The organism is Kitasatospora sp. NPDC056273 (genome assembly GCF_042268845.1).
GTDB lineage: Bacteria > Actinomycetota > Actinomycetes > Streptomycetales > Streptomycetaceae > Kitasatospora.
Window position 1 is genome coordinate 56,212 of record NZ_JBHJSJ010000007.1, and the last position, 57,671, is coordinate 113,882.

Below are 57,671 nucleotides of genomic sequence, written 5' to 3' on the forward strand. Positions count from 1 at the left end.
GGTCGCCCGCGGGGTCACCATGCACGGCTTCGCGCTCAACTGCGACCCGGACATGACCTGGTTCGACAAGATCGTGCCGTGCGGCATCCGGGACGCGGGCGTCGCCTCGCTCACCGGCGAGCTGCGGCGCGGACTGTCCGCCGCCGAGGCGGCACCGGTGGTCGAGCGGCACCTGGCGGCCGTCCTCGCCGAGCTGCCGGAGCCGGCGCTCAGCCGCTGAGCCCCGCCGCCCGGCTCCGGCGCACCGCCGGACACCTGCCCTGATGCGTCCTGACGGCCGTCCGCCCCGATGACCGTCCGCCCCGCTGTCCTGACGGCCGTCGGAAATCCCGGCGGCCGCTGGGAATCTACCGACCGGTAGCCATGTTGCCCTGCGATTGCAGGGCAACAGGCCCGACGAAGGCCGTACAACCACAGGCGTACCCTGGGGGTACCCCGTCTAGTTCTAGGAGTCGCACGTGTCCGCTGTCGCGCCCGACGGCAGGAAGCTGCTCCGCCTGGAGGTCCGCAACAGCGAGACCCCCATCGAGCGGAAGCCCGAGTGGATCAAGACCCGCGCGAAGATGGGCCCGGAGTACAACGCCCTCCAGTCGCTGGTGAAGAAGGAGGGGCTGCACACGGTCTGCCAGGAGGCCGGCTGCCCCAACATCTTCGAGTGCTGGGAGGACCGCGAGGCGACCTTCCTCATCGGCGGTGACCAGTGCACCCGCCGCTGCGACTTCTGTCAGATCGACACCGGCAAGCCCGCCGAGTTCGACCGCGACGAGCCGCGCCGGGTCGCCGAGTCCATCGTCACCATGGACCTCAACTACGCCACCATCACCGGCGTCGCCCGCGACGACCTGGAGGACGGCGGCGCCTGGCTGTACGCCGAGACCGTGCGCCAGGTGCACGCGATGACCGCCGACCGCGCGGCCGGCCGCACCGGCGTCGAGCTGCTCATCCCCGACTTCAACGCGGTGCCCGAGCAGCTGGCCGAGGTCTTCTCCTCCCGCCCCGAGGTGCTCGCGCACAACGTCGAGACGGTGCCGCGGATCTTCAAGCGGATCCGCCCGGCCTTCCGCTACGAGCGCTCGCTGGACGTCATCACCCAGGCCCGCGCGGCCGGGCTGGTGACCAAGTCCAACCTGATCCTCGGCATGGGCGAGACCCGCGAGGAGGTCAGCCAGGCGCTGGCCGACCTGGTCGGCGCCGGCTGCGAGCTGATCACCATCACCCAGTACCTGCGCCCCTCGCTGCGCCACCACCCGGTGGAGCGCTGGGTGAAGCCGCAGGAGTTCGTCGAGCTCCAGCAGGAGGCCGAGGAGCTGGGCTTCGCGGGCGTCATGTCGGGCCCGCTGGTGCGGTCCTCGTACCGGGCCGGCCGGCTGTACCGGCAGGCGCTGGAGCGGCGCGAGCAGGCCGCGGTCTGACGGTCTCCTGACCGGTACGGTCTGATCGGGCCGGTCGGACCGTTCGGTCCGGCCGTGCTGTTCGAGCCAGGGAAAGGGCGGAGCTTCGGCTCCGCCCTTTCGGTTTCACCACGCTTTGACGGCCTGGTCACGGGCTGGTAACACGGGGTGGGGACGCTGGACGCTTGGTGAGCGTTCGATTCTTCTCGGCCACCTCGGCCACCTCGGCCGGCTCGGTCACCACGGCCACCACGGCCGTCTCACCCGGCTCGGCCGGCTCGGCCCCCATCAGCCCGGAGAGGAGCTGTTCGGCATGCGGATGCGGATCCGATCGGTCGGAGTGGCACTGCGGTACGCCGAGAGCGTCCTGCTGGCCCCCGGCCAGCAGCACGCGCGCCGCAACGCGTGGGCGGCGGTGTGCGAGAACCGCCGGTACGCGGCGGACCGCCGGCACGACGACGCGGAGGCCGCCCGGACCACGCCGCAGCCCCTCTCCACGCCCCCGGGCCGTCCCGCGCCGCGGACCCGTTCCACGCCACGGAAGTGAGCCCCCGGCGTCGCTGTGCGCGACGGCGCACCGGCGCGCGGGTCACGGTTGGGGCGAACGGGTACCCGGGCTTGGATATCCCGTACCCGTGCCACGTACCATGAGCGTTATGGCGAGGGAAACATCCGAGAACCCCGGACGGCTGAAGCAGATCCGTCTGGCGTACACCATGACCAAGAAGGTCGACACCAAGATCGGCCTGATCATCGCCGGCGTCGGCCTGCTGACCTTCGGCGTGTTCCTCGCCATCGGCTTCGCGATCGAGCATCCCGTCTACCTGGGCATCCTGGGCTTCATCGTGGCCGTGCTGGCCATGGCGATCGTCTTCGGGCGCCGGGCCGAGCGCGCCGCGTTCGGGCAGATGGAGGGGCAGCCGGGCGCCGTCGCGGCGGTGCTGAACAACATCCGGCGCGGCTGGAGCTCCAACAGCACCCCGGTCGCGGTCACCCGTAGCCAGGACGCGGTCTACCGCGCCGTGGGCCGGGCCGGCATCGCGCTGATCGGCGAGGGCAACCCGAACCGGGTCCGCCAGCTGCTGGCCTCCGAGAAGAAGAAGATGGCCCGTGTGGTCGGCGACGTGCCGGTGCACGACATCGTGGTGGGCAACGGCGAGGGCGAGATCCCGCTGAAGAAGCTCCAGATCCACCTGATGCGCCTGCCCCGCGCCATCACCGCCGCCCAGGTCACCGAGACCAACGACCGCCTGCGCGCGCTGGGCGACCTGCTCTCCAAGGCGCCGATCCCCAAGGGTCCGATGCCGAAGGGCGCCCGGATGCCCAAGGGCGGCCAGGCCCGCTGACCCCTCCCCCGCCCCTCACGACACGAGAACGGCCCCGCTGAATCCTCAGCGGGGCCGTTTCGGCGTCGTCCGGCATCCGCTGCCGGGCTTGTCCGGACCGTGCTAGATGCGGACCTCGACGGTGCCGACCGCCTTGTCGTGCAGGCCACGGGTGTCGCGGTCCCAGACCAGCGGCGGCACCACCAGGCAGAGCAGCAGGGTGCGCAGCAGGACCTGCGGGATGGTCGCGCGGCGTCCGTCCAGCCGGACCACCCGGAGGCCGAACAGCCGCTTGCCGACCGTCGTGCCGGTGGTGGACAGCATCAGCGCCGCGACGAGGAAGTACAGCGGGCTGGTCCACAGGTTGGCCTCGGCCTGGTCGCCGCGGGCGATCAGCCCGTACGAGATCAGGGCGACGAGCCAGCCGTCCACGAACAGCGCGCCGATCCGGCGGCCGGGGCCGGCGATCGAGCCGGGGCCCTCCTTGGGCAGCCCGAGGCGCTCGCCGCGGTGGCCGAAGTCGGCGCCCATCTTCTCGGCGGCCGCCCGGGGGCCGTCGATCCACGATCCCAACGCTTCTCTGGTGTCCACGAATCCACACTAACCGGGCTGACGGGTCGCACCGCCACCGGCTCCCCTCCGGCCGGGGCATCACCCCCGACCGGGTGAATCGTCATCCCGGCGCCCTTCCAAGTGGTCCAGACCACTTGCGGAAGGGTGCGCAGCTGGGCGGGGTGATTTGTACCGTCCCGTACATCTTTGCCGCCCGCGAGGCGACCGTGGTTAACATCTAGGAAACGAGCGGGTCACCGGCTGGAAACGACCCATTCCTATGGTGAGCCCAATTCGCACGCCGAGGAGGATGGATGTTCAACAACGCCGCCGAAGTGAAGCAGTACATCCAGGACAACGACGTGAAGTTCGTCGACGTCCGGTTCTGCGACCTGCCGGGCGTCTTGCAGCACTTCTCCGTACCTGCGGCGACCTTCGACCCGTCCGAGATCCTGATGTTCGACGGCTCGTCGATCCGCGGCTTCCAGGCCATCCACGAGTCCGACATGGCCCTGGTGCCGGACCTCGCCACCGCCCGCCTCGACCCCTTCCGGGCCGAGAAGCACCTCAACATCAACTTCTTCATCCAGGACCCGGTCACCGGCGAGGCCTACAGCCGCGACCCGCGCAACGTCGCCAGGAAGGCCGAGGCCTACCTGGCCTCCTCCGGCATCGCCGACACCGCGTACTTCGGGCCCGAGGCCGAGTTCTACGTCTTCGACTCGGTCCGCTTCGAGACCAGCGCCAACGCGTCCTTCTACCACATCGACTCGGAGGCCGGCGCCTGGAACAGCGGCGCCGCCGAGGGCGACGTGCGCGGCTACAAGGTCAAGTACAAGGGCGGCTACTTCCCCGTCCCGCCGGTCGACCACTTCGCCGACCTGCGCGCCGAGATGTCGCTGGAGCTCGCCAAGGCCGGACTGGAGGTCGAGCGCCAGCACCACGAGGTCGGCACCGCCGGCCAGGCCGAGATCAACTACAAGTTCAACACCCTGCTGCACGCCGCCGACGACCTGATGCTGTTCAAGTACATCATCAAGAACGTCGCCTGGCGGAACGGCAAGACCGCCACCTTCATGCCGAAGCCGATCTTCGGCGACAACGGCTCCGGCATGCACGTCCACCAGTCCCTGTGGACCGAGGGCTCGCCGCTCTTCTACGACGAGCAGGGCTACGCCGGACTCTCCGACACCGCCCGCTACTACATCGGCGGCCTGCTGCGGCACGCCCCCTCGCTGCTGGCCTTCACCAACCCCTCGGTGAACTCCTACCACCGCCTGGTGCCGGGCTTCGAGGCGCCGGTCAACCTGGTCTACTCGCAGCGCAACCGCTCCGCCGCGATCCGCATCCCGATCACCGGCTCCAACGCCAAGGCCAAGCGCATCGAGTTCCGCGCCCCGGACCCGGCCTCCAACCCCTACCTGGCCTTCGCCGCCATGCTGATGGCCGGCCTCGACGGCATCCGCAACAAGATCGAGCCGCTGGAGCCCGTCGACAAGGACCTCTACGAGCTGGCCCCCGAGGAGCACGCCAACGTCCCCCAGGTCCCCTCCTCCCTCCCCGCCGTCCTGGAGGCCCTGGAAGCCGACCACGAGTACCTCCTCGCCGGCAACGTCTTCACCCCGGACCTCATCGAGACCTGGATCGACTACAAGCGCACCAACGAGATCGCCCCGATCGCCCTCCGCCCCCACCCCCACGAGTTCGAGCTCTACTACGACCTGTAGGACCCCCTCTGACCTGCGGAAATGCAGTTTGATCTCTCATCGTTTCCGCAGGTCGGGCAGGGTCCTGACCTGCGGAAACGCGTGGAGAGGGGTCGGCTGCGGCACCTCTGGGACTCGCGATGTGAAATGAGTGTGAAATGAGCACGCATAGATCGAACTCGCGATGATCACCCCGTTGCCCTTGCCAGCGCTGGGCAGTACGCCATCTCGCTACTCTCGGTAGCCATCACTCGGAGGCTGCCGACTTAGCAGGTTCGACCTCTTGCCAGCTCTGCCGCCCACGCTCGCCAGGAGCGGAGCTGGCCGTCATTACCGCCCTCGGGCCGCGCCGGTCCGACAGGCGGCCGATCAGAACCCCGGCCAGCACGGAGGTCAGCAGCGCCGCCGAGAACGCGGCGGTGGTCGCCTGGGTGGACCACCTGGTGGGCCGGGCCCGGCCCTCGTGGTCCTGAGCTACCGACTCGAAGGCCTCTCCATGGATGTCCAGGACTGTCGACCCCGAGGGACGTGGTGCCCCAACACGCTCGCGCTGTCGTCGGACGCACCTCACCGCCTCGATCAGCGGGCGACCCTCACTTCAGGGATGCACCTGACCTCGTCGACACCCGCCCCCACTAGCACCGCTTCTTGATTTTCCACCTCAAATGAGGGAGAGTATCCGGAAGTTGGCGGTGATCCAGAGGGGCGGCGCAAAAATGACCGTGGTGTGGACAGACGTGCACGAGGTCGAGGAACGCCTCAAGAAGCTCGGACTGTCGCCCGAGGGCACGCCATCGGCTGTCGAGAACATCGACACCGTGCTGCAGCGTGCCGAGGCCGAACGAAACTTCTGCACCGGCCTGGACCCCATTTCTCTGCCCGGCAACATCTTCTGGGGTCGCACTGTACGGTTCCTCCGCGAGACCTATCTGCCGCATGGCTGGACCGCCGCGAGTCCGCGCAACGTCCCACTGCTCGTCGCCCCGTCCGAAGAGTTCGCAATCACCGTCTCCAGCGGGAGCCGCGAGACAGGTTTCGGCGCCTTGAAGCCAACGACCCGCTACTCCAAGGGCACAGCCGTGATGGGACGGGTAGCGACAAACCGCCAGCTACTGATCCCCGGTGTCGGCTTCGGCGAGGAGGACGTGGAGGTCGGCGACGGAATTCCGACGTGGTTCTTGCTGTATCAGCACGTGAGCACGAAGTCCGGTGTCCGTCTGCACGCTGAGCTGTCTCTCCCGGAAGGCGCTGGCGAGCACGGAAAGATCGATGTGTGGAACGAGCGGATTATCCTTCCCGAGATCGACTTCGACGGCTTCACCCCGTTCGAGGACGCTATCGACCCGAACAGCGGGTTCGACATTCCGGTCGAACGACTGGGCTGAGCGAAGTACCCGTCCGCCCTCTCCCCCGAAACGTGCTCCTCCCATGATCACCGCATCCCGGCTCGTCCTGGCGCGCAAGCGCCGGGGCCTGACCGTCACCCGTCTCTCCCAGCTCGCCGGGATCACCACCCGGCGGCTGGGCGACTTCGAGAGCGGCAAGGCCACACCCTCCGCGGCGTCGCTCGCCTCTCTCGCCCAGACTCTGGACTTTCCTGAGTCGTTCTTCCACGCGGACGAGGTCGCCGACCTTCCCCCGGACGCGGTGAGTTTCCGTGCGCCCAGCAAGATGACTGCCTCTCAGCGAGACATCGCTCTCAGTAACGGGCGCATGGCGTGGGAACTCCAGAATTGGATCGGCGAACGGTTTCGCCTCCTCGATCACGACCTGCCGTCGCTGACCTCCTTCAGCCGCTGCCGTACTGACGTCGCCGATATCCCGATGCCAGGACAGGCCTCCGAGGGCCTACCGCCAGCCGAGGAAGCAGCAAACCTGGTCCGGGCTCGGTGGGGCCTCGGGAACGCCCCAATCGGGAACATGCTGCATCTTCTCGAAGCGCACGGAACCCGCGTGTTCTCGCTGTCCCGCGACTGCAAGGACGTGGACGCGTTCTCGTTCTGGAACCGTGGCACGCCCTTTGTGCTGCTGAATACCACGAAGACCGCCGAGCGCAGCCGCTTCGACGCCGCTCACGAACTTGGTCACCTGGTCCTTCACGGCGAAGAACAGATCCCGCACGGCCCGGACGCGGAGGCGGAAGCGCACCGCTTCGCCGCGGCCCTGCTTATGCCGGCCCCCGACATCCTCGCCCGAGCGCCGAAGAACGCGACCACCGATTGGATCCTCACCGCCAAACAGCACTGGCGGGTCGCCGCGATGGCCCTCGCCCACCGCCTTCACGAACTTGGTCATACGACCGATTGGCAGTACCGCACCCACTGCGTCGACCTCGGCCGGCTCGGTTACCGCAAGGCCGAGCCTCGCGGGCTGCGGCACGAGACATCCCAGGTCCTTGCGAAGGTGTTCAGCGCGATGCGCCAAGAGGGCGTGAAACTCCCCGACGTCGCCCGCGAGCTTCACCTGCGCACCAGCGACTTGAACGATCTCGTATTCGGCCTCATCGTCACAGCGCAAGAAGGCGGCCGGGAGTCATCTGCTGCTCCAGTCGGCGAGCGGCCGCGTCTAAGCCTGGTTTGATCGCCCCGAGGTCCAGTGCATCCGCGACGTCGGCTTCAACACAACGAGCCGCCGTGCGGACGCAACTGACGACGGCGACTCCTCAACCAAAAGGTTGAGGACGGAGCTCACTGAGCCAGGGCCCGGCGGTACCCCGCTGACCGAGCAGGTCCTTGCGGGGCGGAGAAGCCCTCATAGTCCGTCACCGAACGAGGGGCCGGTCGCTGCGCTCCAGGGCCGGTCAGCGGTTTGGTTGTCTACATCTCATCATGATTACTTCGCTGCGCCGCGGAGCGCAGCCGCTCTAGCGTGCCGGTACGGGGAGTGGCGGCTGCCTGCGGCAGCCAGCGAACATTAGAGGGGTTCATGTATCTGGCACGCGTGCAAGCCGAGAACTTCCGTATCTTCGGCGGGCCTGCCACCGACTCGGATCTGGGGTCGGCTCTGGACCTCGCTCTTGAGCCGGGCCTCACCGTTCTGGTTGGAGAGAACGACAGTGGCAAGAGCGCGGTGGTCGACGCGATCCGGCTGTGCCTGACGTCGAGCGCCGACTTCACCCGCATCACAGCGGACGACCTCCATTGCGGTGCTGACGGCAGAGCCGACTACCTGCAGATCAGCTGTACGTTCGAAGGTCTCGATGACCAGGAAATCGGCTCCTTCAGCGAGTTCCTGACCTCGCTTCCGGGAGAGGCTTCCCGGCTGACCGTGACCCTGCGGGCAGAGCCCTTCGACCCGGATGTGCCCCACCGCATGTCCGTCAGGGTGCGTGCGGGCGAGACCCCGCTCGACGGCGAAGTCCGCGAGCGTCTGCGTGCGACGTACCTGCGGCCGCTGCGCGATGCCGAAGGGGAGATGCGGGCCAGCCGCAACTCGCGGTTGTCGCAGATCCTCACCCAGTACCCCGGCATGCACGAGCAGCGGGAGAACGACTTCGACTCCGCCGAGGACAGTGCCGGCACCTTGGTGGGCATCCTGCAGCGCGCCAACCACCACATCAACGCCAACACCCTGGTGCAGAAAGCCCGGGACGAGCTCAACAGCGGATACCTGAACAGGTTCGCCATCGGCCAGGACACCCTCTCCGGCGCGATCAGCATCGCCACGACCGCATCGCTCCAAAGCGTCCTTGAGCGCCTCGAGCTGGCCTTCGCACCCGACCCCGGCCTCACCGAGTCGACCCGTCACGGCCTCGGCTACAACAACGCCCTGTTCATGGCCGCCGAACTCCTCCTGCTGGGCCGGGAAAGCACCTCCCCCATCCTCCTCATCGAGGAGCCCGAGGCCCACATGCACCCACAGCTGCAGACCCGCGTCGTCGACCTGCTCCAGGACCGCAGTCGGGGCGAGTCCCCCGTCCAGATCATCGCCACCACGCACAGCCCACACATCGCCTCCAGTGTGCCGGTGGAGCACCTGACCCTCGTGGCGCGGGGCCGGACGTTCCCTCTTCGGCCGGAATGCACCCAACTCGACTCCTCGGACTACGCGTTCCTCAGCCGGTTCCTGGACGCCACCAAGGCGAACCTCTTCTTCGCCCGGGCCGTCGCCATGGTCGAGGGAGATGCGGAGGTCCTGCTCCTCCCCGCACTCGCCCGTGTCGCTGGCCACTCGTTCGCCGAAAACGGCGTCAGCATCGTGAATGTCGGCAGCACCGGCCTGTTCCGCTATTCCCGAATCTTCCAGCGCAAGGACTCCACTCTGCCGCCGGTACGCGTGGCCTGCATCACGGACATGGACCTGGCTCCCGATGGAGCCGACAAGGAAATGACCAAGGAGCTCACGCGGTGGAGCAGCCTCACTGCGGAGGAGCGGAGCGAACGCGTCGTCAATAAGCAGAAGCGCGATGGCGGAGCCGTCCGGACCTTCGTGTCGAACTGGTGGACCCTCGAATACGACTTGGCTCGCTCTTCATGGCCGATGGCGACGCTGATGCACCAGGCGATCAGCGCAGCCAAGCGCTCCAAGTGGCCGAAGGCAGAGGATCTCGTGGGAATCGAGGAGATCGCGGCCATGGAGGTGAAGAAGTGGCGGGAGGACGATCGCCTCTCGCTGGAGGAGTGCGCGCTCAGGATCTACCGTCCGCTGCGCGTGGGAAACACCAGTAAGCCGATCGCGGCCCAGCACGCTGCCCGCCTGCTGGAGACATCCGGCATCTCTCCCGAGGACTTGCCGGGCTACCTGGTGGAGGCGATCGGCTACCTGCGCGGGAGTGCCCGGTCGTGACGCTGCCCCTGTCCCCCACCGCCCTGGACCGTGAAAGCATCGAAGCCAAGGCCCGGAGCATGGGCCTCGCCCTGACATCTCCCGAGCAGTTCGCGTTCTTGGAAGCCCGTGGCCCACTGCACCTGCAGGCAGCCCCAGGCTCGGGCAAGACCACCCTGGTCGCCCTGAAGCTCGCACTGGTGGCGGACGGCTGGTTGTCCGACCGCCAAGGCCTCTGCGTCCTGTCCCACACCAACACCGCCACCCAGGAAATCACGAGCCGACTGACCGGACGGGCACGGCGGTTAGAGCACTACCCGCACTTCGTCGGGACGATCCAGAGCTTCGTCCACACCTTCCTCGCACTGCCGGCCCTGCGTTCGCTGAAGATCGCCACCCGCAGCGTCGACGACCAAGCCTTCGCTGCCCAGGCGCGCAGGCTTCTGGAGTTGGGCCCGTTCAGGACGCTGAAGGCCTTCACCCGGCAACGAGCCGACGGGCTGAAGATGGTCACCGAAGCCACGTACGTCTTCGACCCCGCCGAGCCGAAACTTCAGATCCAGGTCGACAACCTCAATCGGGGCACTGCCAGCTACAGGCAGTTGATGAAGCTGAAGGAGTGCCTTTCCCTGCGCGGTGTCTTCCGCTATGCCGATATGTATGCGATCGCCGCCCAACACCTGCACCAACATCCCCGCCTGGCCGCCGGCCTACGCTCCCGGTTCCCGTTCGTCCTGATAGACGAGATGCAGGACACCGGTGAGGAGCAGGGCCGCCTGTTGGAGGCGGTGTTCGGGGACAGCACTGTCGTGCAGTGCGTGGGAGACGTCAATCAGCGCATCCTCGGTACAGACGGTGCCGGACCTGCGGCAGGAAGATTCCCGAATGAGGAGGCGATGGAGCTCCCGGTGAGCCTGCGTTTCGGCGCGGGCCCGGCGAGAGTGGCGAGCAGGCTAGCGGTTCACCGCCCGCAAGAGATCCGCGGCCACGGCCCCGAGAGCGCTCTCGCCATCATCACCTTCACCGAGGGCAGCATCACCCAGGTTCTGCCCGCTTTCGGCGAACTCGTCCGGCGGGCAGTGCCGCCCGAAGCCATCACCGCGCACCCACCGAAGGTCCTCGGCGCTCGCGAGAGCCCAGGAACCTCACGGCTCTTCCCCCGCGCGGTCGGTTGCTACCTTCCCCAACCTGTCATTGGGACGGCAGTGGAGGTAAGTCGACTGCTGCACGCCTACCGGAGCGCCAAAACGGTTCTGCTGCACACCAGCCAGGCCGGCTCCGCAATCACTGTTCTGTGGGGAGCCATCCGAGCCCTGGTCTGGGAGTTGCAGGCGCCGACCACGGCCCAGGCTCTCCCTGACAGCCTGCCGCCATTCCCTCAACTCGACCGCACGCCAGGCACACCGGGCCACCGCCTGCGTGTGCTCCTGGTCAAGGCGCTACACGGCGACTGCGACACCCCGGCCACCTGGGAGGAATTCGTCAACCGCCTGGGGGAACTGGTGCAGGAGGCTGTCGGTGCCCCCGTCTGGATAGACAGGGCTACCCATGCCCGCTGGCTGGCCTACACGCCGCTGCCGCATGCCTCGGGAGGACCTCTGCCGTCGGTGCTTACGACCACCGTCGCGAGCGCGAAGGGCGAGACACACTGCGCGACCCTCATCCTTGAGTGCGCCACGAAGAACGGGAAGAGCCACGATCTGGGCAGCCTGCTCCCCGTGATTGCTGGGGAGATGCCCGCCAGCAGACTCAAGGCCACCGGCCGACACGCTGCGATGAACACCTTCGTCGCGGCCACCCGCGCCAGATACCTGCTTGCAGTCGCCGTCCACGAAGACCGTGCGAATCCCCACCTCGGAGCCCTGGGACGCGACGGTTGGTCCATAGTCAGCCTCTGAACGGCCGCACAGCGCGGGCGACGGGCCATCGACTGCCCGCCATGCCCCACCGACCAGTGGACTGGTAGGCCCGCATGTTCACGTGTCGCGTATTCCGCGGGCGGATCCCAACATCGTCACGGCAGGTGATCACATTGCTCGGTATCGTGGAGTGGTGGGCAACATCGCCGGATCAGCGGCGAAAGGAACTTGGAGGCATGGCTTGTCCAAGATGATTCTTGTCGAGCTGTCGCCACTCGGCCGCAAGCCGCACGGCTGCCCTACCGAGGTCCAACGCAGCTGGGCTCGATACGTTGCCACCCACAAGTCGGTGACGGGACTGTTCAACACCCTCAACCAGCTGCGGCAGCAGGGTGACCCTCGTGGCCCGATCTCCGAGGACCAACGCGATCTTGCTCGAGCAGCGATTGTCTTTACCGCAGCTGGGGTCGACGCCTGCCTGCGGACGCTCCTGCGCGACGCCTTGACACCTCTACTCGCCTCGGACGGACCGGCCCACGGGGCCTTCACCAAGCATTTCTACGAACAGCGCTTGAACGGTAGCGTGACCAACGCGACTAAGAAAGCCGTCGTGTCCCTGGACCCGCGGGCGGCCCTCATGGACCTCTACGTGCAAGACCTGACTGGCGCCAGCATTCAGAGCTGGAAGGAACTGCGCGCCGTACGCAATGCCCTTGGCATTTCCAGCGACCGTCTGGATGACGCCGTCCTCCAGACGCACCAGTCGTTCTTCGACGCCCGCCACGAAGTCGTCCATGAGCTCGATCTGATAGATCCCTCGGGCAAGGGGAGCCGAGGCCGCCGGCATCGCGACCTGGCTGCCGTGGGCGATCAGTGCAATGGTGCCCTGTGCCTGCTCACCGATTTCATAAACCCCACAGCCCAGGCAGTGAAGGCGGCCTGGGCTGCTTCCGGAGCGGCCGCCGGGGCGTGATGATCGGTCCTACTGTGCTTTGTGCATCCGGAAACCCGCTCCGAGGTTTTCCTCCTAAACGGCGAGACCGCGAGGTTGGCCGGCCCTCGCCTACGGTCCGTGCCGCCATTGCCTTCGCGGGCGTTTACGGGTAGTAACTCTGCGCAGCCTAGGCAGTGGGCCGCCGACTCAACCTCGTGGTCCACGCTCGGCGCTTCTCATCGTCATCACCGCCGCGTGTGCACTGGTTGTGAAATGATCTTCCATAAGGCTCCTGTTTTCGCAGGTCAGGGGCATGTTCGATCAGAACTACGACCTGTAGGGGCCCCCTCTGACGCGTAGACCGCATCAGTTCAGACGGGTTTTGGGCAGGGTTTGAACCCGGTGGCCGTCAACGGCCGCCGGGTTCTGTCGTGCTATTGGTCAGGCCAGGGTCTCGATCGGGTTGAGGGTGACGGTGCAACCGACCTGGTTGAGATGCCCCACCGTCGGGCGGGTGGCACGGGCAGGCGGCGAGGCACCTGAACCTCGTCTGGAGGTAGGTGTTCGCGGCTCTGGCCGCGCCCGAAGACGGCGATGCCGAGGCACCTTTGAGACAAAGGTGCCTCGACCGGACCTTGATCTTCTTGATGTGACCCTCCGCCTCACAGCGGCCGGGGCGGACGCGCCGGCCGTCATGTGCCGCCTGGTCGAAGCACGAGGTCTCCGTCGATCGCGCTCACCCGTCCGGACAGTCGAACCCGGTCGGGCTTTCCGCGATGTTCACCTCGCCGAATCCGGCGGCGTGGACTGCACCGTTTTCCACGTCGTCCGGATGAACGATCGCATCCTGGATTCCAACGCCACGCATGAAAGCTTTCACCGAAACTTTATAGATCCGACCCATCAGCGTCACGGGACAGGGAAATGTGCCATCTCTGACCATTCGACGCGCAGTGGCTTCGGATACTCCCAAAGCCGCTGCAGCCTCCTGAATTCCCATGGCCGGGGGCAAGAAGTCAGAAATTTTATAGTAGTGATCCGAACCTGCGATTCCCGATCGGGCCAACGCCGAGCCACTAGCGGCTTGTATGCTCATCTTCGGGCGTTGCCCGGAACGGATCTGCTCGTGAAAAATCATCATTCGATCGACGCAGTCGACCTCCTGAAACAATGCTCCGTGCCGCTCGCCTCGAATAATTTCGGCCAGGTCGGAGTCCTGAAAATTCGCGGCACCGACGACCGAAGACGCCCTCAGCGCAGGGACATGGGTCATCTTGTCCAGCGAGAGGAGCGCTTCCACGTCGCTCGTCAAGCTTCTGAGCGAGTCCACTTTCGCCCGCCGATAAGCCGACGAGACGGCCGCCTTCACCATGGCCCCCCGAACCTGGTGTACAGGAACCCCCTTTTCGGTGGCTTTCCATGCTTCAAGCGCGGCCTCCACCATGTCCGACTGGACATCGTGTCGATCGACGAAAAACTCCCGGGATATCTTCCAGGACCGCGCGCGAAGGACTGGAGCAAGGCAGTCCAGGATAATCATCCGCCATTTTTCGCCACTCTCGACATCGCACAACCTCGCCCTGGCCACTATGGACTCCCAGAGGCGGGATCGAGAGCCCGCGGTAGCCCGCAGCCCGGCGGCAACGGCATCTGCGCGGAATTTCTCATAGTCCGGGTGCCGCTTGATTTCGCAGTCCCGAATATCTTCCATGTGAACGCAGACAGGACCCTCGCCACAAGCCGTGCGAGCGTACTCTTGTATGCGATCGAAAACGTCACGCACAACCCACCCCAGATCTGGCCCATCGGCCTGGACAGAGCATGCTGGACCGACTCGGCGATCCGCTCCTACTGAGGGCTTCCTTAGCTCGATCGAGTGAATTCAGCTTCTGCGTTCCCAGGAGACGTCCTGACCTGTTCTGGCCGTCGGGCTACGGGGTGTCCGGGGTGAGGGCGAGGACGGCGAGGTCGTCGGCGAGGAGGCCGGCGTAGCGGTGGACGTCCTGGGCCAGGAAGGAGACCACGCGGTCGGGGGCGGTGGTGCCGAGGGCGGCGAGGCGGGGGGCCAGCGGGTAGAAGGCGCCGGTGGTGTCGCGGGCCTCGCTGACGCCGTCGGTGTAGAGCAGGACGGTGTGGCCCGGGGGCAGCGCGACGGCGATCGCCTTGCTGCGCTCGTCGGCGGGGCCGAGGTGGCCCAGGCCGAGCGGGAGCTCGTCGGCGCAGGACACCGGGGATATGCCCCCGCCGCCGAGGAGCAGCGGGGTGGTGTGGCCGCGGTTGACGATCTCCACGCAGTCCGAGCCGGGCCGGTACTGGAGCAGGACGGCGGTGGCGAACAGCTCGTCGTCGCCGCGGTCGGCGGCGTCGCGCAGCACCGCACGGTCCAACTGGTCGGCGAGGTCGACCAGCCCGGGGGTGTCGTACGCGGCCGCCCGGAACGCGCCGAGGACGTCGGCGACGGTGCGGACCGCGGCCAGGCCCTTGCCCCGGACGTCGCCGAGCAGCACCCGCACGCCGAAGCGGGTGTCGCACACCTCGTACAGGTCGCCGCCGACCAGGACGTCGGCCTGGGCCGGGCGGTAGAGGCCGGCCACCCGCAGCCCGCCGGCCCGTTCGGGCACCGGGCGCAGCACGGTGCGCTGCAGGGTCTCGGCGACCGTACGGGCCTGGAGCAGGTTGCGGTTCTGCCGGGTGCGCTGCCAGGACAGGGCGGTGCCCATGACGCCGGAGAGCAGGGTGGCGATGTAGACCCAGACGTGGTGCTGCTCGTCGACGTGGTCCGCGCGCAGCGCCAGGACGAGCTGGAGGCCCAGGGAGCCGGCCGTGGTGACGGCGGTCAGCACCGGCCCGTAGCTGAACGCGGCCACCACGGGCAGCGCGGTCAGCAGGAAGCCGGCGGCGACGGCGTCCGGGACGACGGCCTCGGCGACCAGGTCCAGCACCAGCAGGAGCACCGGCAGCCAGGGCACCCACCGCGGCGCCTTGGGCTCCAGCGCCGCGGGACGCGGCGGGCGGGGTGCTGTGCGCACGGCGGGACCTCCTGGCAGGCGGCCGCTCCGGGCGATCCGCCCGGATTGGCCGGTTTGGTCCCTCCATGCTCTCCCACGGGCGGCCCTGCCACGAATGGCCGAACGTCCCGGTCCCCGGGGCCGGAGGAGCCAAATCCCCGGCCCCCGGGAGCGGAGCGTCAGCGGACGGTCACCGGCAACGTCTCGTAGCCGCGCAGCACCAGGCGGTCGCGCCGGGTCGGGACGCCGCCCGGGGCGAGCCGGGGGAAGCGGTCGAGCAGGGCGGGCACCGCGACCTCGGCCTCCAGCCGGGCCAGCTGGGAACCCAGGCAGAAGTGGGTGCCGCCGCCGAAGCTGAGCGGCTGGCTGTCGGTGCGGGTCGGGTCGAACACCTCGGGGTGCTCGTAGCGGTCCGGGTCGTGGTTGGCCGAGCCGATCAGCAGGGTCAGCCCGCTGCCGGGCGGGATCGGCAGGCCCTCGACGGCCAGGCCCGGCTCCAGCGCGACCCGCCCGGTGGCCTGGACCGGGGAGTCGAACCGCAGCACCTCGTCGGTGAACCCGGCCGGGGTGATCGCGCCGCTGCGCAGCCCGGCGGCCGCCTCGGGGTGGCGGAACAGCAGGGCCAGGCCGTTGCCGAGCAGGTTGGTGGTGGTCTCGAAGCCGGCCACCAGCAGCAGCACCAGGTTGGCCAGCAGCTCCCGGGCGGAGAGCCGCTCGTCGTCGGCGGCGGCGATCCGGGCCAGGTCGGTGACCAGGTCGTCCTGCGGGCGGGCCAGGCGCTCGGCGGCCAGCTCGGTGAAGTAGCCGGCCAGCTCGTCGGCGGCCTCGTCGGCGGCGGCCAGCTCGTCCAGGTCCTGGATGATCTCCAGCGCGATGGTCAGGTCGGAGGCGAGGCCGCGGAAGCGGTAGCGGTCCTGCTCGGGGACGCCGAGCAGCTCGCAGATCACCCCGACCGGCAGCCGGAAGGCGAAGGCGTCCATGAAGTCCACCGGTGAGCCGTCGGCGCCCTGCTCGGCCATCCCGTCCAGCAGCCGGTCGATCGCCGCCTCCACGGCCGGGCGCAGCGCGGCGACCCGGCGGGCGGTGAACACCGAGGCGATCAGCGAGCGGACCCGCGGCTGGTCGGGGGCGTTGCGCTGGAGGATCGAGCGGCCGAGCAGCGCGAGCGAGGAGTGCACGGCGTACTCGGGGGCCAGGCCGGCCATCATCTCGGCGGTCGCGACGCCGAAGGCGGGCGTGCGCAGCACCTTGTTGACCGCCGCGTAGCCGGTCACCACGAACATGCCGTCCCCGGCCGGGGCCACCGGGCCCAGCTCGCGGGCCCTCGCGTACAGCGGGTACGGATCGGTCCTGACCTCCGTGGTCATCAGCTGTTCGATGATCGCCGCGCCGTCCATCCGGTGCTCCCCTCCCGAGCTCACGCTTCCTGACCGGTCAACCGCCGGTGGGCGGGGCGGAGTTCCCGTACGGAACGGATCGCGCGCGGCGGGCCGGGAGGACGGCGAACGCCGGGGCCGGGGCGACGTCGCGCGCGGCGGCTGTCGGGGCCGGCGCGGGCGGCTCGGTAGGGTGGCCGGCATGGAGATCTGGATCAACCCCCGGTGCGGCAAGTGCCGGACCGCGCTCGGCGCGCTGGACGGCGCCGGGGTCGAGTACACCGTACGGCGCTACCTGGAGGATCCGCCGACCGCGGCCGAGCTGGTGCGGGTGCTGGAGCGCCTGGGCCTGGAGCCATGGGACATCACCCGCACCGACGAGCAGGCCGCGAAGGACCTGGGGATGAAGGGCTGGCCCCGGGAGGAGGGTTCGCGCGACCGCTGGATCGCGGCGATGGCCGAGCACCCGATCCTGATCCAGCGCCCGATCATCACCGCGGACGACGGGCACGCCGTCGTGGCCCGCACCCCGGACGCCCTCAAGTCCGTTCTGCCGTAGGGCGGTTGCGGCCCACCCGGCCCGCCCGGCCGACCCGCCCGACTCAGCCCGGTCAGCCGGGTCGGCCGGTCAGTGGATCTGGATCCGCTCCACCGGCCGGCCGGGGTGCCAGTTGAAGACGAGCAGGTGGTCGCCCTCCAGGGCGGTGTGCACCACCTGGTCGAGCTCCAGCCGGAAGGCGTGGAACGGGGTGGGCGGCGGCTCGGGCAGATCGGCGGCGAAGGCGGCGAGTTCGGTCTCGTCGGTGACCTCCACCGCCCGGCCCGAGACCTTGGAGTCCCCGCCGGCCATGGTCTCGTCCCCCGGGTGCGCGTGCAGCGCGAAGCGGGCGTCGCGCTGGAGCTCACGCGCCTTGACCGCGCCGTACATCGACCCGATCCACAGGTCGGCGCCGACGAATTCGACCTCCGTCCCGCTCACCCGGGGCGATCCGTCCTTGCGCAGCGTCGCCAGGACGTGGTGCTTGTTCGCCTCGAACCGGGCCCGGACCAGGGGCGCCAGGTCGGGGGCCTCGTGCTCGAAATCCTGCCAGGTAGCCATGGCGCCAGTCTGGCACCCGGCACCGACAACTGCCGGACGCGGACAACCGGACGGGCAGGGGCGGTCGGGCGGATGCGGGGAAGGGGCGGCGGGCCGGTCGGGGGCGGCGGGCCGGGAGCGCCGGGCCGCTGTCGGTGGCCGGTGCCAGACTGGCCGGGTGACCACCACGACCACGTACATCGCCTTCCTGCGGGCCATCAACGTCGGCGGCCGGACGGTGCGGATGGAGCGGCTGCGGGCGCTCTTCGCCGAGCTCGGGCTGGGGAACGTCCGCTCCTACATCCAGAGCGGCAACGTCTTCTTCACCACCGCCGAGCCGGACCGCGCCGCGCTGACCGGGCGGATCGAGGAGCACCTGGAGCAGGCGCTCGGGTACCCGGTGCCGGTGCTGCTGCGGACGGTGGACGAGGTGGCCGACCTGCTGGCCGCCGAGCCGTTCCGGGGCGTCGAGGTGACGCCGGACGTCCGGCTGGTCGTCGCCTTCCTCTCCGAGCCGCTGCCCGCCGAACTCGCCCTCCCCCACCGCTCGCCGAAGGGCGACGTCGAGGTGGTCGGCGCCGGTCCGGGGGCCGCCTACGTGGTGGTCCACCTCCGGGACGGCAAGTGGGTCACCAAGGAGATGTTCGGCAAGGCCTACCGGGGCGCGGTCACCTCCCGGTTCCTGCACACCACGGAGAAGATCCTGGCCGCCGCCCGCAAGGCCTGACGGCCCGGACGACAGCCGGGGACGGCCCGTACGGCAGCCGGGGACGGCCCGGACGGCAGCCGGGGGCCGTCGGTACGGCGACCCGGAACGGCCCGTACGGCACACCGGAAACGCGCGGAACCGCCCGGCCGGAAAGGGCGTCTGGACTGCCGTGACGTACGAACCCCGCGCCCGCGCCCGGCGTGATCTGGACAGCCGGAATCGGCCGCGCGGACAATGTGGCCATGACGCCTCCTGAGCTCCCCGCCGGCACGGCCGGGCCGACCGGCGCGGTCCGGCCCTCCGACGCCGAGCGGGAGGAGGCGCTCGGGGTGCTGCGGGACGGCGCGGGCAGCGGGCGGCTCTCGCACGACACCTTCCTCGGCCGGATGGACATCGTCCTCCGGGCCACCAGCCGCGGCGAGTTGGACGCGGCGGTGGCCGGACTGCCGACCGGCGGGCCGGTCGAGCGGTTCGTGCTGCGGACGGTCGGGCGGATCTCCGCCTTCGGCGACCGGCTGGGCAAGGCCTGGCGCACCGAGCGGCTGCCGGGGCTGAGCCTGCCGCACTCCGGGGCCGGGAGGTTGACGATCGGCCGGCTCCCCGGCTCGGGGCTGCGGCTGCACGACCCCTCGGTGTCCCGGAACCACGCCGAACTGCGGCACGAGCGGGACGGCTGGATGCTGTACGACCTCGGCTCGACCAACGGCACCCATGTGAACGGGCGCCGGATAGCGGGCGGCGTCCGGGTCCGGCCCGGCGACCAGGTGCGGTTCGGGAACCTGGAGTTCCGGCTCGCCCCGCTCTGACCGGCCCGCCCCCGGCCCCGCCCGCCCAGGCGCCCCGGGTCAGTGCGGGAACTGCCGGGGCGGCCGCTGACGCGGCAGCTCGTCCTGGAACTCCGCGATGACGGTGGCGATCTGGCGGGTCACCACGGTGTTCTCCAGCCGGTCCAGGTACCGGTGCTCGGCGGCCAGCGCCTCGACCGTGACGCCGAAGTAGAGCGTCATCAGCGGATTGATGAAGAGCTGCTCGCCCTTGGTCCGCTCGGTGAAGCGGACGTCGCCGAACTCGCCGCGCAGCGCCGCCGCCACCGAGCCGTTGACGATGCTGGGGTGTTCCGGGAAGGCGGCCCGGGCGTGCTCGACGGCGTCCAGGTAGAGCACCCCCTCCCGGCTGTCGCGCGGGACGGAGAAGGCGCCGAGGTAGCCGCCGGCCCGGTCGATCGCGGCGAGGTTCTCCAGCACCAGGGAGTGGTTGACGCCGTGGTGGGCGTCGATGCCGAAGCCGAGGCAGGCGACCAGCCGCTCGGGCACCTCGTCCAGGCCGGCCACCGCGCCCAGGCTCGCCATGTCCTCCTCCGGGGTGCCGAGTCCGGCCTCGTCGCCGCGCATCAGGATGTCGGTGCCGCCGTCCACCAGCAGGACCGCGTCCACGCCCAGGCGGCCGACCAGCGCGCGGTAGGCCTCGCGCAGCGGCTGCACACCCACCGACGGGAAGGCCCACACGGTGTCGGGCATGCCGTGCCGGTTCAGCCAGCGGGCCAGGGTGCGCTCCGGGAAGTAGCCCTCGGGGGCGGCGGTGTCCGGTCCGATCCGGGCCACGTCGGACTCCGCCCAGACGTCGAGCGGCAGGCCGTAGAGGTGGGAGAAGGAGAGGTTGGCCAGGTGCACCTCCTTTCCCGCGGCCCGCAGGGCGAGGGCGATCGGCAGCCCGGCGTACACGTCGAATCCGCCGCCGGCTCCGGCGATCAGGATGCGCTCGGCGGCCAGCAGCCGGGTGAGCAGCGGTGGTTGCAGCAGGGAGGTCACCGGCGGGACGGTAGCAGGACGGCGGCCCGCGGCGAAGCGCCGGTCCCCGCCCCCGCGCCCGGCCGTCGGTGTCAGTGGCGGGTGCGAGGATGCGGGCATGACCGAGGAGACGGTTCTCACCCCCGACGTGCTGCGCGAAGTCCAGGAGCGGGCAAGCGAGTTGATCCGGTGCGGCTTCCAGGAGCCGGACGAGATAGCCGAGTCCCTGGTCGAGGACCTCGACGACCAGGGGCTGACGCAGGAGGAGGCGGAGCGGATCGTCGCTCCGCTGTGGGCCGCGCGGCTGGCCGAGCAGGCGGCCTGGCCGGAGACCACCGACGTGGACCGGCTGGCGGACGCCTTCGACGCGCTGGAGGACCAGGGCATCGTCGCGGCGATGGACTTCACCTGCTGCGCGGGCTGCGGCTACGCGGAGATCGGCGGCGAGGCCGGAGAGGGCTCGGTCGGCTTCGTCTTCTTCCACCAGCAGGACACCGAGGCGGCGGCCGCCGGCCGGGGGTTGATGCTGCGCTACGGCGGGTTCCGCGCCGGGGAGGAGACGACCGAGGTCTCGGAGCGCCGGACGGCGGAGGTCGGGCGGACGGTGGTCGCCGCGCTGGAGGCCGTCGGGCTGACGGCGGAGTGGGACGGCTCGCCGCACACGGCGATCCGGGTCGCACCGCTGGAGTGGCTCAACCGCCTGCCGGAGTAAGCGGCCGGGGCGGCGGGCGGGACGGCCGACACCAGCGGCCGATGGGCACAATCCCCCTGGAAATACGGAGAGTTGGAGGATCAGCCAGCCCCCGGAGCCTTCGAGCATATGCCGGAGGCCCGTACCGGAGGCCCATGCCACGCGCGTAGATCAACGGCCCGAGAAGAGGCCCCGGGGTCAGTCGGCGACGCTCCCCAGACCGCCGAAGCCGGGGCCGAGGCCAAAGCCGGTGCCCGTACCGGTGCCGGCACCGCCGACCGGACCGTCCACCGGCCCCCACAGCGGCGAGGTACAGCGCTGGTAGGTCGCGTGCCAGTGCGGCCAGTTGCGGGCCACGTCGTCGTCGCACTCGGCCAGCAGCCGCTCGACCAGCGCGGGCTCCACGCCCTCCAGCAGCCACGCCAGCGCGTCCGCGACGCCCGGGCCGTCGGCCAGCCGCAGCAGGTCCAGCAGCTCGCCCAGCCCGCCGAGCCGGGAGCCGTCGGCGACCACCCGCTCCATCCGGGGCAGCAGCTGCCGCTCCTCGATCCGCAGATGGGTCTCCAGCCGGGCCGCCAGGTCCTCCATCGCGTACGCGACCGGCCAGGCGCTGCCGGTGTCCCGGCTCGCTATCCGCACCAGCGTGGTGACCCGGGTGAAGGAGTGGTCCAGGTTGTGGTGGTCGTCCTCCAGCCAGTTGAGCAGCAGCCGCAGCTCGGGCGCGAAGCGGCGCACGATCGGCCAGAGCCGGGTGTCCTGCTGCTCGTGGTGGCAGGTGAGCATGGCGGTGATGAAGTTCCAGTGCCGCAGCAGCGCCTCGCCCTTGTCGTCCTCGTCGGGCTGGAGCAGCCGCAGCGCGTTGGGCAGCCGGGCGAGGTCCCGGCGCAGCGCGGCGTGCACCAGGCGCAGGCCGGCGAACCGCGGGGTGGCCGGCCCGTCGTCCACGACCTGCCCGTACGCGTACGCGTCCCCGCCCAGCGAGTCGGCTCCGGACTGGCCCTGGGCGGGCACGGTGTGGACGGGCTGGGGCACCAGGTGGATCGGCATGGGACTCTCTTCACTGCTTGGGGCACGACGGGTGGTGGCGGCCGGTGAGGACCGCCCCAGCCAAGGTGCTCGCAGTCGATCAGAAGCGAATCAATGTCCGATTGACGCGCAGGTCACGGGGCTGCCGACGGGCGGCGGAACCGCACCGGAACCCCCGACGAGCCCCACCGGGGAAGCCGCTGGAAGAACCGCGGAAGAACCGCGGGAAGGCCCGCGCGCAGACCCTCCGGAAACAGAACCGCCGGTGCCGGGAGCGCGAACGCGTCCCGGCACCGGCGGCAGCGGTGGGAGCAGGTGGGAAACAGGTCGGAGCAGGGGCCTCAGTCGGCCGCCGGCCCCGCCAGGTGGGCGGTGAGCCACACCAGGGTGTCCGGGATCATCTTCTTGAAGTCCGAGGTCAGGTGCTTGCCGCCGGGCTGCTCGTGGTACTGGAGGTTCACCGGCGGCACCGCCTTCTCCACCCAGCTCTTGACCACCTTGGTCTCGTACGGGTTGGCGCCGCCCGCGGTGACCAGCATGCTCACGTCCGCCTTGCCCTGGGTGACCAGCACGTCCGGGTTGTTGGCGGCCTTCTCCGCGTCGTGGCCCTTCCACAGCCCCGAGTCCGGTATGAAGTAGCCGTCGATCGGCACCGCGGCCTTGTAGACCTGCGGGTACTGGAGGGCGAGCTTGGCGCTGCAGAAGCCGCCGGTGGAGGCGCCCATCACGCCCCAGCCGTCGCGGCCCTTCACGGTGCGGAAGTTGGCGCGGACGAAGTCCGGGAGGTCCTCGGCCATCCAGGTGGCCATCTTGGCCTGGCCCGGGATGTCGGAGCAGTCCAGCGCGTTCTTCTCGTCGCCGTTGAAGTTCTGCACCGGCATGATCATGATGAACGGGTGGGACTTGCCCTCCTTGACCAGCCGCTCGTTCTCCTCCTGGATCGGCAGCTGGTTGTCGGTCCAGGTGTTGTAGCCGTTGCTCTGGCCGCCCGCGAACAGGGTGAGCACCGGGAAGCCGGTCTTGGCGAACTTGGGGTCGTTGTACTCGGGCGGCAGCCAGACCCAGACCTGGCCGGTGACGCCGGACTTCGCGCCGGTCACCTTGGTCATCATGATCGGGCCGGCGCCGGTGTCCCGGGACTTGCTGAGGGCGGCGGCGGGCCCGGTGGGCATCAGCACCTTGCCGGAGGCGGCGGCCGGGGTCGCGCTGCCGGTCGCGGGCTGGCCGGTGCCGGTGGTGCTCGGGCTGCCCGACGAGCTGCCGCCGGTCGCGCCGGCGCTCGCCGTGGCGCTGTCCCCCTTCCCACCGCCGGAACTCCCGCAGGCCGCGAGCGAGGCGGCCAGGGCGAGCACGGCGGCGCCGGACAGGACGGCGCGGGAACGGGACGACTGCCTAAGCACGGTGAGGACTCTCCGACCGATGTCGCGCCCGGTCCGTGACCGGGCGGCGGCCCCCCGGTGGGGCCGGACATGCCCGAGGGCACAGCGCTGGCGCGTCCCCCGGAGTGATGGCGCGCCGCCCCTTCGCGGGGGTGCGCCTTCCTGCGATCTTATGACGTAGGCCGGGGTGGCCCGGTTGCGCGGTGGCCACCGGAAATCCAATGTTTGTTCGCGATCAGGTAAAAGCCTTCACCCGTCCCCCCGGTCGGCGGGGGCCGGTCGGCGGGGGTGACCGTCGGAGCCCCGTCGAATCGTCCGGATTCTGGTGATTCGACCAGCTCCTCGGCGGCTTCGACCAGTGACGGCGGCCCCCGGATCCGCGAAGATCTCCGGGGCACGCCCAGGCCTTGCCCAGGCTGTGCCCAGGCCATGCCCAGGGCACGCCCAGGCCGGGGCCGACCGGGAACAGTCATCGAGGAGGGTGCCATGAACCAGCGGATCGCCGTCGTCACCGGAGCCGGGAGCGGCGTCGGCCGGGCCGTGGCGGTGGAGCTGGCCGCGGACGGCTGGCGGACGGTGCTGGCCGGCCGCCGGTCCGGGCCGCTGCGGGAGACCGCCGCGCTCTGCACCGGACCGGCCGACGTGGTGCCGACCGACGTCACCGACCCGGCCGCGGTGGACGCGCTGTTCGCCGCGGCCGCCGAGCGCCACGGCCGGGTGGACCTGCTGTTCAACAACGCCGGCGCCTTCGGCCCGGCCGTCCCGGTGGACGAGCTGGCGGTCGAGGACTGGCGGGCCGTGGTCGACCTCAACCTGACCGGCGCCTTCCTCTGCGCCCGGGCCGCGTTCCGGCGGATGAAGGAGCAGGACCCGCAGGGCGGCCGGATCATCAACAACGGCTCGATCTCCGCGCACGTCCCGCGCCCGCACTCGATCGCCTACACCGCGACCAAGCACGCCGTGACCGGCCTGACCAGGTCGCTGTCGCTGGACGGCCGCCCGTACCGGATCGCCTGCGGGCAGATCGACATCGGCAACGCGGCGACCGACATGACGGCGGCGATGGGCGCGGGCGTGCGGCAGGCGGACGGCCGGATCGCCCCCGAGCCGACCATGGACGTGGCCGACGTGGCGCGCACCGTACGGCACATGGCCGGGCTGCCACTGGAGGCCAACGTGCAGTTCGCCACCGTGATGGCGACGGCCATGCCCTACATCGGGCGGGGCTGAACCCCGGCCCGGAGGGCCGCGGGAGGGGCCCCGCCGGTCGATGCCGACGGGGCCCCGGTCCGCTCCGGCCTCACGGCCGCCAGGTGTCGTTCAGCGTGACCGTCCCGCCCGAGGGCACGGTCGCCGTCCGGTTGGCGCCGGACTCCCAGGTCACCGCGCCGCTCGCGTCCTTGCGGACGTACTTGTACTGGAAGGACGTGCCGGCCGGCAGCGCCAGCGCCAGCGACCAGACCGGGTAGCCGGCCGAGGAGAGCGGCAGCGCCTTCGCCGGGTCCCAGCCGCCGAGCGCCGCGGCGTCGCCGACCAGGTAGATGTTCTGCCCGGGCGTGGTGGTCGCGTTGACGTTGAACGAGGCGCCGGAGACGCTCGCGCCGGGCTGGACGTACAGCGCGACCGCGTCGCCCGCGCCGACCGTGGCGGTGAACTGCCCGTCGGCGCCCACCTGGTAGGTCGGGCCGGTGCAGCCGCCGCCCGCCTGCGGGTCGCCGTGCTGGACGTCGCAGTAGGTGCCGGCCGGCAGCCCGGTCTGGAAGGTCCGGGTGATCGCGGCGCCCTCGTGGTTGATCGCGACGTAGCCCTTGCCGCCGCGGCCGAAGGCGATCGCGTTGCCGCCGTTGGACCACCAGTTGCTCACCCCGGTGCCCGCCACCGCGTTGCGGAAGCCGACCATGTTGGCGATCTGCCGCCAGGCGTGGGTGCAGTTCCAGCCGTCCTGGTAGCAGGCGTTGACGGTGCCGCCGTTCGGCGGGCCGTCGTCCTTGTTGGCGAAGGAGTAGCCGGAGTGGACGTTGGGGGCGCCGTACGGCGAGGCCAGCAGGAAGACGTTGGCGAGCGTGTAGGTGTTGCCGTAGGTGGAGTTGAGGGTGGAGCCGTTGCGCTCGGTGTCCCAGTTGTCGACGAAGGTGCGCGCCTGGCCGCTCGGCAGGTAGCCCCAGGAGGCGCCCCAGCCGCTGAGGTTGGCGAGCTTGTCGGTGGTGAACATCCGCTTGAGGTCGGTGCCGGCCCGGAACTCGTCCAGGTCGCCGGTGCCGGTGTACTCGGTGGGCTGGACCGGCTCGCCGGCGCCGTAGATGACCTCCTGGACCCAGTACGCCTTGGGGTTGGCCATCCTGGCCTTGATCGCGGCGAGGTCGGCGGCGGCGATGTGCTTGGCGGCGTCGATCCGGTACCCGTCGACGCCGAGCGAGGCCAGGTCGTCCAGGTAGTGCGCGATGGTGGTCTGGACGTACGCGCTGCCGGTGTCCAGGTCGGAGAGGTTCTCCAGTTCGCAGTTCTGGACGTTGCCGCGGTCCTGGTAGTTGGTGATCGGCTGGCGGCAGCCGTGGAAGTCCTGGTCCTGGTACGTGCCGGGATAGTTGTACTTGGTGTACGCGGTGCCGCCGGTGCCGGTGCCGGAGCCCGCCGACATGTGGTTGACCACCGCGTCGGCTATCACCTTGACCCCGGCCGCGTGGCAGGTGGCGACCATGTTCTTGAAGGACGTGCGGTCGCCGAGCCGTCCGGCGATCCTGTAGCTGACCGGCTGGTAGGAGGTCCACCACTGCGCGCCCTGGATGTGCTCCTGCGGCGGGGAGACCTCGACGAAGCCGTAGCCCTTGGGTCCGAGGGTGGAGGTGCAGGCCTGGGCGACGGAGTCGAAGCGCCACTCGAAGAGGGTGGCGGTGACGTCCTTGCCGTTGGTGGCGGGCGGGGCGGCCTGGGCGGCGGGGGCACCGAGGGAGGTGCCGAGCGAGAGGGCGAGCGCCGCCGAGGCGGCGAGCGCACCGGCCGCGCGGGCGGGCCGGCGGGCGGGGGCGGTGGTGACCACGTCGTCTCCTGGGGGTGGCTGGGGTGGGGCAGCCGGAGGGGGAGCCTGCGGAAGGGCCGCAGGGGGACTGCAGGAAGTTTCTGCAACTTGCCGGAAACTTGCAGCGCCGAACCTAGAGGCACCCGCGGGGGCCGTCAAGACCTTGGTCGAAAGCCCGGGAGAAGCCGAGGAGGAGCCGAGGAGGAGCCGGGGCCGGGCCAGGAGGAGCGGGCACGACAAGGGCCCGGCAGCCGTAGCCGCCGGGCCCCTCACCTGTCCTGGTTCACCGGCCCGTCAGGAGCCGGCCCGGGCTCAGCCGGTCTGGACGGAGGTGTCGTCGATCACGAAGCTGGTCTGGAGCGAGGCGTCCTCGGTCCCGGCGAACTTCACGGTGACCGTCTGGCCCGCGTAGGCCGACAGGTCGAAGGTGCGCTGCTGGTAGCCGGCCGCGGCGTCCACGTTGGAGTAGGTCTTCAGCGCGGTGCCGTTCACCGAGACGGTCAGCTTGTCGTACGCGGTGGTGCCCGACTCGGCGGTGTCGATGTGCAGCCAGAAGCTCAGCGTCGCCTTGCAGCCGGCCGGGATGCTCACCGTCTGCGACAGCGAGTCCGAGTGGGTGGAGCCGTAGCCGTTCAGCCACGCCTTCCAGGAGCCGCTGTGGGCCGCCTGCGAGGCGCTGCTGTCCACCACGCCGCTCGACGCGGTCCACGGCGTGGCCGTGCCCGACTCGAAGCCCTCGTTGCCCAGCAGCTGGGCCGGGGTGCAGCCGCCGCCACCGGTGGAGACGGTCCAGGTGAAGCTGGTCGTACCGGTCTTGCCGGCCGAGTCCTTCGCCGTGACGGTCACGTTGTAGGTGCCCGCGGTGGAGGCGGTGCCGGTGATCGCGCCGGTGGAGGCGTTGATCGACAGGCCGGTGGGCAGGCCGGTGGCCGAGTAGGTCAGCGGGGCGGTGCCACCGGTGGCCTTGATCGCCAGGTTGACCGCGCCGCCGACGGCGGTGGACTGGTTGCCCGGGTTGGTGACGGTGACGCCGCCCGGGTTGGGCGCCGTGCCGACGTTGACGCCCGCCCAGGCGGTGCCGACCGCGGCCAGCTCGGCGCTGCCGGCCCCGTACAGGTCGGTGGCCGCCTTCTCCGTCGCGGTGCGCGCCGCGGCGTAGTTGGTGCTGGAGGTCATGTAGGTGGTCAGCGCGCGGTACCAGACGGCCGCCGCCTTGTCCCGGCCGATGCCGGTGACCGCGATGTTGCCCTGGGTCGGCGAGTCGTAGTTGACGCCGTTGATGGTCTTCGCGCCGCTGCCCTCGGACAGCAGGTAGAAGAAGTGGTTGGCGACGCCGGACGAGTAGTGGACGTCCTTGTTGCCGACGGTGGAGGACCAGTAGTCGGCCGAGGCGCCGTCCTTGGACGGCTTGTCCATGTAGCGCAGCGGGGTGCCGTCCCCGTTGATGTTGATCAACTCACCGATCAGGTAGTCGGGGTTGTCGGTCGGGATGTTGGCGTAGAACTCGACCATCGTGCCGAAGATGTCCGAGGTGGCCTCGTTGAGGCCGCCGGACTCGCCGGAGTAGGTCAGGTTGGCGGTGGCCGCGGTGACGCCGTGGCTCATCTCGTGGCCCGCGACGTCCAGCTCGGTCAGCGGCGCGGTGTTGTTGCTGCCGTCGCCGTACGTCATGCAGAAGCAGGAGTCGTCCCAGAACGCGTTCACGTAGTTGTTGCCGTAGTGGACGCGGCTGTAGGCGCCGACACCGTCGTTGCGGATGCCGTTGCGGCCGAAGGTGTTCTTGTAGTAGTCCCAGGTGGCCGCGACGCCGTAGTGGGCGTCGACCGCGGCGGACTCGCCGTTGTTGACGGTGCCGTCGCCCCAGGTGTCGGTGGACTTGCTGTACAGCGTGCCGGTGCCCGAGGTCCCGTGGTTCAGGTTGGTGGTGTACATCCCACCGCGGGTGCCGTCCTTCAGCTGGTACGACGAACCCGACTGGGTGGTGCCGATGGTGACGTTGCCGACGAAGACGCCCTTGCCGGAGCCGGTCTCGATGCCGTCCCACTGCTGGATGACCTGGCCGCTGGTGGCGTCGGTGACGACGTGCATCTTGCTCGGGGTGCCGTCGGACTTGGTCGAGGAGACGACGGTCTCCCAGGCCAGCCGGGGGCTGTTGTCCGCGGCCCAGACCACCAGGCGCGGCGCGGTGTCGACCGCGGTGCCCTGCTCGGCGGCGAGCGCGGCGGTCTGCGCGGCCGGGGCGGCCAGCTTCGGCGTGGTGCTGACACCGCTCAGCGGGGCGGTGCTGGCCCGGTCAACGCTCTTGGTCGCACCGGTGGGCGCCTGGTGCACCACCAGGTCCCCACCCAGGACGGGCAGTCCGTTGAGGGTGCGCTCGTACCGCAGGTGGCGGGTGCCGTCCGCGTCCTGGAAGACGTCCTTGGTGACCAGCTTCTCCTCACCGCTCAGCCCGAGGCTCTGGGCGAGGCTGGTGGTCTGCTGGTTCGCGGCGGAGATCAGCTGGGCGCGGTTCGCCTGCTGGGCCGCGACGGCGGCCGGCGCGTCCGGCGTGGCCGCCTGGGCGATCACCGGTATGCCGGTGACCAGCAGCGCGGTGGAGGCGGCCATGACAACCGCCGCCTTCCGTGCGTGAGCGTAACGGGACATGCGGACTCCTTTTCCGACCGGCGCTGGGTCGCGCACGGTGGAGAGAAACCTGGGCCGCGGGGTCGCGGCGCAGTGGGGGCCCCCGCCGGGTGCGACGGGAGTGCGGATGCGGTGCTCACAACTCGTTGCAGGGTCGGACGCGCTGCACCTGAACTGGAACAGCTGCACCGGGGGGTGGGGTCCCCTCGTCTACAGCCGGGGGAATCGTGGCAGCAAACGAGCCGTTAATGACAGATGCATGCCACGGATTGGCCGATTCATTACCGAAACCGTATGGAGGGCGCTCCGTCAGTTGTGTTACCCCACGACGAACTCGTGAACACGGTTTTCATGGCCCCGGACAAAGTTCGATCACCACCGGCAGTCGGTGACCAGCACTCAGGGCCGGTTCCGGCCCCGGCGGGTGGCCGACAGCGCCCGGCAGAGCCGGCACGTCACAGTTCCGGCCGTGCCATCAACGGTTTCCGGCCATCGTGCGTCCGGAACGCAACCGTGTCCCCGCCGACCGCGACCGGGCCTCGTACCACCTGAACAGTGGTACGGGGCCCGGGAGTTGTCGGGGTGTACGAATCAGTGTCGGACGGGTCGGCACCGGACGAGCCGGTGCCGACCGGTCGGCGACGGCGGGTCAGCGCTGGACGAACACCGCCACGGTGCGGCCCGGCACGGTGAAGGTGCCGGTCGCGGCGTCGAAGCCGGACCGCTGCACCACCCGGTCCGCCCCGCCCGCCTGGACGGGGTGCAGCGCCTGGCCGGTGCCCTTCAGCGCCGGCACGGTCTGCGCCTGCGCCGTGGGCGTGGCGTTGAAGACCACCGTGACGCCCTTCTCCGCCCCCGGCAGCCCGGTGCCGTCCAGGTGCAGGGTGATCACCCCGGGCGTCTCACCGGCGGTGCCGGAGAGCGGGTAGGAGAGCCGCTGCTGGACGGCGGCCAGGCTCGGCAGCGAGAACAGCGGCGAGGACTGCTTGATCCGCAGGAACTCCTGGTACTGCGCCGAGGCCGACCGGATGTCCGCCGCGCCGACGGTCAGCTCCGGGTTCGCCAGCAGGGACCGGGCGGCCGGCCACTGCTCCTGGTTGTCCTTCGCCATCGGCAGGCCGCGGCCCCAGCCGTTGCCCTGGGCCGGGTCCCAGTGGATCGCGTTGAACCAGTCCCCCGAGTCGTAGGAGTTGGAGTCGAGCGACTTGGAGCGCAGCAGGTCGCTGCCGGCCTGGGCGAAGCCCGCGCCCTGGGTGAGCGCGGTCAGCGAGAGCCCGAGCGCCTGCATCCGGGCCCGGTCGGCGGGCGCGGTGCCGGTCGGCAGCTTGTACGCGAGCGCGTCGAAGAGGTCGGTGTTGTCGTGGGCGTCCACGTACTCCACCGCCTCGCCGGGCTTGGCCGCGTACCCGGTCGGGGCGCCGTTGTAGTCGACCTGGGCGCCGGTGACGGGCTTTCCGGAGCTGTCGGTGAAGGAGTAGCCGGCCAGGTTGCCGGTCAGCCCGACCTTCAGCTGGTCCATCTGGTGCAGCAGCCGGGCCTTCTGCTCCTCCGGGGTGCCGTTCGCGGCCGAGCCGTTCGGGTCGGTGTACAGGCCCGAGGCGAAGCCCTGCTGCGGGGCGGAGTTCAGCATGAAGTTGCCGCCGCGGGCGGCGTCCCGGATCCGGTCGTCGAAGGTGGCGATGCCGGTGCCGGCCATGTTCTGCTGGGTGGCCTGCTCGAACCGGGCGTTGTTCGCGACGGCGCCGAAGTTCCAGCCCTCACCGTAGAGGAACACGTTCTTCCCGTCCACGCCGTCCGAGTCCGGCGTCATCTTCCGCAGCGCGGCCTGCACGTCCAGCATGGTGGACTTCGGGTCCAGGCCCATCAGGTCGAAGCGGAAGCCGTCCACCTTGTACTCGCGGGCCCACAGCGTCACCGAGTCGACCACCAGCCGGTTCATCATGGCGTGCTCGGGCGCGGTGTCGGCGCAGCAGCTGTCCGCCGTCACCTTGCCGTCGGCGTCCAGCCGCTGGTAGTAGCCGGGAACCACCTTGTCCAGCACCGAGTGCTCGGCCTGGCCACTGGCGGCGGTGTGGTTGTAGACCACGTCGAGCACCACCCGCAGCCCGGCCGCGTGCATCGCCTGCACCATCTGCCGGAACTGCACCGTGCGGGCGACCCCGTTCGGGTCGGTGGCGTACGAGCCCTCCGGCACGTTGTAGTGCAGCGGGTCGTAGCCCCAGTTGTACGCGTCGTCGGCGGCCACGGCCGCCACGCACTCCTGCTGCTTCGGGCCGTCCGCCGGAAGGGACTTGAGGTCGCAGGCCGGCAGCTTCTGGTCGGCCCGGTTCTCCCGGACGGTGGCGATGTCGAAGGTCGGCAGCAGGTGGACCGTGGTCACCCCGGCCTTGGCCAGGTCCCGCAGGTGCCGCATGCCGGCCGAGTCCGACTCGGTGAACGCCAGGTAGGTGCCGCGCTCGGCGGCCGGAACGGTGGGGTCCTCCACCGAGAAGTCCCGGACGTGCAGTTCCTGGATCTGCTGCTGGGCCGGCGGGACGGCCTGCGGGCGGGCGTGGTCGTCCCAGCCCGCGGGCTTGAGCGCCTTGGCGTCGAGGTCGGCGACCAGGCTGCGCCGGGAGTCGGTGGACAGCGCCACCGAGTACGGGTCGGTGACGGTGTTGACCACCAGCTGCTGGGTGGACGGCGCCCAGACCTTCACCTGGTACAGGTAGTACCTGCCGTCCAACTCGCCCTTGTCGCGGACGACTTCCCAGACGCCGGTCTCGTCGTCGAGCTTCAGCGGCAGCGTCTTCGGGGTGCCCCCGGTGGCGCTGTCGAAGACCTGGACGGAGACCTCCTGCGCGGTCGGTGCCCAGAGCGACAGCGCCACCTTGCCGTTGTAGTAGGCCGGGCCGAAGTCGACCTTGCCGGTCCGCCCGGCGTACAGGTCGTCCAGCACGCCCGGGGTCTGCACCCCGGTGCCGGCCAGGACGGCGCCGCTGGGCAGGTGTTCGGTGAACAGCAGCTGGCCGCGGAGCGCGGCCGGGACGCGGGCGGCGTCCCTGGGGTCCACGGTGAAGGCCCGGTAGCCCGCCAGGTGCGGGTACTCGGCCTTCTGGGCGTCGGTCAGCCCGCCCTTGGCCGGGGTGAGCCGCAGCCACTTGCCGGGCTTGGTCAGCGCGCCCCTGTCGGCCCGGATGCCGCCCTCGGGGTCGTAGACCAGCTGGGCGCTGGTGCCGCCGGCCAAGGCGTCGTCGCCCGCGCCGTAGTTCGCCGGGACGACGACGGTCCTCGCGTCGATCCACTGGGCCTTGGCGCCGGCGAGGTCGATCTGCGAGGAGGCGGCCGGGTTCTGCGGCAGCAGGTAGCCCTCGCGGCCGCCGAGCACCCAGACCTCCCTGCCGTTGACGGCGAGGTCCAGCGACTGGTCGGCGGGCAGGTCCTTGTCGTTGCCCTTGTGCAGGATGTAGCTGAGGCTGGTCGCCCCGGGGGCGAGCGGCACCTCGAAGACGGCGCCGAAGGCGTCGCGGCGGGCCGGGGTCAGCGGCTTGCCCCAGTCGGTCGGGGTGGCGGCGCCGGTCCAGTCGTGCAGGCCCCAGCCGTCGTAGTCGCCGTCGGCCCGGTTGTAGTGGATGACGGCGGTGTTCGCCGGCTGGCCAGGACCGGTCGACCCAGCCGGCGGCCCCGGGTCGGCGGTGCGCACCGCCGGGTCGCCCTGCCGGAGCCACACCTCGCCGGTGCTGCCGACGTCGAGGTGCCGGTCGGCGTCGACGTCCTTGACGCCGTCCTTCTCCACGATGAAGCCGACGTCCGAGGCGCCGGGCTTGAGCTTCACGTACGCGAAGGCGCCGTACGCGTCCCGCCCGGTGAAGGCGTGCCCGGCCGGCCACGGGGTGGCCTCGCCGTCGGCGAGGTCGCCCCAGGCGTAGAGGTTCCAGCCGTCGTAGTCGCCGTCCGGCCGGTTGTAGTGGACGACGGCGTACGGGCGGGAGCCGGCGGTGGGCGCGGGCTTGGGCGCGGGGGTGCCGGTGGTGAAGCTCGCGGTGGCGGAGCGCAGGTGGCCGCTGGAGTCCCGGACGACGGCCTTGTAGCGGACCACCGTGCCGGGGGCGACGGCGGCCAGGTCCTGGGTGACCTTGTACCCGCCGTTGTCGGCGGTGCCCAGGGTCTGCCAGGGCCCGTTGCCGATCTGGGCGGCGAAGCTCACCCGGTTGAAGCCGCCGTCCGTGGTGGCGCCGACCGTGACGAGCCCGGTCGAGCCGTCCGCGGGCGGCTGCACCGAGAGCTGGGGCGCGGCGGCCACCGGCGCGAGCCGGCCGCCCGCCTTGAGGACGAGCGAGGACAGCGCGGGCACGGTGACCGTCACCTTGCGGTCGACGCCGCTGGTGACGCGGGCGCCCGCCGCCGGGTAGACCGGGTCGAAGCCCATCCCCGCCGAGAAGGTGTCCAGGGTGACGGTCTTCGCCTCGGCGGCGTTGTTGACCGCGACCAGGTACTCGACCTGCTGCCCGGCGTCGATCCGGGAGAAGGCGTACACGCCGGCGCCGTCGGCGGCGTACCGCTCGATCTGGGCGCCGTCGGCCAGAGCCGGGTTGTCGCGGCGCAGCTTGGCCAGTCCGGCGATGCCCTGGTAGAGCTCGCCGCCCTGCCCGTACCGGTCGGCCGGGCCGGAGGGGCCGCCGAGCACCCGGTCGCCGTTGTAGGAGGCCGTCTTCGAGGCGAACAGGTCCTGCCGGGCGTCCTTGTCGCCGCCCGCGCCGGTGAAGCCCTGCTCGTCGCCGTAGTAGACGACGGGCTGGCCACGGGTGAGGAACTGCAGCTCGTTGCCGAGCCGGTCCTTCCTGAGCAGGGTGGCGTCGTCGGCGCCCGGGTTGTCGGCGAGCAGGAAGGAGCCGAAGCGGCCCATGTCGTGGTTGCCGAGGAAGGTGGGCAGCTCGTACGCGTCGGTGTCGGCGCTGGTGTAGCGGTAGTCCTGGGCGTAGACGTCGGCGAGGCCGCGCGCCGAGCCGCCCTGCGAGACGTAGGAGCGGGCCGCGCCCTGGAACGGGAAGTCCAGGGTGGCCTGGAGCCTGCCCTTGGTGACGTACGGCGAGGTGACCGCCGGGTCGCCGGAGTAGACCTCGCCGAACATGAAGAACTTCTTGTTGCCCTGCTTGGCGGCGAAGTCCTTGAGCGCGGGGGCCCACTGCTGCCAGAACGCCATGTTGACGTGCTTGACGGTGTCGATCCGGAAGCCGTCCACGCCGGCGTCCTTGACCCACTGCTGGTAGACCTTCTCGAAGCCCTTCACCACCTTGGGGTTCTGGGTGTCGAGGTCGTCCAGGCCGCTGAAGTCGCCCTCGGTGGCGGACTCGCCGACGAAGGTCGAGTCGCCCCGGTTGTGGTAGAGCGCCGGGTCGTTGAGCCAGGACGGGGTCTTGGCCGCGGCGTCGGCCGGGGTGCGGAAGACCGGGGTGTAGGGGAAGGAGTCCTTGGTGGTCCGCGGCCAGGGGGCGCCCGCGTCGGCGACGGCGGTCTCGTCCACCGGGTTCCCGTCCGCGTCGAGCGTCGGGTAGGCGCCGGCGGAGCGGTAGCCGTACTGCTTCTCGGCGTAGTCGATGACGTCGGCGGTGTGGTTGGTGATGACGTCGAAGAAGACCTTGATGCCGCGGGCGTGCGCCTTGGCTATCAGCTCCTTGAGCTGCTCGTTGGTGCCGAAGTGCGGGTCGACCTGGGTGAAGTCGGTGATCCAGTAGCCGTGGTAGCCGGCCGAGGCGTCGGCCCCGCTGCCCTGCACCGGCTTGTTCTTGAAGATCGGGGCCAGCCAGATCGCGGTGGTGCCGAGGTCCTGGACGTAGTCGAGCCGCTGGATCAGCCCGGCCAGGTCGCCGCCGTGGTAGAAGCCCTTGTCCGCGGGGTCGAAGCCGTTCTCCAGCCGCCCCCCGGTGATGCCTCCGGTGTCGTTGGCGGTGTCGCCGTTGGCGAAGCGGTCGGGCAGGACGAAGTAGAACTGCTCCCGGGTGAGGTCGTGCCGCCCGGCGGTGGCCGCCAGCGCGGCGTCCGAGGGCGGGGCAGGCGGGGCGGCGGCGAGGGCCGCGGGGGCGCCGCCGAGGGTGGCGGCGGTCAGGGCCGCGGCCAGCAGGACGGCCGTGCGGCCCGGGGGTCTGCGGCGGCCAGGGGTTCGTTCGGCAGTGCTCCGTCGGGGGCGGAGCGGGGCATCGGCCACTGAGGGCTCCCTTAGGGGGAAGGGGCGATCGATTTCCCAGGAAGCTAGCGGCCTGCAATATGTTTCAGCAAGATGCAGAAATCGTTTCGTCGCCGGAAGTTCCAGCTGGAGGACCGTCTCCGACCACCCCGATTACTCCCCTGGAGCGACGCGCGTGACAATGGGACGTATGTCCGTCCCACCGGTATGCACCCAACCCCCGAGCACCCCCTACCCCGGTGGGCGCCGGCCCCTACCCCTCAAGGGGGACAGCCGGTGAAGAATCCACTTCCAGAGGATGAGCAGACGGCTACGAGCGGTCTGGCAGACTTGCCGTCCATGGGGGAACCGACCGAGATCCAGCGAGGCGACGCCCGGCGCGCCGACGCGGCCAGCGGTGGCGGTTCCGAAGCAGCGAAGGCCGTCCCCGGCCGCCTGCCCGATGGAGCCACCCGTGCCGCCCAGTCCCGTACCGCCGCCCTGCGCAGCCGCGTCAGCGCCCAGCGCCGCTCACCGGCCAGGCCGCGGATCTGGTTCGAGCTGGCGCTGATCGGGATCAGCTACTGGGTCTACTCGATCGTGCGCAACGCGGTTCCCGAACAGGAAGCGATAGCCCAGAAGCACGCGAGCTGGATCTGGGACCTGGAGCACCACCTCGGCATCGCCGTCGAGCGCTCGATCAACCACGCCGTGGACAGCGTCGGGTGGCTCATCACGGGGATGAACTACTACTACGCGACCCTGCACTTCGTGATCACGATAGGCGTGCTGGTCTGGCTCTACCGCAGCCACCCCGGGCGCTACGTCGCGGCCCGCACGGTGCTGTTCGTGACCACCGGGATCGCGCTGGTCGGCTTCTACTTCTTCCCGCTGGCCCCGCCCCGGCTGATGACCGACGGCGGCTTCATCGACACCGTGAAGGTCCACGGCACCTGGGGCTCGATGGCCTCCGGGCCCGCCGCGCACGTCTCCAACCAGTACGCGGCCATGCCCTCGATGCACATCGGCTGGTCGATGTGGTGCGGCCTGGCGATCTTCTTCCTGGCCCGCCGCACCTGGGTCAGGGTGCTCGGCCTGATGTACCCGGCCGCCACCCTGGTGGTGATCGTCTCCACCGCCAACCACTTCTGGATGGACGCCGTCGGCGGCGAGCTCTGCCTGATGGTGGGCTTCCTCACCGCCCGCTGGATGTACCACGAGTGGGTCTACCGGCTGCCGAAGGTGCCCGCCCGGGAGACGCCGGCCGACCGGCCGATCACCGTCCCGGAGCAGTGGAGCGAGCCCGCGGTCAGCAGCGCGCGCCGCTAGCGCCCGTCTTCGAAGGGGCCCCGACCGGGGCCCCTTTCGCGTACCCCGGGCGGGCCGTCCCCGGGGGCGGCCCCGGTCAGTCGGCGCCGTAGAACAGCCGGTCCACCACCGCCCGGGCCCGCCGGGTGGTCCGCCGGTAGTCGTCCAGCAGCTCGCCGCTGTGCCCGGAGCCGTACCCGAGGTAGCGGGCCACCCCCGCCAGCTCCCGGGCCTCCCCCGGGAAGCTGTCCCCGGGCCGCCCTCGCACCAGCATCACCGCCGCCCGCACCCGGGAGGCCAGCACCCACGCCGTGTCCAGCACCTCGGCGTCCTCCGGCTCGACCAGCCCGGCCTCCGCGGCCGCGGCCAGCGCCGCCCTGGTCCGGGTGGTGCGCAGGGCCGGCAGCTCGTACCCGTGCCGGAGCTGCAGCAGCTGCACCGTCCACTCGACGTCCGCCAGCCCGCCCCGGCCGATCTTGGTGTGGGTGGTCGGGTCGGCCCCGCGCGGCAGCCGCTCGGCCTCGATCCGCGCCTTGATCCGGCGGATCTCCACCAGGTCCCGCTCCGGCACCCCGCCGCCGGGGTAGCGCAGCGGGTCGATCAGCTGCCGGAACCGCGCGCCCAGCTCCTCGTCCCCGGCCACCGGTTCGGCCCGCAGCAGCGCCTGGCTCTCCCAGGCGTGCGACCAGCGCCGGTAGTACGCCGCGTACGAGGCCAGGGTGCGCACCAGCGGGCCGCTGCGGCCCTCCGGCCGCAGGTCGGCGTCGACCAGCAGCGGCGGCTCGGTGGACGGCGCGCCCAGCTGGGCGCGCAGCTCGTGGCAGACCGCCTGGGCGGCCCGGGCGGCCGCCTCCTCCAGCGAGCCGAGCAGCGGCTCGTGGACGAAGAGCACGTCCGCGTCCGAGCCGTAGCCCAGTTCGTGGCCGCCGAAGCGGCCCATCGCGATCACCGCGATCCGGGTCGGCAGGTCCCCGTGCTCGGCCTCCCAGCCGGCCACGCAGGCGCGCAGCGCGCCGCCCAGGGTGGCGGCGTTGAGCGCGGTGAGCGCCTCCCCGGCGGTGTCCAGCGCCTCGGCCGGGTCCTCCCCGAGCCGCCCGAGCACGTCCGCGGCGGCGGTGCGGAACAGCTCGCGGCGGCGCACCGAGCGGGCGGCGGCCACCGCGGCGTGGGTGGACCCGGCCCGGCCGACGGCGGCCAGTATCTCCGACTGCAGCGCCGCCCGGCCGCGCGGTTCCAGGCCGTGCGGGTCGCCCAGCATGGCCACCGCCTCGGGGGCGCGCAGCAGCAGGTCGGGGGCGAGCCGACCGGCCGACAGCACCCGGGCCAGCTGTTCGGCGGCGGCGCTCTCGTCCCGCAGCAGCCGCAGGTACCAGGGGGTGCGGCCGAGCGCGTCGGAGACCTGGCGGAAGTTGAGCAGCCCGGCGTCCGGGTCCGCGGACTCGGCGAACCAGCCGAGCAGCACCGGCAGCAGGGTGCGCTGGATCGCCGCCTTGCGGCTCACCCCGGAGGCGAGCGCGCTGAGGTGCCGCAGCGCGGCGGCCGGGTCCGCGTAGCCCAGCGCCTCCAGCCGGGCCCGGGCCGCCTCCGGGCTGAGCCCGGTGGCGCCCGGCGGCAGTTCGGCGACGGCGTCGAGCAGCGGCCGGTAGAACAGCTTCTCGTGCAGCCGCCGGACCTCCATCGCGTGCCGCTTCCACTCGCGCTGCAGCGCGGCCACCGGGTCGGCGCGGGTGTCGTCGTTGATCAGCGCCGCCAGTGAGCGGGCCAGCCGGCGCAGGTCCTCGGCCCCGGTGGGCATCAGGTGGGTGCGGCGCAGCCGGTACAGCTGGATGCGGTGCTCCAGCGAGCGCAGGAAGCGGTACGCGGCGTCCAGCGAGGCGGCGTCCGCCCGGCCGACGTAGCCGCCCCGGGAGAGCGCGGCCAGCGCCTCCAGGGTGTTGCCGCTGCGCAGCGCCGGGTCGGTGCGGCCGTGCACCAGCTGGAGCAGCTGGACGGAGAACTCGACGTCGCGCAGCCCGCCCGGGCCGAGCTTGAGCTGGCGGTCCAGCTCGGTGGCCGGGATGGAGTCGATCACCCGGCGGCGCATCTGCTGCACGTCGGCGACGAAGTTCTCCCGGGCGGCGGCCTGCCAGACCATCGGGGCGAGCGCCGCCACGTACGCGGCGCCGAGCTCCGCGTCCCCGGCGACCGGGCGGGCCTTGAGCAGCGCCTGGAACTCCCAGGTCTTGGCCCAGCGCTGGTAGTAGGCGAGGTGGCTGGCCAGGGTGCGCACCAGTGGGCCGTTGCGGCCCTCGGGGCGCAGGTTGGCGTCCACCGGCCAGATGGTGCCCTCGCCGGTGGTGTCCGCGCACAGCCGGGTGAGGGCGGCGGCCAGCCGGGTGGCGGCCTTGAGCGCCTCGTGCTCGTCCACGCCCTCGCGCGGCTCGGCGACGAAGACCACGTCCACGTCCGAGACGTAGTTGAGCTCGCGGCCGCCGCACTTGCCCATGCCGATCACGGCGAGCCGGCAGGCCGCGGCCGCCTCCGGGTCCTGCTCGGCGGCGAGGTCCAGGGCGGTCTGGAGGGTGGCGCCGGCCAGGTCGGCGAGTTCGGCGGCGGTCTGCGCGAGGTCGGTGGTGCCGGTGAGGTCGCGGGCGGCGATGGCGAGCAGGCAGCGGCGGTAGGCGACGCGCAGCGCGTTCGCGGGGCCGAGGGTGTCGTCCCGGACGCCCTCGGCGAGGGAGCGGCGGAAGTCCTCCGGGCCGGGGTGCATGTCGCGCAGTTCGAAGGTGACCAGCACGTGCCAGTCGTGCGGGTGCCGGGCCAGGTGGTCGCCGAGCGCGGTGGAGACGCCGAGCACGCCGAGCAGCCGGTCGCGCAGCGGCTTGGAGGTGGTGAGGGTGTCGCGCAGGGTGTGCCGGTCGGCCTCGTCGGCGGCCTCCAGCAGCCGGGACAGGCCGAGCAGCGCGAGGTCGGGGTCGGCGGTGGCGCCGAGCGCGTCCAGCAGCACGGGGTCGTCGGCCAGGCCCTCCAGCCCGGGGCCCTCCAACAGCCGCACCGCCCGCGCCGGGTCGGTGAACCCGCGCCGGACCAGCCGGTTCTCCGGCCGGCTGACCCGGCTCCCGGCCCGCTGCTCCTCCACCGCCATCGGCCCCTCCATCCGTCCGCCCAGGGGCCCGTCCGGCCCTGGCAGGTCCGTTCGGGCCCTAGCAGGTTACGCGCCCCGGCACCCCGTCGCCGGACGCGACCGCCCGCCGCCGTCGGCGTGACCTCGGCCCCGCCGTGCTCGTTCACCCGGGCGCCGCCCCCGTCCCCCGCCCCCGTCCCCCGCCCCCGGAGCGCCGATGCCCACGACCGGCCCCAGCCGCCTGCCCTCGCTCACCGGGCTGCGCTTCTGGGCCGCCCTGCTGGTGGTGCTCTACCACCTCTCCCGCAAGGTGGGCGAGGTGCCGCTGCTCAGCCCGCTCGCCTGGTACGGCCGTTCGGGCGTGACGTTCTTCTTCGTGCTCTCCGGTTTCGTGCTGGCCTGGACGTACGGGGCCTCGCCCGCCCGGCCGTTGGTCTTCGCCCGCCGCCGGTTCGCCCGGATCTGGCCGCTGCACGTGCTGACCACCGCGCTGTCCCTGGGCGCGGACGCGGCGATCGGCGCGGTGCTGCCGGTGGCGGCGGCGCTCTGGTCGCTGGCGCTGGTGCACCCGTGGGCGCTGCCCACCCTGTACGGCGGCAACCCGGCCTCCTGGTCGCTGGGCGCCGAGGCCTGGTTCTACCTGCTGTTCCCGCCGCTGCTGCGCCTGCTGGCCCCGCGCCGGCGCGCCTGGCTGCCGCTCGCGGCCCTGTGCGCCGTGCTCGGCCCGGTGCTGTGGGCGGCCGGTGCCCTGCTGCCCGCCGACCCGACGGTGCGCGGCTGGCTGCTGGACTACCTGCCGCCGGCCCGGACCCCGCAGTTCGTCCTGGGCGTGGTCACCGGCCTGGCCGTGCGGCACGGCGTGCTCCCCCGGGTGCGCCTCCTGCGGCCGGGGCTCCTCCCGGCGGCCGCCGCCGTGCTGCTCTTCCACGTCCTGCTGGTCCCCTGGCACGCCGCCGTCCCGGACTCCTCCTGGTACGGCCCGTACAGCGCCTCCCAGTTGCTGTCCGCACCACTGTTCGCCGCCCTGCTGGCGGCCGCCGCCCGGTGCGACGCCGCCGGGGCCCCGCCCCGGCTGCTGGCGGGCCGGACGGCCGTACGGCTCGGCGAGTGGTCGTACGCCTGGTACCTGGTGCACGAGATCGGCGTCCGCTGCTGGCTGGCCGTCCAGGGCCGCCCGGCGCCGGGGGCCGCGACGCTCGGCGTCTGGCTGCTGCTGGCGGGCGGCTCGCTGGTGGCCGCGGGGGCCCTGTACCGCTGGGTGGAGCGCCCCTGCGAGCGGCTGCTGCGCGGCGCCCCGCGGGGCCGGGACGCGGCGGCGCCGCTGCCGCCCCGCGCGGTGCGGGTGGTGCGGCAGCGGCGCCGTGGCCGGACGGTGGATCAGCCCTCGGCGGATCAGCCCTCGGTGGAGCCGTCCAGGTTGACGTAGGCGTAGAAGACGCCCAGGTCGTAGCCGTCCTTGTCGGTGTCGAACAGCACCTTGATGTCGGTGTCGCCGTTGCGCAGGAACGGCGAGATGTCCCAACGGTTGGAGTCGTAGCCGAAGTTGTTGCGGTTGTACGGGGTGCGGATGAACTGGTCGGCCGGGGTCAGCTCCTCGATGGTGGAGTTGAACGCGTCGTTGGAGGCGTGGTTGAGGTCCGAGAAGAGCGCCTGCGGGCCGTTGGTGGACTTGATGGCGAGGGTGTCGCCGGTCCACTTGAGGTCGCCGTCGTAGACCACGAAGCCGAGCTTGCCCGCGACCGGGCCGGCGGCGGGGGTCTGCAGCCCGGTGAGGTCGAACTCGCGCGGCGGGCTGTCCGGCAGCTCGACCCGGAAGCCGTCCCACAGGTGGATGTGCCGGTACGGCTTGCAGTCGTTCTCGTACGCGACCACGATCGTCCAGCCGCCCCAGCTGTGCGGCTTCACCACCGAGTCCATGTTGGCGACGGTGTAGGTGCCGTTGCCGGCCTGCCGGACCAGGTCGGTGATGTCGGCGGAGGCCTGGTAGCTGCTCTCCACGTCGGTGGTGATGTAGCCGATCGAGGGCTGGTCGTTGGCGATGTTGCGGTACTGGCCCTCACCCGGGACCTTCAGGTAGACCTCGTCGATCTGGTTCTCCGGCAGCACGACGTCGTCGATGCCGCGGGTGCCGCCCCAGTACAGCCGGGCGTACTTGACCCGGGAGCCGTCGATCAGGCCCAGGTCGGCGGAGCTGGCGGAGTAGATCCCGTCGCCGAGCGGGCCGACCGAGCCCGGGTCGATGTTGATGTACTTCATCTCGTACTTGTTGTTGATCGGCCGGGAGCCGAGGCCCTTGCGGGCGTCCTCGCAGGACGGCTGCTCCGGGTCGAGCGGCGCCTTCGTCTCGTCGCAGGTCATCAGCGAGTTGCTGATCCGGGTGATGGAGCCGTGGAAGTCGCCCTCGAAGCGGGTGGTGAACGGCAGCTGGTTCTCGGCGATCGTGGTGGCCCGCTGCTGCGGGCGGTGCGGCTGCGGCGACTGCAGCGCCTGGAACGACTGGAGCGGGTTCTTCGACTGCAGCGACTGCAGCAGCTCCAGCGGGTTCTTCGGGTGCAGCGGAAGCTGCGGGAGCTGCGAGCTCTGTGAGTTCTGCGAGTTCTGCGGGCTCTGCGAGCTCTGTGGGGCCTGCGAGTTCTGCGAGCTCTGCGGGTACTGCGCACCCGCGTTCGCACCGGTGCCCGTACCCGAACCGCGGGCGTCGGCGACGGTCGGGACGGCCAGCAACTGGCCCGCGACGGCGGCCACGGCGGCACCCACGACGCAGGTCCGGCGGACGAGCAGTCGGGTGGCGGCGGCGCGACTGACGGAGGAGGTCATGTGATCCTCTTTCAGGATGAAACGGACATTCAGACCCCATCGGACCATGACACCCGGTCATACAAGCTTCACATTCCGCCACCGCGACCGGCGATCCGTCGCAGATCCACTCCATAGGACGGCCCGCCGTCGTCCCTTCGGGCGACAGCGGGCCGGAAACGGTTTGAGCGGCCGTCAGCCGCTCACAGCACCTGGAGGTTCTTCCGCAGCTCGAACGGGGTGACCTCGGAGCGGTACTCCTCCCACTCCTTGTGCTTGTTGCGCAGGAAGAAGTCGAAGACGTGCTCGCCGAGGGTCTCGGCGACGAGTTCGCTGCGCTGCATCAGGTCGATGGCCTCGCCGAGGTTCTGCGGCATCGGCTGGATGCCGAGGGCGCGGCGCTCGGAGTCGGTCAGCGCCCACACGTCGTCGTCGGCGCCGGGCGGGAGCTCGTAGCCCTCCTCGATGCCCTTCAGGCCGGCCGCGAGGGTGACGGCGTAGGCGAGGTACGGGTTGCAGCCGGTGTCCAGGGAGCGGACCTCGATCCGGGTGGAGCCCTGCTTGCCCGGCTTGTACATCGGCACCCGGATCAGCGCCGAGCGGTTGTTGTGGCCCCAGCAGATGTACGAGGGCGCCTCGCCGCCGGCCCCGGCGGTGCGCTGGGAGCCGCCCCAGATCCGCTTGTAGGAGTTCACCCACTGGTTGGTGACGGCGGCCGTCTCGGCGGCGTGCTTCAGCAGCCCGGCGATGAAGGACCGGCCGACCTTGGAGAGCTGGTACTCGGCGCCGGACTCGTGGAAGGCGTTGCGGTCGCCCTCGAACAGCGAGACGTGGGTGTGCATGCCGCTGCCGGGGTGCTCGGAGAACGGCTTGGGCATGAAGCTCGCGTGCACGCCCTGCTCCAGCGCGACCTCCTTCATGACCAGCCGGAAGGTCATGATGTTGTCGGCGGTGGAGAGCGCGTCGGCGTAGCGCAGGTCGATCTCCTGCTGGCCGGGGGCGCCCTCGTGGTGCGAGAACTCGACCGAGATGCCCATCGACTCCAGCATGGTGATCGCCTGGCGGCGGAAGTCGTGGCCCACCCCGCGCGGGGTGTGGTCGAAGTAGCCGGACTGGTCGGCGGGGATCGGCGGGGTGCCGTCGCCGGGCAGGTTCTTCAGCAGGAAGAACTCGATCTCCGGGTGTGTGTAGAAGGTGAAGCCCTGCTCGGAGGCCTTCTCCAGGGTGCGCTTGAGCACGAACCGGGGGTCGGCGAAGGAGGGCGAGCCGTCCGGCATCAGGATGTCGCAGAACATCCGGGCGGTGCCCGGGGTCTCCGAGCGCCACGGCAGGATCTGGAAGGTGGTCGGATCCGGCTTGGCGATCATGTCGGACTCGTACACCCGGGCGAACCCCTCGATCGCCGAGCCGTCGAACCCGATGCCCTCCTCGAAGGCCTGCTCCAGCTCGGCCGGCGCCACCGCGACCGACTTCAGGAAGCCGAGCACGTCGGTGAACCACAGCCGGACGAACCGGATGTCACGCTCTTCGAGCGTCCGAAGCACGAACTGCTGCTGCTTGCCCATGGGGACAGTCTCACCTCTGCTCTTTACGCTCGTGTTACGCCCCGGAGGCCGTGGAAAGACCTCGTAAAGCGGTTGCCCCCATCATGGCCGATCCCCGCCCGGCCCGGCAGTGCCGACCCCCGCCGCCGGCTCCCGCCCAGGACATCGCGTCAGTTAGACGATTACACTCGGGGCATGCCCAATCTCCGTCTCGCCCTGTGCCAGACCGACCCCTGGGTCGGCGACCTCGCCCGCAACGGCGACGAGGTGGTGCGCCGGACCAAGCAGGCCGCGGAGGCCGGCGCGCAGCTGGTCGCCTTCCCCGAGATGGCCCTCACCGGGTACCCGGTGGAGGACCTCGCCCTGCGCCACTCCTTCGTCGAGGCCTCCCGCGCCGCGCTGGTCGCCCTGGCCGCCCGGCTGGCGGCGGAGGGGCTGGGCGGGGTCCCGGTGGTGGTCGGCTACCTCGGGCGCTCCGAGCACGCCTCGCCGCGCTTCAACCGCCCGGCCGGCTCCCCGCAGAACTGCGCCGCCGTGCTGCACCGGGGCGAGGTGGTGACCCGCTTCGCCAAGCACCACCTGCCCAACTACGGCGTGTTCGACGAGTTCCGCTGGTTCGTCCCGGGCGACCAGCTGCCGGTGCTGCGGCTGCACGGGGTGGACGTCGCGCTGGCGATCTGCGAGGACATCTGGCAGGACGGCGGCCGGGTCACCGCCGCCCGCGAGGCCGGCGCCGGGCTGCTCCTGGTGGTCAACGGCTCCCCGTACGAGCGGAACAAGGACGACCAGCGGCTGGAGCTGGTGCGGCGCCGGGCCGCCGAGGCGGGCTGCGCCCTGGCGTACGTCAACATGGTCGGCGGCCAGGACGAGCTGGTCTTCGACGGCGACTCGATCGTGGTCGGCGCGGACGGTGAAGTCCTGGCCCGCGCCCCGCAGTTCGAGGAGCACCTGCTGGTGCTGGACCTCGACCTGCCGGCCGCCGCCGGCGACGACACCGACGGCCTGCTGCTCAGCGACGGGCTGCACCTGGTCCGTACCGAGCTGGGCGGCGGGCCGCAGGCCGCGCCCGCCGAACCGCTCACCGCCGGGGTGGCGCCGCGGCTGTCCGACGAGGCCGAGATCTGGGCCGCGCTGGTCTCCGGCACCCGGGCGTACGTGGCCAAGAACGGCTTCGACTCCGTGCTGATCGGCCTGTCCGGCGGCATCGACTCGGCACTGGTGGCCGCGATCGCGGTGGACGCCGTCGGCGCGCCGAACGTGCACTGCGTCTCGATGCCCAGCCGCTACTCCTCCCAGCACTCCCGGGACGACGCGGCCGAACTGGCCCGCCGGACCGGGCTGCGCTTCCGGACCGTCTCCATCGCCCCGATGTTCGACGCCTACCTGGGCGCCGTCGAGCTGACCGGCCTGGCCGAGGAGAACCTCCAGTCCCGGCTGCGCGGCACCCTGCTGATGGCGATCTCCAACCAGGAGGGGCACCTGGTGCTCGCGCCCGGCAACAAGAGCGAGCTGGCGGTCGGCTACTCGACCCTGTACGGCGACTCGGTGGGCGCCTACGGGCCCGTCAAGGACGTCTACAAGTCGCTGGTCTTCCGGCTGGCGCGCTGGCGCAACGAGGAGGCCGGGCGGCGCGGCGAGGTGCCGCCGATCCCGGAGCACACCATCGCCAAGCCGCCGTCCGCCGAACTGCGGCCGGACCAGGTGGACACCGACTCGCTGCCCGACTACGACCTGCTGGACAGCCTGCTGACCCGCTACATCGAGGGCGACGAGGGCCGGGACGCGATCGTGGCGGCCGGCTTCGACCCGGCCCTGGTGGACCGGGTGGTCCGGCTGGTCGACACCGCCGAGTACAAGCGGCGCCAGTACCCGCCGGGCCCGAAGATCTCGGCCAAGAACTTCGGCCGGGACCGCCGCCTGCCGATCACCAACCGCTGGCGGCGCGGCTGATCCCCACCCGGCCGACCCGTACCCGGCCGACCCTCAGGAGGAGTACCGGTAGGTGGCGGCCACCGGGAGGTGGTCGCTGCCGTCCCGGGGCAGGGTGCGGGAGTCCACCGGCTTCAGCCCGCCCTTGCTCATGATCTGGTCGATCCGGGCCATCGGGAAGGCGGCCGGCCAGCTGAAGCCGAAGCCGTCCCCGGCGGCGCCCTGGGCCGAGCGCATCTGCGAGGTGACCGGCGCCAGGCTGCGGTCGTTCATGGTGCCGTTGAGGTCGCCGAGCAGCAGGACCTTCTTCAGCGGCTCGGCCTGGATCGCGTCGCCGAGCGCCTGCGCGCTGACGTCCCGCTGGTTGACGGTGAAGCCGCCCTCGGCCTTCAGCCGCACCGAGGGCAGGTGCGCGACGTACACCGCGACCGGGCCCTGCGGGGTGGTGACCTCGGCCCGGAAGGCCCTGGTCCAGCCGATCTTCAGGTCCACCGGGGTGACGTCGCCGATCGGGTACTTCGACCAGAGCCCGACGGTGCCCTCCACGGTGTGGTGCGGGTAGGCGGCGGCGAGCCCGGTCTCGTACGAGCGCAGCTGCTTGCCGGCCAGCTCCTGCAGGGCGACGATCTGGGCACCGGAGTCCACCAGGGTGCGGACGGTGCCCGGCACGTCGGTGTTGGCGGCGGCGACGTTGTGGCTGACCACCGTCCAGTCGCCCTTGCCGCCGCTCTTGTCGCTCAACAGGCCGCCGAACAGGTTGGCCCAGAGCACGACGGGCAGCAGCAGGGCGATCAGCGCGGTGGCGGAGCGGCGCAGCAGCGCGGGCACCAGCAGCACCGGGACGGCCAGGCCCAGCCAGGGCAGGAAGGTCTCCAGCAGGCTGCCGAGGTTGCCGGCGCTGTTGGGCACCTCGGCGTGCAGGGCGATCAGCGCGGCGGTGAGCACGGCCAGCACGGCGACCACCAGGCCGCGCCGCCAGGTGGTGCTGCCGCGGGCGTCCCGGCCCCAGTGGCGCAGGCCGAGGAAGCCGCCTCGACGCGACGCGGGGGCCGGGCCGTCGGCGCCGCCCCCTGGGGCCGCGATCCGTTCGGTCCTGTCCGCCTGCGCCATGAAGTGGCTCCCGTTCGCTCGTGCCGCCGCCGTTCCGGTACCCGGACCGTCGAAGGTGCGGGCACGACCGGACCGGTGCCGGTTTGATCGGATACCCGGCTCAGCCTATGCCGGGACAGACGTCGGGCCCGCTGAGCGGGTTCCGGCGTGGCCCGGTTTGGTGAGCGAGGCCACGTCCGGTCCGGCGGGCGAGGCCACGTCCGGTCCGGCGGGCGAGGCCGCGTCCGGGGTGCCGTCCGGCCGGGTCAGCGGGGCGCGAGGCCTTCGAGCATGGAGTCGACCAGCTTGCGGGCCAGGTCCGGGTCCTCCAGGTCGGAGTCGTCCCACAGGATGCTGCGGTAGAGGATCGGCCCCATCAGCAGGTCGTTGAGCAGTTCCAGGTCGAGGTCGTCGCGGATCACGCCCTCGGCGACGGCCCGGCGGATCAGGCCGAGCCCGACCTCCCGGCGGGGCTTGATCACCCGGTCCCGGTAGGCGGTGTACAGCTCGGGCAGGGTCTGCATCTGGCCGAGGGCGGCCTTGAGCACCCAGCGGGTGCGCTTGGCCAGGCCGCGCCGGCGGACGTGGTCCACCAGGGCGATCAGGTCGGCCCGGGCGCCGGCGCCGGTGGGCTCCGGCAGCGGCTCCTCCAGTCGGCTGACCACGTCGACCAGCAGGGCCTCCTTGTTGGGCCAGCGCCGGTAGATGGTGGCCTTGCCGACGCCGGCGGCGGCGGCGATGCCCTCGATGGTGAGCTCGGACAGCGCGGTGCCGCCGGCCATCAGGTCCTCGACGGCCCCGAAGATGGCCTGCTCGGCGGCCTCGCTGCGGGGCCGGCCACGGCGTACCTCCGCGCAGTGCTGCCCGGTGCCGGCGGTCGGCGTGTCCGTCTTCATCCCCGCTGTCTCTCCCTCGTCCTCCCCGGTCGCCCTGGCGCCGTGGGGTGTCCTCCGGTGGGCCCTCGGCAGGGGGCCTGCCGGGACCGAGGCCCCGCCACCCGGGCGTACCCGGGTGACAGGGCCATTGTCACTCAGTCGCGGTACGGCCGGCCGCCGGTCAGGCGTCCGCGGCCGCGGACTCCCGCTCCTGGCCGCGCTGCTCGGGGGCCGGCCCGGCCGGTCCCGCGGGGGCGGCCGAGCGGCCCGGCAGCAGGAACCAGGCGACGACGGCGCCGATCACCGAGACGCCCACCGAGAGCGAGGCGACCACGTGCATGGCGTGGATGAAGGAGTCGTTCGCCGGGGCGACCAGCGCCTCGCCGCCGGGGATGCGGCCGGCGATGGCCAGGGTGGCCTCCAGCGACTCGCCGGCCTTGTCGCGCAGCCCCTCGGGCAGGTGGGTCAGGGTGTCGGCCATCCCGTCGCGGTAGACGGTGGAGAGCACCGCGCCGAGCACGGCGACCCCGAGCGAGCCGCCGACCTGGCGGAAGGTGTTGTTGACGGCCGAGCCGGCGCCGGCCTTCTCGCGGGGCAGCGAGGCCATGATCGCGACGGTGACCGGCGGCATGACGTGCGCCATGCCGGCGCCCATCACCAGGCCGAGCAGGACCAGCACCCAGATCGGGGTGGTGGCGGTCAGCACGACGTAGCCGACGAAGCCGAGCGCGACCAGCAGCATGCCGCCGGCGGCGGTGGCGGCGACGCCGAGGCGGTCGACCACCAGCCGGGCCCGCGGCGCGAACACCAGCTGGGCGGCGGCCAGCGGCAGCATCAGCACGCCGGCCTGGAGGGCGCTGTAGCCGCGCACGCTCTGGATGTAGAAGACGCCGAAGAAGGAGACGCCCATCAGCGCGAAGAAGATCACGCCGACGACCACCACGGAGGCGCTGAACACCCGGTTGCGGAACCAGGTGACGTCCAGCGCGGGGAACGCGGTGCGGCGCTCGTACCAGACGAAGGCGACCAGCGCGACGACGCCGACCAGGGTCGGCACCCAGGCCCCGGCCGCGGTGAAGTCGGCCAGCTCGCCGCCCTTGATGATGCCGTAGATCAGCGCGACCAGGCCGATGATCGACAGCAGTACGCCGATCGGGTCCATCCGGCCCGGGTTGGGGTCCTTGGACTCGGGGACCAGGATCACCATCGCTATCACCGCGACGACCACGATCGGGACGTTGACCAGGAAGACCGAGCCCCACCAGAAGTGCTCGATCAGCAGGCCGCCGGTGATCGGGCCGATGGCGATGGCCAGGCCGACCGCGCCGGCCCAGATCCCGATCGCCTTGGGCTGCTCGGAGCGCTCGAAGACGTTCATGATGATCGCCAGCGTGGCGGGCATCGCGAGCGCGCCGCCGACGCCCATCAGGGCGCGGTAGCCGATGAGTTCACCGGGCGAGGCGGCCAGCGCGGACAGCAGCGAGGCGATCCCGAAGACCACCATGCCGGCCAGCAGCGCGCGCTTGCGGCCGAACCGGTCGCCGAGCAGGCCGGAGGTGAACAGCAGCCCGGCGAAGACCAGGGTGTAGGAGTTGATCGACCATTCCAGGTCGCTCTGGGTGGCCCCGAGGCCGACCGGCGCGGGGGTCGCGATGGTCTTCATCGCGACGTTGAGGATCGAGTTGTCGAGCACGACGACGAGCAGGGCGAGCAGCAGGGTGCCGAGGATCGCCCAGCGCCGACGGTGGATGGCTTCCGGCACGCGGGGTGGCGCGGCTGCGGTGGTCATGGGTGTTCCCGTCCGTGGTGGTGTGGCACTGGCGGGCAATTCCGAGCCGAATGCGTCTCGTAACCCCCCGCACCAGACTAGCGGCCGATACGATACGAGACGAACCCGTTTCGTAAAGAGCAGGCAAATTCGGGGGCCTCCCGCGCACCCCGGCGCGGGGCGCCCGCGCACCCGGTGCGGCGCGGATCGCGCCCGGTGTGGCCTGGATCGCACCGGGACGAACGCACCCCTCTTTGCGCCGGAGCCGGGGCGTGCAAGCATGGAGGTGATCCGGGGACGCCGTACGGCGCCACGAGACGACAACCCTTCAGGAGTCCGTTCGATGAACGCTTCTACGCCTTCGCCTGCCCAGAACCAGGCGTCGACCACCACCCTCTACGGCGGGGTCACCAACCGCCGGGTCACCGTCCGCGACCTCGCCGCCGCCAAGCAGCGCGGCGAGAAGTGGTCGATGCTGACCGCCTACGACGCCCTCACCGCGGGCGTGTTCGACGAGGCCGGCATCCCGGTGCTGCTGGTCGGCGACTCGGCGGGCAACTGCCACCTCGGCTACGAGACCACCGTCCCGGTGACCATGGATCAGATGGTGATGCTCTCCGCCGCCGTCGTCCGCGGCACCAAGCGGTCCATGATCGTCGCCGACCTGCCGTTCGGCTCGTACCAGGAGTCCCCCGCCCAGGCCATGCACAACGCGGCCCGGCTGATGAAGGAGGCCGGGGTCGGCGCGGTCAAGCTGGAGGGCGGGGAGCGCAGCGCCCGCTCGATCGAGCTACTGGTCGAGGCCGGCGTCCCGGTGATGGCCCACATCGGCCTCACCCCGCAGTCCGTGCACGCCCTCGGCGGCTACCCGGTCCAGGGCCGGGGCGACGAGGCGGCCCACCAGCTGCTCCGCGACGCCAAGGCCGTCCAGCAGTCCGGCGCCTTCGCGGTCGTGCTGGAGGCCGTCCCGGCCGAGCTGGCCGCCCAGGTCACCGAGCAGCTGGCGATCCCGACCGTCGGCATCGGCGGCGGCCCGGACACCGACGCCCAGGTGCTGGTCTGGACCGACATGGCCGGCATGACGGCCGGCCGGGTGCCCAAGTTCGTCAAGCAGTACGCCGACCTGCGCACCGTCCTCGGCGACGCCGCCCGCGCCTACGCCCAGGACGTCCGCACCGGTGCCTTCCCCGCGGCCGAGCACAGCTTCACGTAAGGACCGCCGCCGGCGGCCCCGCTCCCCCGCCGGGAGCGGGGCCGCCGCCGTTCCCGGCCCCGCGGCGGCCGCTGACAGCGGCGTGACAGCGAACCGACAGCGCACCGCCCTGGCCGACAGGGAGCTGACAGCCGGGGCGGACAGCCTGGGGGCATGACACGAATCGCGACAGCCCCGAACGACCGGGGAACCACTTCCGGGAACGCCGTGGAGGTGCGGGGCATCGTCAAGCACTACGGCGAGACGAAGGCCCTCGACGGGGTCGACCTGACCGTCCGGGAGGGCACCGTGCTCGCCCTGCTCGGCCCCAACGGCGCGGGCAAGACCACCCTGGTGCGCGTCCTCTCCACCCTGATCAAGCCGGACGCCGGCACCGCGTACGTCGGCGGCTACGACGTGCTGCGCCAGCCCAAGCAGCTGCGCCGCACGATCGGCCTCACCGGCCAGTACGCCTCCGTGGACGAGCTGCTCTCCGGGTACGAGAACCTCTACCTCATCGGCCGGCTGCTGGACCTCCCGCGCCGGGAGGCCAGGGCCCGGGCCGCCGAGCTGCTGGAACGCTTCTCGCTCACCGAGGCCGCCAAGCGGACCGCCAAGACCTACTCCGGCGGCATGCGCCGCCGCCTCGACCTGGCCGCCAGCATGATGGGCCGCCCCCGGGTGCTCTACCTGGACGAGCCCACCACCGGCCTGGACCCGCGCACCCGCAACGAGGTCTGGGACGAGGTGCAGCGGATGGTCGCCGAGGGCAGCACCGTGCTGCTGACCACCCAGTACATGGAGGAGGCGGAGCAGCTCGCGAACGAGCTGACCGTCATCGACCGCGGCCGGGTGATCGCCAACGGCGCCGTCTCCGAGCTCAAGGCCAAGGTCGGCGGCCAGACCCTCCAGGTCCGCCCGGCCCACCCGGCCGAGCTGCCCGAGATGGCCCGCTGCCTGCGCGAGAGCGGCGTCCTCAACGCCACCGTCTCCACCGACACCGGGCTGCTCGCGGTGCCGATCACCGGCGAGGAGCAGCTGACCGCGGTGATCGGCGTGCTCGGCAGCCGCGGCTTCGCCATCGCCGGCATCGACACCAAGGTGCCCAGCCTGGACGAGGTCTTCCTCGCCATCACCGGCAAGCCCGCGTCCGCCGCCGTGCCCGCCCCCAGCCTCGCCAAGGAGCCCGTCGCATGACCACCGCCACGCTCACCCCCTCCCGGGCCCGGGACACCCGGCCCCCGGCGGAGGACTCCCGGATCGGCCTGACCGGCACCCTGCGCCACGTCGGCGCGCTGACCCGGCGCAACCTGATGCGGATCAAGGCCGACCCGGAGTCGATGTTCGACGCCGTGCTGATGCCCGTCATCTTCACCGTGCTGTTCGTCTACGTCTTCGGCGGCGCGATGGCCGGCGACCAGGACACCTACAAGCAGTACCTGATCCCCGGCCTGCTCGGGCAGACCGGCCTCACCCTCGCGATGGCCGTCGGCACCGGCCTCAACAGCGACTTCCAGAGCGGCGTGATGGACCGCTTCCGCACGCTGCCGATCGGCCGGGCCTCCGTCCTGCTGTCCAAGATCGTCGCCGAGACCCTCCGCGGGCTGCTCTCCTTCGCGATCCTGATCGGCTTCGCGATGTGCATCGGCTTCGAGGTGAAGACCGGACCGCTGGAGGTGCTGGCCACGATCGGCCTGGCCCTGCTGTTCGGCATGTCGATCGTCTGGATCTCGATGCTGCTGGGCATGGCCCTGCGCAGCGCCCAGGCCGTCCAGGGCGTGGCCATGCTGGTCCTGATGCCGATGCAGTTCGGCAGCTCGATCTTCGCCCGGACCGACACCATGCCGGGCTGGCTGCAGTCCTTCACCAAGGTCAACCCGCTCTCGGCGCTGGCCGACGCCTCCCGCTCCCTGCTCAACGGCACGGGTCCGGTGGCCCACCCGGTGATGATCGTGCTGATCTGGTCGGCCGCCGTGACCGCCGTCTTCGCCCCGCTGGCGGTCGCCCGGTTCCGCAAGCGGACCTGACCCCCATGACCACCGTCGGCTCCCCCGGCCCTCGCCGGGGAAGGCCGCCGGGCAGGACGGCCGGCCGCCCCGGACAGGCGCCGACCGCCGTACGGGCCCGTGCGGCCGGTGACCAGGGGACGGGCACCGGCCGTACGGGCACCGGCTGTACGGGCACCGGCTGTACGGGATCCGACCGCCCGGGCCCGACCGCGCCGTGGCTAGCCGAGCAGCCCCTCCAGCAGCTCGAAGACCTGCTCCTGGGTCATCCCGACCCCGCCGGCCCGGGCCTCCTCGTACCCCGCGTCCCCCAGCGACTCCCGCAGGGCCGCCTCCGAACGCGCCCGCTCGACCCGGTCCAGGTAGCCGCCCTTCGGGCCGTTCAGCCCGCCGTGGGCGCCGGCCAGCACGGCCGCCGCCCGGGCCCGCCCGAGGTCCCCGTCGCGCTGGGCGAAGCTGCCCAGCACCGCCGTCACCGCGGGCACCACCATGACCGTCATGTGCTCGGCGAAGCCGCTCGCGGCCGTCACCGCCCGCAGCTGCCGCCAGCCGGCGCGCAGCAGGTCGAGCCCCGCCTCCGGGTCCCCGGCCCGGGCGGTGATCCAGCCGCGGGCGCTCATCAGCATCCCGGTCACCAGGCTCGGCGCGAAGCCGCCGACCCGGACTATGTCCAGCTCGTCCAGCTCGGCCAGCGCCTGCGCGAACTCGCCGCGGTGGGCGTGGATGCCGCAGAGCGTCAGGTGGCCGAACATCAGCGCCCCGGTGGTGGCCTGGTTGAGGCCCGGCGTGTCGATGGAGGCCAGCGCCTCGCGGACGACCCGCTCGCCGTGCTCCATGTCCTGCTCCAGCAGGGCGGTGCCCAGGTTCACCCGCAGGATCGGCACCTCCTGCGGCGCCCCCAGCTCCTCGATCAGCTCGATCGCCCGCGCGTACGCCTCGGCGGCGGCCGCGGCCTCGCCCCGGTTGGCCAGCGACTCGCCGTGCGCGGACAGCGCCTGGGAGATCCCCCAGAGGTCGCCCGCCTGCTCGTACAGCTCCAGCGAGCGGGCGCCGTCCTCGATGCTCTGCTCGGCGCCGCTCGGCCAGTCGTTCATCATCCTGGCCCGGACCTGCAGGATGAACGCCAGGTCGCTCGGCCCGCCGTACTGCTCGCAGCCCTGGACGGCGTCGTCCATCAGGTCCTTCATCATGTCCAGGCGGCCGGCCAGGAAGGCGCCGAACACCCGCATCAGCGCCGGGAAGCGGTAGGACTGCGGCAGGTCCGGGGTGTAGGCGTCCATCAGCCGCTGGGCGACCTCGATCGCCTCCGGGTCCCCGAGGACGTCCAGGTTGCCCTCGAACAGCCCGATCAGCCGGAACATCGCCAGCAGCCGGCGGGCCTCCTCGACCACCGCCGTCGGCAGCGGCAGGTCGTACGCCAGCACGCCGTGCTCCAGCGGCACCGCCCGCGGGGCGTCCGGGCCGAACGGGTCCGGGCCGAGCGCGGCGATCGCGGTGTACCAGGTGCGCGCCTCCATGCTGTAGCCGCGCAGCGACCAGTACCAGCTCATGCCGATGGCCAGGAGCAGCGCCTGCTCCTCGTCCCGCAGGTCGATCGCGCGGCGCAGCGCCGTCCGGACGTTGTCCTGCTCGCGCTCCAGCACCGTCAGCCAGTGCAGCTGCCGGGGGCCGTGGATCTCCGCGTCGGCGGCGGCGAGCAGGGTGCGGAAGTGCGCCAGGTGGCGGGCCTCGGTGGCGGCGCGCTCGGCGGCGGACCCGGCGAGGCGCTCGGTCGCGTACTCGTGGATGGTCTCCAGCATCCGGTAGCGCGGCAGGCTGGCCCCGTCCAGGTCGGCCACCAGCAGGGACTTGTCGACCAGCGACAGCAGCAGGTCGGCGACCTCGCCGGGGGCCACCTCGACGCCGTCGGCGCAGACCGCCTCGGCGTCCTCCAGCTGCCAGCCGCCCGCGAACACCGAGAGCCGGCGCAGCACCGCCCGCTCCCGCTTGCCCAGCAGGTCCCAGCTCCAGTCGACCACCGCGCGCAGCGTCTGCTGGCGCGGCAGCAGGGTGCGGCTGCCCGCGGTGAGCAGCGCGAACCGGCCGTCCAGCCGGTCGGCTATCTGGCGCGCCGTCATCACCCGCAGCCGGGCCGCGGCCAGTTCGATGGCCAGCGGCAGCCCGTCCAGCCGGCGGCAGATCTCGGCGCAGGCCTCCGGGTCGCCCTGCGGGTCGAAGCCGGGACGGGCGGCGGCGGCGCGCTCGACGAACAGCCGCAGCGCGACCGGGTCGGGCAGCGGCTCGACCGGCAGCACCGTCTCCCCGGGCACGCCCAGCGGCTCGCGGCTGGTGGCGAGCACCGTCAGCCCGGGGCACTCGGCGAGCAGGACGTCGGCGAGGTCGGCGGCGGCCTGGATCAGGTGCTCGCAGTTGTCCAGGACGAGCAGCATCCGGCGGTGGCCGCAGTGCTCGACCAGCCGGCGCACCGGGTCCTCGGCCCGCTTCTCGATCACCTCGGCGACCATGCTGGTGCTGTGCAGCACGATCTCGCGCAGGCCGAGCGCGGAGACCACGGCGGCGGGCACCGCGTCCGGGCTCTCCAACGGGGCGAGTTCGGCCACCCAGACGCCGCCCGGCCAGCCTCCGGCGGCCTGTTCGGCGCGCCCGGCCTCGGTCGAGAGGCTGGTCTTGCCGGAGCCGCCGGGGCCGGTCAGCGTCACCAGCCGACGGTCCGTCAGCATCCCGCGCAGCGCGGCGAGATCGTCCTCGCGGCCGACGAAGCTGGTCAGCCGACCGCGCAGGTTGCCGACGGCGCGCGGGAGTTGGGGAACGGCGGCGGCGGGTACGGGCGCGGGCGCGGCGTGGACCGGCTCCGGCGCCTCCGGGGCGAGCAACTCGGCGTACAGGGACTGGAGTCCGCGGCCCGGGTCGGCGCCGAGCTCCTCGGCCAGGGCCCGCCTGGTCCGCTCGTAGTGGCGCAGCGCCTCGGCCGTCCGTCCGCTCTCGTGCAGCGCCCGGATCATCAGCAGCTGCAACGACTCGTCCAGCGGCTGCCGTTCGCACAGCTCGGCCAGCTCGGCGACCAGGTCGGCGGCGCGGCCGAGGCCGAGGTCGGCGGTGATCCGGTGGCGGCGGGCCTCCTCGCGCTGGGCCTCCAGCCGGACGGCCGGGCCGGTGCGGTCCGGCAGGTCGGCCAGCGCGGGGCCGCGCCACAGCGCCAGGGCGGCGCCCAGCCGCTCGGCGGCGAGCGCGTGGTCCCCGGTGTCCAGGGCGCGGCGGCCCTCGCCGGTCAGCCGCTGGAAGTCGGCGAGGTCGGTGGCCGGACCGGTCAGCCAGTACCCGGCCGGGCCGGAGCCGACCTCGTCCCGGCCGATGGTGCGGCGCAGCCGGCCGACCAGGGTCTGGAGCGCGGCGGAGGAGTCCTGGGGCGGCTCGGCCTCCCACACCTCGTCCACCAGCAGGTCGGCCGGCACCGGCCGGCCCTGCCGGAGGGCCAGGGCCGCGAGCAGGGCCCGTAGCCGGGCGCCGCCGATCGGTACCGGGGTGCCGTCGTCGTGGTGGGCCGTCGTGGTTCCGAGGATGCCGTAGTGCACCGGACCATTCTGGTCGATCGGCGGGGGAAGGGCCGCACAATTGTGCAGGGCCCGGCGCCCCGGCGGAACCGACCCCGGGCCCTCGGACGTTCACCGGAGGCGGCTTGTCCGGCCACCGGCCCGCCCGGCATGATCGGTCCCTGCCGGTCCTTCCCGTTCCCTCTGCCCACGGAGCACCCACACCATGACCTTCGCCGCCACGCCGCGCTCCCGCAGCGAGGACCGCCGGATCAGCCCGGTGTTCTGGGTGCTCCTGGCCGTCCTCGGCACCTCCGGCTGGGCGGTGTACCAGGGCTACGGCAACGCCTCGTTCGGGGTGTTCCTGTTCGTGGTCGCGGGCTGGATGGTCTCGCTCTGCCTGCACGAGTACGCCCACGCGCGCACCGCGCTGCACGGCGGCGACATCTCCGTCGGCGCCAAGGGCTACCTCACGCTCAACCCGCTGAAGTACGCCAACGTGCTGCTCAGCTTCGTGCTGCCGATCGTCTTCGTGATCCTCGGCGGCATCGGCCTGCCCGGCGGCTCGGTCTGGATCGAGCGGCACCGCATCCAGGGCCGGCTCAAGCACAGCCTGATCTCGGCGGCCGGCCCGCTGGTCAACCTGCTCATCGCGGCGGCGCTGCTGGTCCCGATCGGCGCGGGCTGGCTGGACGACCCGACCGTGCACGCGTTCTGGGAGGGCCACGAGCTGATCATCTCGCCGTTCTCCGGCGCGCTGGGCTTCCTCGGCTTCCTCCAGCTGAGCGCGGCGGTGCTGAACCTGCTGCCGGTGCCCGGGCTGGACGGCTACGGCATCGTCGAGCCCTGGCTGTCGTACCAGACCCGGCGCGCGATCGAGCCGTTCGCGCCGTACGGGATGCTCGCGGTGTTCGCGCTGCTGTGGCAGCCCCAGGTGAACGAGTTCTTCTTCGGGATCGTCCACGGCCTGATGAACCTGTTCGGCGTGGACCAGGACTACGCGACGCTCGGCCGGTACCTGTTCAGCTTCTGGAAGAACTAGCCCTGCTCGGCGGCCGGCGCTACTCGGCGGCGGCCGCGGTCGCGGCGGCGATCCTGGCCCGGCGGCGGTCCATCCACAGCACGTTGCTGGCCACGCCGGCCAGCGGCAACCAGATCAGGCC

The 57,671-nt window shown here is 71.6% G+C and carries 41 protein-coding genes and 1 pseudogene (2 of these 42 only partly in view); 22 read left to right on the forward strand and 20 right to left on the reverse strand.

The genetic code is table 11. From position 1 onward, the window contains the following. The 4 genes from lipB to ACFCY1_RS08920 all read left to right on the forward strand — a co-directional run. Positions 1 to 220, forward strand: the end of a protein-coding gene (gene lipB / locus ACFCY1_RS08905; protein ID WP_049656811.1) for a lipoyl(octanoyl) transferase LipB. The gene continues 551 nt to the left of window position 1, outside the view; only the last 220 of its 771 coding nucleotides appear in the window; the start codon falls outside the window, past its left edge; it ends in the stop codon at positions 218 to 220. A gap of 238 nt (positions 221 to 458) precedes the next feature. After that, complete coding sequence (gene lipA / locus ACFCY1_RS08910) at positions 459 to 1,412, forward strand: lipoyl synthase (protein WP_049656812.1); 954 nt, start codon at positions 459 to 461, stop codon at positions 1,410 to 1,412. Positions 1,413 to 1,704: 292 nt separating this feature from the next. Next, complete coding sequence (locus ACFCY1_RS08915; protein WP_074000875.1) at positions 1,705 to 1,938, forward strand: hypothetical protein; 234 nt, start codon at positions 1,705 to 1,707, stop codon at positions 1,936 to 1,938. Positions 1,939 to 2,047: 109 nt separating this feature from the next. Next, entirely contained in the window at positions 2,048 to 2,737 is a 690-nt protein-coding gene (locus ACFCY1_RS08920) for a DUF4191 domain-containing protein (protein ID WP_049656816.1), read from the forward strand. Positions 2,738 to 2,839: 102 nt separating this feature from the next. On the opposite strand, the gene ACFCY1_RS08925 is transcribed toward ACFCY1_RS08920, so the two are convergent. Beyond that, positions 2,840 to 3,307, reverse strand: coding sequence for an RDD family protein (locus tag ACFCY1_RS08925; RefSeq protein WP_074000874.1), 468 nt, complete (start codon positions 3,305 to 3,307; stop codon positions 2,840 to 2,842). Between the two features lie 275 nt (positions 3,308 to 3,582). On the opposite strand from ACFCY1_RS08925, the gene glnA (ACFCY1_RS08930) reads away from it, so the two are divergent. After that, on the forward strand, positions 3,583 to 4,995 hold the full coding sequence (gene glnA, locus ACFCY1_RS08930; RefSeq protein ID WP_049656821.1) for a type I glutamate--ammonia ligase: 1,413 nt from the start codon (positions 3,583 to 3,585) through the stop codon (positions 4,993 to 4,995). 286 nt (positions 4,996 to 5,281) lie between these two features. Here the strand turns inward: glnA (ACFCY1_RS08930) and ACFCY1_RS08935 are convergent. Next, positions 5,282 to 5,419 (reverse strand): annotated as a pseudogene (locus tag ACFCY1_RS08935) (MFS transporter); the annotation flags it as partial. Positions 5,420 to 5,660: 241 nt separating this feature from the next. Here ACFCY1_RS08935 and ACFCY1_RS08940 point away from each other — a divergent pair. The 5 genes from ACFCY1_RS08940 to ACFCY1_RS08960 all read left to right on the forward strand — a co-directional run bounded on the left by ACFCY1_RS08940 (position 5,661) and on the right by ACFCY1_RS08960 (position 12,570). After that, positions 5,661 to 6,359: a hypothetical protein gene (locus ACFCY1_RS08940; RefSeq protein ID WP_375874030.1), complete on the forward strand. Its 699-nt coding sequence runs from the start codon at positions 5,661 to 5,663 to the stop codon at positions 6,357 to 6,359. Between the two features lie 43 nt (positions 6,360 to 6,402). Further along, entirely contained in the window at positions 6,403 to 7,554 is a 1,152-nt protein-coding gene (locus ACFCY1_RS08945; protein ID WP_375874031.1) for a helix-turn-helix domain-containing protein, read from the forward strand. 345 nt (positions 7,555 to 7,899) lie between these two features. Further along, complete coding sequence (locus ACFCY1_RS08950; RefSeq protein WP_375874032.1) at positions 7,900 to 9,759, forward strand: ATP-dependent endonuclease; 1,860 nt, start codon at positions 7,900 to 7,902, stop codon at positions 9,757 to 9,759. Beyond that, a complete protein-coding gene (locus ACFCY1_RS08955; protein ID WP_375874033.1) occupies positions 9,756 to 11,636 on the forward strand; it encodes a UvrD-helicase domain-containing protein in 1,881 nt (626 codons plus the stop codon). The genes ACFCY1_RS08950 and ACFCY1_RS08955 overlap by 4 nt, the downstream gene beginning before the upstream one ends. A 154-nt stretch (positions 11,637 to 11,790) precedes the next feature. Further along, complete coding sequence (locus tag ACFCY1_RS08960) at positions 11,791 to 12,570, forward strand: hypothetical protein (protein ID WP_375874034.1); 780 nt, start codon at positions 11,791 to 11,793, stop codon at positions 12,568 to 12,570. 697 nt (positions 12,571 to 13,267) lie between these two features. Here the strand turns inward: ACFCY1_RS08960 and ACFCY1_RS08965 are convergent. The 3 genes from ACFCY1_RS08965 to ACFCY1_RS08975 all read right to left on the reverse strand — a co-directional run bounded on the left by ACFCY1_RS08965 (position 13,268) and on the right by ACFCY1_RS08975 (position 16,960). After that, entirely contained in the window at positions 13,268 to 14,104 is an 837-nt protein-coding gene (locus ACFCY1_RS08965; protein WP_375874035.1) for a helix-turn-helix domain-containing protein, read from the reverse strand. A 358-nt stretch (positions 14,105 to 14,462) separates the two neighbouring features. Next, complete coding sequence (locus ACFCY1_RS08970) at positions 14,463 to 15,560, reverse strand: PP2C family protein-serine/threonine phosphatase (protein WP_159028402.1); 1,098 nt, start codon at positions 15,558 to 15,560, stop codon at positions 14,463 to 14,465. Between the two features lie 158 nt (positions 15,561 to 15,718). Continuing rightward, positions 15,719 to 16,960 (reverse strand): cytochrome P450, encoded by a 1,242-nt coding sequence (locus ACFCY1_RS08975; protein ID WP_375874036.1) that lies wholly within the window; start codon positions 16,958 to 16,960, stop codon positions 15,719 to 15,721. Positions 16,961 to 17,117: 157 nt separating this feature from the next. On the opposite strand from ACFCY1_RS08975, the gene ACFCY1_RS08980 reads away from it, so the two are divergent. Further along, entirely contained in the window at positions 17,118 to 17,474 is a 357-nt protein-coding gene (locus ACFCY1_RS08980) for an arsenate reductase family protein (protein WP_117487475.1), read from the forward strand. A gap of 69 nt (positions 17,475 to 17,543) precedes the next feature. Here ACFCY1_RS08980 and ACFCY1_RS08985 read toward each other — a convergent pair whose 3' ends face one another. Next, positions 17,544 to 18,014, reverse strand: coding sequence for a pyridoxamine 5'-phosphate oxidase family protein (locus tag ACFCY1_RS08985; RefSeq protein WP_074000870.1), 471 nt, complete (start codon positions 18,012 to 18,014; stop codon positions 17,544 to 17,546). A 157-nt stretch (positions 18,015 to 18,171) separates the two neighbouring features. On the opposite strand from ACFCY1_RS08985, the gene ACFCY1_RS08990 reads away from it, so the two are divergent. Both ACFCY1_RS08990 and ACFCY1_RS08995 read left to right on the forward strand, forming a co-directional pair. Then, a complete protein-coding gene (locus ACFCY1_RS08990; RefSeq protein ID WP_082345545.1) occupies positions 18,172 to 18,720 on the forward strand; it encodes a DUF1697 domain-containing protein in 549 nt (182 codons plus the stop codon). A 224-nt stretch (positions 18,721 to 18,944) separates the two neighbouring features. After that, complete coding sequence (locus tag ACFCY1_RS08995; protein WP_375874037.1) at positions 18,945 to 19,508, forward strand: FHA domain-containing protein; 564 nt, start codon at positions 18,945 to 18,947, stop codon at positions 19,506 to 19,508. Between the two features lie 39 nt (positions 19,509 to 19,547). Here the strand turns inward: ACFCY1_RS08995 and ACFCY1_RS09000 are convergent, their stop codons facing one another. Beyond that, complete coding sequence (locus ACFCY1_RS09000) at positions 19,548 to 20,510, reverse strand: DUF1152 domain-containing protein (RefSeq protein WP_074000867.1); 963 nt, start codon at positions 20,508 to 20,510, stop codon at positions 19,548 to 19,550. A gap of 97 nt (positions 20,511 to 20,607) precedes the next feature. On the opposite strand from ACFCY1_RS09000, the gene ACFCY1_RS09005 reads away from it, so the two are divergent. Beyond that, the gene (locus ACFCY1_RS09005; RefSeq protein ID WP_074000866.1) at positions 20,608 to 21,201 is read left to right on the forward strand and encodes a DUF6891 domain-containing protein; all 594 of its coding nucleotides are present in this window, start codon (positions 20,608 to 20,610) and stop codon (positions 21,199 to 21,201) included. A 177-nt stretch (positions 21,202 to 21,378) separates the two neighbouring features. On the opposite strand, the gene ACFCY1_RS09010 is transcribed toward ACFCY1_RS09005, so the two are convergent. Both ACFCY1_RS09010 and ACFCY1_RS09015 read right to left on the reverse strand, forming a co-directional pair. Further along, a complete protein-coding gene (locus ACFCY1_RS09010) occupies positions 21,379 to 22,227 on the reverse strand; it encodes a hemerythrin domain-containing protein (protein ID WP_375874038.1) in 849 nt (282 codons plus the stop codon). Between the two features lie 320 nt (positions 22,228 to 22,547). Next, entirely contained in the window at positions 22,548 to 23,606 is a 1,059-nt protein-coding gene (locus ACFCY1_RS09015; protein ID WP_079271752.1) for an alpha/beta hydrolase family protein, read from the reverse strand. 465 nt (positions 23,607 to 24,071) lie between these two features. Here ACFCY1_RS09015 and ACFCY1_RS09020 point away from each other — a divergent pair, with 465 nt between their 5' ends. Then, entirely contained in the window at positions 24,072 to 24,815 is a 744-nt protein-coding gene (locus ACFCY1_RS09020) for an SDR family oxidoreductase (protein ID WP_375874039.1), read from the forward strand. Positions 24,816 to 24,885: 70 nt separating this feature from the next. Here the strand turns inward: ACFCY1_RS09020 and ACFCY1_RS09025 are convergent, their stop codons facing one another. The 3 genes from ACFCY1_RS09025 to pulA form a co-directional block, all read right to left on the reverse strand. Continuing rightward, on the reverse strand, positions 24,886 to 26,622 hold the full coding sequence (locus tag ACFCY1_RS09025) for a carbohydrate-binding module family 20 domain-containing protein (RefSeq protein ID WP_375874040.1): 1,737 nt from the start codon (positions 26,620 to 26,622) through the stop codon (positions 24,886 to 24,888). Between the two features lie 291 nt (positions 26,623 to 26,913). Beyond that, positions 26,914 to 29,247, reverse strand: a complete 2,334-nt coding sequence (locus ACFCY1_RS09030; protein WP_375874041.1) for a M4 family metallopeptidase — start codon at positions 29,245 to 29,247, stop codon at positions 26,914 to 26,916. Positions 29,248 to 29,875: 628 nt separating this feature from the next. Beyond that, positions 29,876 to 35,410 (reverse strand): pullulanase-type alpha-1,6-glucosidase, encoded by a 5,535-nt coding sequence (gene pulA / locus ACFCY1_RS09035; protein WP_375874042.1) that lies wholly within the window; start codon positions 35,408 to 35,410, stop codon positions 29,876 to 29,878. Between the two features lie 318 nt (positions 35,411 to 35,728). Here pulA and ACFCY1_RS09040 point away from each other — a divergent pair, with 318 nt between their 5' ends. After that, positions 35,729 to 36,697, forward strand: a complete 969-nt coding sequence (locus ACFCY1_RS09040) for a phosphatase PAP2 family protein (RefSeq protein WP_375874043.1) — start codon at positions 35,729 to 35,731, stop codon at positions 36,695 to 36,697. Positions 36,698 to 36,773: 76 nt separating this feature from the next. Here the strand turns inward: ACFCY1_RS09040 and ACFCY1_RS09045 are convergent, their stop codons facing one another. Then, positions 36,774 to 39,800 (reverse strand): bifunctional [glutamine synthetase] adenylyltransferase/[glutamine synthetase]-adenylyl-L-tyrosine phosphorylase, encoded by a 3,027-nt coding sequence (locus ACFCY1_RS09045; protein ID WP_375874044.1) that lies wholly within the window; start codon positions 39,798 to 39,800, stop codon positions 36,774 to 36,776. 196 nt (positions 39,801 to 39,996) lie between these two features. Here ACFCY1_RS09045 and ACFCY1_RS09050 point away from each other — a divergent pair, with 196 nt between their 5' ends. After that, the gene (locus tag ACFCY1_RS09050; protein WP_375874045.1) at positions 39,997 to 41,205 is read left to right on the forward strand and encodes an acyltransferase family protein; all 1,209 of its coding nucleotides are present in this window, start codon (positions 39,997 to 39,999) and stop codon (positions 41,203 to 41,205) included. On the opposite strand, the gene ACFCY1_RS09055 is transcribed toward ACFCY1_RS09050, so the two are convergent. Both ACFCY1_RS09055 and glnA (ACFCY1_RS09060) read right to left on the reverse strand, forming a co-directional pair. Beyond that, the gene (locus ACFCY1_RS09055; RefSeq protein WP_375874046.1) at positions 41,172 to 42,596 is read right to left on the reverse strand and encodes a hypothetical protein; all 1,425 of its coding nucleotides are present in this window, start codon (positions 42,594 to 42,596) and stop codon (positions 41,172 to 41,174) included. The genes ACFCY1_RS09050 and ACFCY1_RS09055 overlap by 34 nt on opposite strands. A 182-nt stretch (positions 42,597 to 42,778) precedes the next feature. Further along, on the reverse strand, positions 42,779 to 44,140 hold the full coding sequence (glnA, locus tag ACFCY1_RS09060) for a type I glutamate--ammonia ligase (RefSeq protein WP_049652796.1): 1,362 nt from the start codon (positions 44,138 to 44,140) through the stop codon (positions 42,779 to 42,781). A gap of 174 nt (positions 44,141 to 44,314) precedes the next feature. Here glnA (ACFCY1_RS09060) and ACFCY1_RS09065 point away from each other — a divergent pair, with 174 nt between their 5' ends. Further along, entirely contained in the window at positions 44,315 to 46,069 is a 1,755-nt protein-coding gene (locus ACFCY1_RS09065) for an NAD+ synthase (protein ID WP_375874047.1), read from the forward strand. A 33-nt stretch (positions 46,070 to 46,102) separates the two neighbouring features. Here ACFCY1_RS09065 and ACFCY1_RS09070 read toward each other — a convergent pair whose 3' ends face one another. From ACFCY1_RS09070 to ACFCY1_RS09080, 3 genes are all read right to left on the reverse strand, one after another. Then, on the reverse strand, positions 46,103 to 47,158 hold the full coding sequence (locus ACFCY1_RS09070) for an endonuclease/exonuclease/phosphatase family protein (protein WP_049652793.1): 1,056 nt from the start codon (positions 47,156 to 47,158) through the stop codon (positions 46,103 to 46,105). A 245-nt stretch (positions 47,159 to 47,403) separates the two neighbouring features. Next, complete coding sequence (locus ACFCY1_RS09075) at positions 47,404 to 48,033, reverse strand: TetR/AcrR family transcriptional regulator (protein ID WP_074000856.1); 630 nt, start codon at positions 48,031 to 48,033, stop codon at positions 47,404 to 47,406. A 160-nt stretch (positions 48,034 to 48,193) separates the two neighbouring features. Next, positions 48,194 to 49,801 (reverse strand): MFS transporter, encoded by a 1,608-nt coding sequence (locus ACFCY1_RS09080; protein ID WP_117487485.1) that lies wholly within the window; start codon positions 49,799 to 49,801, stop codon positions 48,194 to 48,196. Between the two features lie 322 nt (positions 49,802 to 50,123). Between ACFCY1_RS09080 and panB the strand changes: the two genes are divergently transcribed. The 3 genes from panB (at position 50,124) to ACFCY1_RS09095 (ending at position 52,999) form a co-directional block, all read left to right on the forward strand. Beyond that, positions 50,124 to 50,993, forward strand: coding sequence for a 3-methyl-2-oxobutanoate hydroxymethyltransferase (panB, locus tag ACFCY1_RS09085; RefSeq protein ID WP_049652786.1), 870 nt, complete (start codon positions 50,124 to 50,126; stop codon positions 50,991 to 50,993). Positions 50,994 to 51,146: 153 nt separating this feature from the next. Continuing rightward, positions 51,147 to 52,169 carry an ATP-binding cassette domain-containing protein gene (locus ACFCY1_RS09090; RefSeq protein WP_375874048.1) on the forward strand — a complete coding sequence of 341 codons (1,023 nt, stop codon included), beginning with the start codon at positions 51,147 to 51,149 and terminating at the stop codon, positions 52,167 to 52,169. Continuing rightward, positions 52,166 to 52,999 carry an ABC transporter permease gene (locus tag ACFCY1_RS09095; RefSeq protein WP_074000854.1) on the forward strand — a complete coding sequence of 278 codons (834 nt, stop codon included), beginning with the start codon at positions 52,166 to 52,168 and terminating at the stop codon, positions 52,997 to 52,999. Before ACFCY1_RS09090 ends, ACFCY1_RS09095 begins: the two co-directional genes overlap by 4 nt. 200 nt (positions 53,000 to 53,199) lie before the next feature. Here ACFCY1_RS09095 and ACFCY1_RS09100 read toward each other — a convergent pair whose 3' ends face one another. Beyond that, positions 53,200 to 56,550 (reverse strand): BTAD domain-containing putative transcriptional regulator, encoded by a 3,351-nt coding sequence (locus tag ACFCY1_RS09100; protein ID WP_375874049.1) that lies wholly within the window; start codon positions 56,548 to 56,550, stop codon positions 53,200 to 53,202. A gap of 184 nt (positions 56,551 to 56,734) precedes the next feature. On the opposite strand from ACFCY1_RS09100, the gene ACFCY1_RS09105 reads away from it, so the two are divergent. After that, positions 56,735 to 57,550, forward strand: coding sequence for a site-2 protease family protein (locus tag ACFCY1_RS09105; protein WP_049660242.1), 816 nt, complete (start codon positions 56,735 to 56,737; stop codon positions 57,548 to 57,550). A gap of 19 nt (positions 57,551 to 57,569) precedes the next feature. On the opposite strand, the gene ACFCY1_RS09110 is transcribed toward ACFCY1_RS09105, so the two are convergent. Further along, positions 57,570 to 57,671: the 3' portion of a hypothetical protein gene (locus tag ACFCY1_RS09110; protein WP_074000852.1), read on the reverse strand. It continues 87 nt past the right edge of the window; 102 of the gene's 189 nt are visible here — the last part of the coding sequence; its start codon lies beyond the right edge, outside the window — the gene reads right to left on this strand; it ends in the stop codon at positions 57,570 to 57,572.

Excerpts from the sequence above, each read along its gene's own strand:
- ACFCY1_RS09010 (WP_375874038.1), bottom strand. The coding sequence starts at position 22,227 with ATGCCGATCCACCTGGTGCCCCAGCCCGTCCACACCGTGCCCGCCCAG.
- glnA (WP_049652796.1), bottom strand. The coding sequence starts at position 44,140 with ATGGGCAAGCAGCAGCAGTTCGTGCTTCGGACGCTCGAAGAGCGTGAC.
- ACFCY1_RS09090 (WP_375874048.1), top strand. The coding sequence starts at position 51,147 with ATGACACGAATCGCGACAGCCCCGAACGACCGGGGAACCACTTCCGGG.
- ACFCY1_RS08980 (WP_117487475.1), top strand. The coding sequence starts at position 17,118 with ATGGAGATCTGGATCAACCCCCGGTGCGGCAAGTGCCGGACCGCGCTC.
- ACFCY1_RS09075 (WP_074000856.1), bottom strand. The coding sequence starts at position 48,033 with ATGAAGACGGACACGCCGACCGCCGGCACCGGGCAGCACTGCGCGGAG.
- panB (WP_049652786.1), top strand. The coding sequence starts at position 50,124 with ATGAACGCTTCTACGCCTTCGCCTGCCCAGAACCAGGCGTCGACCACC.
- ACFCY1_RS09050 (WP_375874045.1), top strand. The coding sequence starts at position 39,997 with ATGCCCACGACCGGCCCCAGCCGCCTGCCCTCGCTCACCGGGCTGCGC.
- ACFCY1_RS08995 (WP_375874037.1), top strand. The coding sequence starts at position 18,945 with ATGACGCCTCCTGAGCTCCCCGCCGGCACGGCCGGGCCGACCGGCGCG.
- ACFCY1_RS08915 (WP_074000875.1), top strand. The coding sequence starts at position 1,705 with ATGCGGATGCGGATCCGATCGGTCGGAGTGGCACTGCGGTACGCCGAG.
- ACFCY1_RS09020 (WP_375874039.1), top strand. The coding sequence starts at position 24,072 with ATGAACCAGCGGATCGCCGTCGTCACCGGAGCCGGGAGCGGCGTCGGC.
- ACFCY1_RS09080 (WP_117487485.1), bottom strand. The coding sequence starts at position 49,801 with ATGACCACCGCAGCCGCGCCACCCCGCGTGCCGGAAGCCATCCACCGT.
- ACFCY1_RS09055 (WP_375874046.1), bottom strand. The coding sequence starts at position 42,596 with ATGACCTCCTCCGTCAGTCGCGCCGCCGCCACCCGACTGCTCGTCCGC.
- ACFCY1_RS08950 (WP_375874032.1), top strand. The coding sequence starts at position 7,900 with ATGTATCTGGCACGCGTGCAAGCCGAGAACTTCCGTATCTTCGGCGGG.
- ACFCY1_RS09070 (WP_049652793.1), bottom strand. The coding sequence starts at position 47,158 with ATGGCGCAGGCGGACAGGACCGAACGGATCGCGGCCCCAGGGGGCGGC.
- ACFCY1_RS08945 (WP_375874031.1), top strand. The coding sequence starts at position 6,403 with ATGATCACCGCATCCCGGCTCGTCCTGGCGCGCAAGCGCCGGGGCCTG.
- ACFCY1_RS09040 (WP_375874043.1), top strand. The coding sequence starts at position 35,729 with ATGGGGGAACCGACCGAGATCCAGCGAGGCGACGCCCGGCGCGCCGAC.
- ACFCY1_RS08920 (WP_049656816.1), top strand. The coding sequence starts at position 2,048 with ATGGCGAGGGAAACATCCGAGAACCCCGGACGGCTGAAGCAGATCCGT.
- ACFCY1_RS09005 (WP_074000866.1), top strand. The coding sequence starts at position 20,608 with ATGACCGAGGAGACGGTTCTCACCCCCGACGTGCTGCGCGAAGTCCAG.
- glnA (WP_049656821.1), top strand. The coding sequence starts at position 3,583 with ATGTTCAACAACGCCGCCGAAGTGAAGCAGTACATCCAGGACAACGAC.
- ACFCY1_RS09105 (WP_049660242.1), top strand. The coding sequence starts at position 56,735 with ATGACCTTCGCCGCCACGCCGCGCTCCCGCAGCGAGGACCGCCGGATC.
- ACFCY1_RS09095 (WP_074000854.1), top strand. The coding sequence starts at position 52,166 with ATGACCACCGCCACGCTCACCCCCTCCCGGGCCCGGGACACCCGGCCC.
- ACFCY1_RS09065 (WP_375874047.1), top strand. The coding sequence starts at position 44,315 with ATGCCCAATCTCCGTCTCGCCCTGTGCCAGACCGACCCCTGGGTCGGC.
- ACFCY1_RS09030 (WP_375874041.1), bottom strand. The coding sequence starts at position 29,247 with ATGTCCCGTTACGCTCACGCACGGAAGGCGGCGGTTGTCATGGCCGCC.
- ACFCY1_RS08985 (WP_074000870.1), bottom strand. The coding sequence starts at position 18,014 with ATGGCTACCTGGCAGGATTTCGAGCACGAGGCCCCCGACCTGGCGCCC.
- ACFCY1_RS09045 (WP_375874044.1), bottom strand. The coding sequence starts at position 39,800 with ATGGCGGTGGAGGAGCAGCGGGCCGGGAGCCGGGTCAGCCGGCCGGAG.